The sequence below is a fragment of the Klebsiella sp. S69 genome (genome assembly GCF_016516145.1).
In the GTDB taxonomy this organism is placed as follows: Bacteria; Pseudomonadota; Gammaproteobacteria; order Enterobacterales; family Enterobacteriaceae; genus Klebsiella; species Klebsiella oxytoca.
In genome coordinates this window covers 1-56,297 of record NZ_JACVUU010000031.1, presented here as the reverse complement: position 1 = coordinate 56,297, position 56,297 = coordinate 1, and the positions used below count along the sequence as shown (strand labels likewise).

57 protein-coding genes, 1 other RNA gene, 1 pseudogene and 1 other annotated feature (1 of these 60 running past the window's edge) are annotated in these 56,297 nt (G+C 50.9%); of the genes and pseudogenes, 30 read left to right on the top strand and 29 right to left on the bottom strand.

Annotation, left to right across the window (positions count from 1 at the left end; genetic code table 11):
- On the bottom strand, positions 1-387 hold the 5' portion of the coding sequence (gene fecI / locus IAE27_RS25560; RefSeq protein WP_200093016.1) for a ferric citrate uptake sigma factor FecI. It extends 135 nt beyond the left edge of the window; 387 of the gene's 522 nt are visible here — the first part of the coding sequence; the start codon lies at positions 385-387; the stop codon falls past the left edge of the window.
- A 451-nt stretch (positions 388-838) separates the two neighbouring features.
- On the opposite strand from fecI, the gene IAE27_RS25555 reads away from it, so the two are divergent.
- Positions 839-1,576, top strand: a complete 738-nt coding sequence (locus IAE27_RS25555; protein WP_094354201.1) for a metallophosphoesterase — start codon at positions 839-841, stop codon at positions 1,574-1,576.
- Positions 1,577-1,971: 395 nt separating this feature from the next.
- On the opposite strand, the gene IAE27_RS25550 is transcribed toward IAE27_RS25555, so the two are convergent.
- Positions 1,972-2,892 carry a LysR family transcriptional regulator gene (locus IAE27_RS25550; protein WP_200093015.1) on the bottom strand — a complete coding sequence of 307 codons (921 nt, stop codon included), beginning with the start codon at positions 2,890-2,892 and terminating at the stop codon, positions 1,972-1,974.
- Positions 2,893-2,992: 100 nt separating this feature from the next.
- Between IAE27_RS25550 and IAE27_RS25545 the strand changes: the two genes are divergently transcribed.
- From IAE27_RS25545 to IAE27_RS25515, 7 genes are all read left to right on the top strand, one after another.
- Positions 2,993-3,934 (top strand): AEC family transporter, encoded by a 942-nt coding sequence (locus tag IAE27_RS25545; RefSeq protein ID WP_200093013.1) that lies wholly within the window; start codon positions 2,993-2,995, stop codon positions 3,932-3,934.
- Between the two features lie 256 nt (positions 3,935-4,190).
- A complete protein-coding gene (gene licT, locus IAE27_RS25540; protein WP_200093011.1) occupies positions 4,191-5,036 on the top strand; it encodes a BglG family transcription antiterminator LicT in 846 nt (281 codons plus the stop codon).
- 105 nt (positions 5,037-5,141) lie between these two features.
- Complete coding sequence (locus IAE27_RS25535; protein WP_200093009.1) at positions 5,142-7,043, top strand: beta-glucoside-specific PTS transporter subunit IIABC; 1,902 nt, start codon at positions 5,142-5,144, stop codon at positions 7,041-7,043.
- 10 nt (positions 7,044-7,053) lie between these two features.
- The gene (locus IAE27_RS25530) at positions 7,054-8,523 is read left to right on the top strand and encodes a glycoside hydrolase family 1 protein (protein WP_200093008.1); all 1,470 of its coding nucleotides are present in this window, start codon (positions 7,054-7,056) and stop codon (positions 8,521-8,523) included.
- Between the two features lie 493 nt (positions 8,524-9,016).
- Positions 9,017-9,811, top strand: a complete 795-nt coding sequence (locus tag IAE27_RS25525) for an SDR family NAD(P)-dependent oxidoreductase (RefSeq protein WP_200093007.1) — start codon at positions 9,017-9,019, stop codon at positions 9,809-9,811.
- 26 nt (positions 9,812-9,837) lie between these two features.
- Positions 9,838-10,173: a carboxymuconolactone decarboxylase family protein gene (locus IAE27_RS25520; protein WP_200093006.1), complete on the top strand. Its 336-nt coding sequence runs from the start codon at positions 9,838-9,840 to the stop codon at positions 10,171-10,173.
- A gap of 212 nt (positions 10,174-10,385) precedes the next feature.
- Positions 10,386-10,964 (top strand): TetR/AcrR family transcriptional regulator, encoded by a 579-nt coding sequence (locus IAE27_RS25515; protein ID WP_200093005.1) that lies wholly within the window; start codon positions 10,386-10,388, stop codon positions 10,962-10,964.
- A gap of 227 nt (positions 10,965-11,191) precedes the next feature.
- On the opposite strand, the gene IAE27_RS25510 is transcribed toward IAE27_RS25515, so the two are convergent.
- From IAE27_RS25510 to IAE27_RS25480, 8 genes and pseudogenes are all read right to left on the bottom strand, one after another.
- Complete coding sequence (locus IAE27_RS25510; RefSeq protein WP_200093003.1) at positions 11,192-11,884, bottom strand: aspartate/glutamate racemase family protein; 693 nt, start codon at positions 11,882-11,884, stop codon at positions 11,192-11,194.
- Entirely contained in the window at positions 11,884-12,114 is a 231-nt protein-coding gene (locus IAE27_RS25505; RefSeq protein WP_200093001.1) for a tautomerase family protein, read from the bottom strand. Before IAE27_RS25505 ends, IAE27_RS25510 begins: the two co-directional genes overlap by 1 nt.
- An 18-nt stretch (positions 12,115-12,132) precedes the next feature.
- Positions 12,133-12,876, bottom strand: a complete 744-nt coding sequence (locus IAE27_RS25500; protein WP_227685302.1) for a glutamine amidotransferase — start codon at positions 12,874-12,876, stop codon at positions 12,133-12,135.
- Positions 12,877-12,942: 66 nt separating this feature from the next.
- A pseudogene (locus IAE27_RS29715) lies at positions 12,943-13,065 on the bottom strand (PLP-dependent aminotransferase family protein); the annotation flags it as partial.
- A 446-nt stretch (positions 13,066-13,511) separates the two neighbouring features.
- A complete protein-coding gene (locus IAE27_RS25495; RefSeq protein WP_200092999.1) occupies positions 13,512-13,973 on the bottom strand; it encodes a YbaK/EbsC family protein in 462 nt (153 codons plus the stop codon).
- 44 nt (positions 13,974-14,017) lie between these two features.
- Positions 14,018-14,404 (bottom strand): RidA family protein, encoded by a 387-nt coding sequence (locus tag IAE27_RS25490; protein ID WP_200092997.1) that lies wholly within the window; start codon positions 14,402-14,404, stop codon positions 14,018-14,020.
- Positions 14,401-15,339, bottom strand: a complete 939-nt coding sequence (locus IAE27_RS25485) for a DMT family transporter (protein ID WP_200092995.1) — start codon at positions 15,337-15,339, stop codon at positions 14,401-14,403. The genes IAE27_RS25490 and IAE27_RS25485 overlap by 4 nt, the downstream gene beginning before the upstream one ends.
- 39 nt (positions 15,340-15,378) lie before the next feature.
- Positions 15,379-16,257 carry a PhzF family phenazine biosynthesis protein gene (locus IAE27_RS25480; protein WP_200092993.1) on the bottom strand — a complete coding sequence of 293 codons (879 nt, stop codon included), beginning with the start codon at positions 16,255-16,257 and terminating at the stop codon, positions 15,379-15,381.
- Positions 16,258-16,449: 192 nt separating this feature from the next.
- Between IAE27_RS25480 and IAE27_RS25475 the strand changes: the two genes are divergently transcribed.
- The 3 genes from IAE27_RS25475 to IAE27_RS25465 all read left to right on the top strand — a co-directional run bounded on the left by IAE27_RS25475 (position 16,450) and on the right by IAE27_RS25465 (position 19,703).
- Complete coding sequence (locus tag IAE27_RS25475) at positions 16,450-17,904, top strand: PLP-dependent aminotransferase family protein (RefSeq protein WP_200092991.1); 1,455 nt, start codon at positions 16,450-16,452, stop codon at positions 17,902-17,904.
- Positions 17,905-18,440: 536 nt separating this feature from the next.
- Entirely contained in the window at positions 18,441-18,887 is a 447-nt protein-coding gene (locus IAE27_RS25470; RefSeq protein WP_200092989.1) for a RidA family protein, read from the top strand.
- A gap of 39 nt (positions 18,888-18,926) precedes the next feature.
- Positions 18,927-19,703, top strand: a complete 777-nt coding sequence (locus IAE27_RS25465; protein WP_200093060.1) for a 2-keto-4-pentenoate hydratase — start codon at positions 18,927-18,929, stop codon at positions 19,701-19,703.
- A 255-nt stretch (positions 19,704-19,958) separates the two neighbouring features.
- On the opposite strand, the gene panB is transcribed toward IAE27_RS25465, so the two are convergent.
- Both panB and IAE27_RS25455 read right to left on the bottom strand, forming a co-directional pair.
- Positions 19,959-20,759 carry a 3-methyl-2-oxobutanoate hydroxymethyltransferase gene (gene panB / locus IAE27_RS25460; RefSeq protein WP_200092988.1) on the bottom strand — a complete coding sequence of 267 codons (801 nt, stop codon included), beginning with the start codon at positions 20,757-20,759 and terminating at the stop codon, positions 19,959-19,961.
- Between the two features lie 176 nt (positions 20,760-20,935).
- Complete coding sequence (locus tag IAE27_RS25455) at positions 20,936-21,550, bottom strand: LysE family translocator (RefSeq protein ID WP_049071332.1); 615 nt, start codon at positions 21,548-21,550, stop codon at positions 20,936-20,938.
- Positions 21,551-21,730: 180 nt separating this feature from the next.
- On the opposite strand from IAE27_RS25455, the gene IAE27_RS25450 reads away from it, so the two are divergent.
- Positions 21,731-22,183: an Lrp/AsnC family transcriptional regulator gene (locus IAE27_RS25450; RefSeq protein ID WP_200092987.1), complete on the top strand. Its 453-nt coding sequence runs from the start codon at positions 21,731-21,733 to the stop codon at positions 22,181-22,183.
- Between the two features lie 172 nt (positions 22,184-22,355).
- Here IAE27_RS25450 and IAE27_RS25445 read toward each other — a convergent pair whose 3' ends face one another.
- Positions 22,356-22,712 (bottom strand): DUF4440 domain-containing protein, encoded by a 357-nt coding sequence (locus IAE27_RS25445; RefSeq protein ID WP_200092986.1) that lies wholly within the window; start codon positions 22,710-22,712, stop codon positions 22,356-22,358.
- A gap of 167 nt (positions 22,713-22,879) precedes the next feature.
- On the opposite strand from IAE27_RS25445, the gene IAE27_RS25440 reads away from it, so the two are divergent.
- Positions 22,880-23,269 carry a GFA family protein gene (locus IAE27_RS25440; RefSeq protein ID WP_200092985.1) on the top strand — a complete coding sequence of 130 codons (390 nt, stop codon included), beginning with the start codon at positions 22,880-22,882 and terminating at the stop codon, positions 23,267-23,269.
- Between the two features lie 208 nt (positions 23,270-23,477).
- A complete protein-coding gene (locus tag IAE27_RS25435) occupies positions 23,478-24,017 on the top strand; it encodes a VOC family protein (RefSeq protein WP_200092983.1) in 540 nt (179 codons plus the stop codon).
- 170 nt (positions 24,018-24,187) lie between these two features.
- Here the strand turns inward: IAE27_RS25435 and IAE27_RS25430 are convergent, their stop codons facing one another.
- The 4 genes from IAE27_RS25430 to smpB all read right to left on the bottom strand — a co-directional run bounded on the left by IAE27_RS25430 (position 24,188) and on the right by smpB (position 30,389).
- Entirely contained in the window at positions 24,188-27,817 is a 3,630-nt protein-coding gene (locus IAE27_RS25430) for a DEAD/DEAH box helicase (protein WP_200092981.1), read from the bottom strand.
- 137 nt (positions 27,818-27,954) lie between these two features.
- Positions 27,955-29,196 (bottom strand): integrase, encoded by a 1,242-nt coding sequence (locus IAE27_RS25425; protein ID WP_004114511.1) that lies wholly within the window; start codon positions 29,194-29,196, stop codon positions 27,955-27,957.
- 204 nt (positions 29,197-29,400) lie between these two features.
- Positions 29,401-29,763: a transfer-messenger RNA gene (ssrA, locus tag IAE27_RS25420) on the bottom strand.
- A 143-nt stretch (positions 29,764-29,906) separates the two neighbouring features.
- Entirely contained in the window at positions 29,907-30,389 is a 483-nt protein-coding gene (gene smpB, locus IAE27_RS25415; RefSeq protein WP_004104655.1) for an SsrA-binding protein SmpB, read from the bottom strand.
- 149 nt (positions 30,390-30,538) lie between these two features.
- Here smpB and IAE27_RS25410 point away from each other — a divergent pair, with 149 nt between their 5' ends.
- Both IAE27_RS25410 and IAE27_RS25405 read left to right on the top strand, forming a co-directional pair.
- Entirely contained in the window at positions 30,539-30,976 is a 438-nt protein-coding gene (locus IAE27_RS25410) for a type II toxin-antitoxin system RatA family toxin (RefSeq protein WP_004104653.1), read from the top strand.
- Complete coding sequence (locus IAE27_RS25405; protein WP_004104651.1) at positions 30,966-31,256, top strand: RnfH family protein; 291 nt, start codon at positions 30,966-30,968, stop codon at positions 31,254-31,256. Before IAE27_RS25410 ends, IAE27_RS25405 begins: the two co-directional genes overlap by 11 nt.
- Before the next feature lie 70 nt (positions 31,257-31,326).
- Here the strand turns inward: IAE27_RS25405 and bamE are convergent, their stop codons facing one another.
- From bamE to nadK, 3 genes are all read right to left on the bottom strand, one after another.
- Positions 31,327-31,668: an outer membrane protein assembly factor BamE gene (bamE, locus tag IAE27_RS25400; protein WP_004104649.1), complete on the bottom strand. Its 342-nt coding sequence runs from the start codon at positions 31,666-31,668 to the stop codon at positions 31,327-31,329.
- Between the two features lie 147 nt (positions 31,669-31,815).
- Positions 31,816-33,477: a DNA repair protein RecN gene (gene recN, locus IAE27_RS25395; RefSeq protein ID WP_154022929.1), complete on the bottom strand. Its 1,662-nt coding sequence runs from the start codon at positions 33,475-33,477 to the stop codon at positions 31,816-31,818.
- A gap of 86 nt (positions 33,478-33,563) precedes the next feature.
- Positions 33,564-34,442: an NAD(+) kinase gene (gene nadK, locus IAE27_RS25390; RefSeq protein WP_004104646.1), complete on the bottom strand. Its 879-nt coding sequence runs from the start codon at positions 34,440-34,442 to the stop codon at positions 33,564-33,566.
- Between the two features lie 125 nt (positions 34,443-34,567).
- Between nadK and grpE the strand changes: the two genes are divergently transcribed.
- Complete coding sequence (gene grpE, locus IAE27_RS25385; protein ID WP_004104644.1) at positions 34,568-35,158, top strand: nucleotide exchange factor GrpE; 591 nt, start codon at positions 34,568-34,570, stop codon at positions 35,156-35,158.
- A gap of 64 nt (positions 35,159-35,222) precedes the next feature.
- Here grpE and IAE27_RS25380 read toward each other — a convergent pair whose 3' ends face one another.
- Together IAE27_RS25380 and IAE27_RS25375 are read right to left on the bottom strand one after the other, a co-directional pair.
- A complete protein-coding gene (locus IAE27_RS25380) occupies positions 35,223-36,512 on the bottom strand; it encodes an HlyC/CorC family transporter (protein WP_004104643.1) in 1,290 nt (429 codons plus the stop codon).
- Between the two features lie 18 nt (positions 36,513-36,530).
- Entirely contained in the window at positions 36,531-37,322 is a 792-nt protein-coding gene (locus tag IAE27_RS25375) for an inner membrane protein YpjD (RefSeq protein ID WP_004104642.1), read from the bottom strand.
- A 164-nt stretch (positions 37,323-37,486) separates the two neighbouring features.
- On the opposite strand from IAE27_RS25375, the gene ffh reads away from it, so the two are divergent.
- The 7 genes from ffh to IAE27_RS25340 all read left to right on the top strand — a co-directional run bounded on the left by ffh (position 37,487) and on the right by IAE27_RS25340 (position 43,087).
- Positions 37,487-38,854 carry a signal recognition particle protein gene (ffh, locus tag IAE27_RS25370; RefSeq protein ID WP_004114506.1) on the top strand — a complete coding sequence of 456 codons (1,368 nt, stop codon included), beginning with the start codon at positions 37,487-37,489 and terminating at the stop codon, positions 38,852-38,854.
- A 235-nt stretch (positions 38,855-39,089) separates the two neighbouring features.
- A complete protein-coding gene (gene rpsP, locus IAE27_RS25365; RefSeq protein ID WP_004104640.1) occupies positions 39,090-39,338 on the top strand; it encodes a 30S ribosomal protein S16 in 249 nt (82 codons plus the stop codon).
- An 18-nt stretch (positions 39,339-39,356) separates the two neighbouring features.
- Positions 39,357-39,905, top strand: a complete 549-nt coding sequence (gene rimM, locus IAE27_RS25360) for a ribosome maturation factor RimM (RefSeq protein ID WP_004104638.1) — start codon at positions 39,357-39,359, stop codon at positions 39,903-39,905.
- Between the two features lie 45 nt (positions 39,906-39,950).
- A complete protein-coding gene (trmD, locus tag IAE27_RS25355; RefSeq protein WP_004104636.1) occupies positions 39,951-40,718 on the top strand; it encodes a tRNA (guanosine(37)-N1)-methyltransferase TrmD in 768 nt (255 codons plus the stop codon).
- A 39-nt stretch (positions 40,719-40,757) separates the two neighbouring features.
- Positions 40,758-41,105, top strand: a complete 348-nt coding sequence (gene rplS, locus IAE27_RS25350; protein WP_004104634.1) for a 50S ribosomal protein L19 — start codon at positions 40,758-40,760, stop codon at positions 41,103-41,105.
- A gap of 120 nt (positions 41,106-41,225) precedes the next feature.
- On the top strand, positions 41,226-41,663 hold the full coding sequence (locus IAE27_RS25345; RefSeq protein ID WP_154022930.1) for a DUF2946 domain-containing protein: 438 nt from the start codon (positions 41,226-41,228) through the stop codon (positions 41,661-41,663).
- A gap of 53 nt (positions 41,664-41,716) precedes the next feature.
- On the top strand, positions 41,717-43,087 hold the full coding sequence (locus tag IAE27_RS25340) for a PepSY-associated TM helix domain-containing protein (RefSeq protein ID WP_070555967.1): 1,371 nt from the start codon (positions 41,717-41,719) through the stop codon (positions 43,085-43,087).
- Between the two features lie 4 nt (positions 43,088-43,091).
- Here IAE27_RS25340 and IAE27_RS25335 read toward each other — a convergent pair whose 3' ends face one another.
- From IAE27_RS25335 to IAE27_RS25325, 3 genes are read right to left on the bottom strand one after another with little or no spacing between them, the layout of a single operon-like run.
- Positions 43,092-43,574, bottom strand: a complete 483-nt coding sequence (locus tag IAE27_RS25335) for an OmpA family protein (protein WP_004104626.1) — start codon at positions 43,572-43,574, stop codon at positions 43,092-43,094.
- Between the two features lie 11 nt (positions 43,575-43,585).
- Positions 43,586-44,809 (bottom strand): diguanylate cyclase DgcN, encoded by a 1,224-nt coding sequence (dgcN, locus tag IAE27_RS25330; RefSeq protein ID WP_070555966.1) that lies wholly within the window; start codon positions 44,807-44,809, stop codon positions 43,586-43,588.
- Positions 44,802-45,311 (bottom strand): YfiR family protein, encoded by a 510-nt coding sequence (locus IAE27_RS25325; protein WP_154022931.1) that lies wholly within the window; start codon positions 45,309-45,311, stop codon positions 44,802-44,804. Before IAE27_RS25325 ends, dgcN begins: the two co-directional genes overlap by 8 nt.
- Positions 45,312-45,655: 344 nt before the next feature.
- Here IAE27_RS25325 and aroF point away from each other — a divergent pair, with 344 nt between their 5' ends.
- The 3 genes from aroF (at position 45,656) to IAE27_RS25310 (ending at position 48,799) form a co-directional block, all read left to right on the top strand.
- Positions 45,656-46,726, top strand: coding sequence for a 3-deoxy-7-phosphoheptulonate synthase AroF (aroF, locus tag IAE27_RS25320; RefSeq protein ID WP_004104620.1), 1,071 nt, complete (start codon positions 45,656-45,658; stop codon positions 46,724-46,726).
- Positions 46,727-46,735: 9 nt separating this feature from the next.
- Positions 46,736-47,857: a bifunctional chorismate mutase/prephenate dehydrogenase gene (gene tyrA / locus IAE27_RS25315; protein WP_004104619.1), complete on the top strand. Its 1,122-nt coding sequence runs from the start codon at positions 46,736-46,738 to the stop codon at positions 47,855-47,857.
- A 69-nt stretch (positions 47,858-47,926) separates the two neighbouring features.
- Positions 47,927-48,799: an SMP-30/gluconolactonase/LRE family protein gene (locus IAE27_RS25310; protein WP_064374018.1), complete on the top strand. Its 873-nt coding sequence runs from the start codon at positions 47,927-47,929 to the stop codon at positions 48,797-48,799.
- Here IAE27_RS25310 and pheA read toward each other — a convergent pair.
- The 4 genes from pheA to bamD form a co-directional block, all read right to left on the bottom strand.
- On the bottom strand, positions 48,796-49,956 hold the full coding sequence (gene pheA, locus IAE27_RS25305) for a bifunctional chorismate mutase/prephenate dehydratase (RefSeq protein ID WP_154022932.1): 1,161 nt from the start codon (positions 49,954-49,956) through the stop codon (positions 48,796-48,798). The two genes, IAE27_RS25310 and pheA, sit on opposite strands and share 4 nt — an antisense overlap.
- A 30-nt stretch (positions 49,957-49,986) precedes the next feature.
- Positions 49,987-50,111: a sequence feature (Phe leader region), on the bottom strand.
- Positions 50,063-50,110 (bottom strand): pheA operon leader peptide PheL, encoded by a 48-nt coding sequence (gene pheL, locus IAE27_RS25300; RefSeq protein ID WP_101706155.1) that lies wholly within the window; start codon positions 50,108-50,110, stop codon positions 50,063-50,065. (Overlaps the previous feature by 48 nt.)
- Positions 50,112-50,217: 106 nt before the next feature.
- Positions 50,218-50,553: a ribosome-associated translation inhibitor RaiA gene (gene raiA / locus IAE27_RS25295; RefSeq protein ID WP_004104616.1), complete on the bottom strand. Its 336-nt coding sequence runs from the start codon at positions 50,551-50,553 to the stop codon at positions 50,218-50,220.
- A gap of 271 nt (positions 50,554-50,824) precedes the next feature.
- Positions 50,825-51,562, bottom strand: coding sequence for an outer membrane protein assembly factor BamD (gene bamD, locus IAE27_RS25290; protein WP_004104615.1), 738 nt, complete (start codon positions 51,560-51,562; stop codon positions 50,825-50,827).
- Positions 51,563-51,694: 132 nt separating this feature from the next.
- On the opposite strand from bamD, the gene rluD reads away from it, so the two are divergent.
- From rluD to clpB, 3 genes are all read left to right on the top strand, one after another.
- The gene (rluD, locus tag IAE27_RS25285; RefSeq protein WP_070555965.1) at positions 51,695-52,675 is read left to right on the top strand and encodes a 23S rRNA pseudouridine(1911/1915/1917) synthase RluD; all 981 of its coding nucleotides are present in this window, start codon (positions 51,695-51,697) and stop codon (positions 52,673-52,675) included.
- A complete protein-coding gene (gene yfiH, locus IAE27_RS25280; RefSeq protein WP_016808274.1) occupies positions 52,672-53,403 on the top strand; it encodes a purine nucleoside phosphorylase YfiH in 732 nt (243 codons plus the stop codon). Before rluD ends, yfiH begins: the two co-directional genes overlap by 4 nt.
- A gap of 127 nt (positions 53,404-53,530) precedes the next feature.
- A complete protein-coding gene (gene clpB / locus IAE27_RS25275) occupies positions 53,531-56,104 on the top strand; it encodes an ATP-dependent chaperone ClpB (RefSeq protein WP_004104610.1) in 2,574 nt (857 codons plus the stop codon).
- Positions 56,105-56,297 lie beyond the last annotated feature (193 nt).

Sequence of the window (56,297 nt, the reverse complement as noted above, 5' to 3'; positions counted from 1 at the left end):
AAACGCTTCCCGCGTTTTGCCGCTTAGCCCATCCAGCATCGCATCAATGAGTTGCAGGGTTTCGAGCTGGCTTTCGCGCTCTTCGGGTGACGGTGCCAGCGTCTCCGGCATAAGCGCCAGCATCTCCAGATACGCTTTTTCCAGCGCGTTTCGGCGGAACAGATCCACCATTACACGTTTGGCGATGGTGCACAGAAAGGAGCGAGGATCGCGGATTGTCGACAGCGTTTCGCTTCCCATCACCCGCAAAAAGGTGTCCTGAGCGATGTCATCAGCATCAAACGTGGATTGAAGCCTGCGGGTTAGCCAGCTTTTCAGCCAGCCGTGATGCGCGCCGTAAAGCGATTCAAGCGTAAAAGCAGCGGTGGGGGCGGCGCGGTCAGACATGCAGAATGCATCAAAAGTTAATCATCACGCGGCTATATTAATATGAGAATGGTTCTCATTACAATTGGAAATAAAATATTATTATGATTGAACTTTAACATGTTGTTTTTTAATTGTAATGTCGTGATGTAGATAATAGATGGGGAAAGGTGCGTCGGCTTCTGAAATGTGTCTCCCGGAATGGCTCCTTGCAAGAACTGCTATGAGTGAGGAGCGGACGTTACGCATCCCTGCTAACATTGGCTCTGAGCAGTCAGAATTGAACTTAGCGATTCAATGTGAATTCCCGAGCGCCCTTCCAGCCAGTCTGATTCGCCGCAACTTTCTAAAGTACCGATCCTAATTAATCTGTCCAGGGTTACCATGGTGGCGAAAGTATGAAATTTGAAACCGGATTCTTAGTTATGAATCACGTTCTTGTTCCCCCAAACAATCATGGTATAAGGTTTTTATGCTGATAGCGCAGGTTTCAGACATACACGCCTCACCCAAAAATAACCATCTGTTTCGGTTCGATCAAATACTAAATTGGCTTACGCATCTGCAGCCGGACGTACTGGTAGTTACTGGTGATCTAACAGATGGGCATTGGCACGAAGGTTATATAAAGATAGCTGACCGTCTGAATCAGCAAAATTACCCTACGTTGGTCCTGCCGGGGAACTCAGACGACCGCTGTCTAATGCGTTCTGTTTGGGATGAGAACAAATGGGCGCACGATGCCCAAGGAGAGGCCCTGCACTTCATACTTAACACCGGTGGCATTCGTCTGATTGGTCTGGATTCGACGATTGATTATAAGGATTACGGCAGTGTGACTGACCATCTGGAATGGTTGGAGAATCAACTTAGCGACGCATGCAGCCCTCCGTCATTGCTGTTTATGCATCATCACGTATTTGCATCTGGCATACCAACGCTAGACGAAACGATGTGCAGAGGTCTGCCTGAGATGGAAGATTTGATGAGACGCGCCCCGACCAGACTCCTCGCCATTTCGTCAGGCCATGTACACAGACCAATCGCGGGTACGTTTGCGGGCATACCTGCCTACATTTGTGGCTCCGTTTGCCCGGCTAATCCAGTCTGGTTTGGAACAGTTAACGCTCCTCCTGCAAATGACCCACCAGCATTGATGATTCACCGCTACGTCAGTAAATCCATTACCAGCCATCACGTTTGCGTTTAACTGGTATTTAGAAAAGTATAGTTCTCATAGAAAACGACCTGAGCCACAGTGATAAACACATAATGTTGTGCGGAAGCAACGTCCGCTCCAGGCACGAAGCGGACTAGTTAACTGGCCTGGAGGTCCGCTTAGAGCGAGGAGCGGAAGTTGGCGCTAAGCGGACTAAAAGAGTGGCCATAATGTTAAGAGTAATGACCGATATTCAGTATGAAAATGATGAATAGACTGTTTGAACCAGTGTCGCGCTCCGATTAAAGTTAATTAGGGAGAATCCGGAAGAACTGGGATGTTCTTCCTTCTGTTAGTCTGCAGCTATTCACCCCAGCACATAGCCGTTCTGACCAGTCTCTTTAAGCAGAGGCGGACGCTGCTACTAGACAAATAATCCTGATAAATTACCGAAAGGCTGGCAATTCATTCTGCGTGCTGAGGGCTTCTTTCGAGACCTGTCTTGCAAGCTGCATAAAGCAGGCAATCGCTTTGTTGCTGTTATCCTCACGCCAAAGCAGGACTTGTTCGATAGCAGGGCTCTGTTCTACCTCAAGATAGACGACTCCGGCATAATGGACTTTTTTTACTGATTCGGGTACCAGTGCCACACCCAGATCTTCTGCAACAAGGCTGATAATGGTCTGTTGCAACTGCGTTTCCAGTCGATAGTAGGGGTCAACACCATGCTGACGCAGAAAGAGATCAATCATTTCACGTAACACAGGAGCAACGGAGTGCGGGGTGGCGATTAGCGGTTCGTTCCGGAGCTGCCCCGCATTAACCATTTTCTTTTTCGCCAGCCAGTGGTTTTTACTGACTGCCAGACAGAGTTTTTCACACCGTATTGTAAGGCTTTTTAAAAAACGTACCGGGCCGGGATTAAAGACAAGCCCCACATCGTATTTCCCATCCAGAACAGCATCAACCAGCGTGGCGGGCGTGACTTCCTGCAATATTAGGCGAAGGTCTGGATAATCAGTAACAACGCACTTCGTAAGTTCCGGAATTGTCGAATAGGCAGCGTGCATCATAAAACCCACAGACAATTTACCTTTTTCTCCCGCAGCTATCTGACGAACGTTACGGCATGCCAGTTCGTACGCACTGATAACGGCCCGGGCGTCGGCGTAAAACGTCTCGCCAGCCTCTGTCAGTGAAACGCCATGGTGGTGGCGTTCAAATAATTGCACACCCAGCATATCCTCCAGAGAAGTGATTTGGCGACTTAGCGGGGGCTGCGTAATATTGAGTGCTTTTGCGGCTCTGCCGTAATTAAGATGTTCTGCAAGAATGGTGAAATAATATAACTGCCTGAATCCGGACATCGCGTGATACCTTTAAGGTATAGGGTTACACATAAAAAGGCATTGGATTAGATAATACAAGACGTTTAGATTAGTTTTTTATACTTTCTGAGTCCTGTTCATGTTGTCCACTCTCAATGTTGTACTACCTATATTTGCTCTTATCCTTGTGGGCTGGCTGGCCCGTAAACTGAAAATCCTGGGTGAGAACGCGCTGAGCGAACTGAACCGGTTTGTTGTTTATCTGGCACTACCGGCTTTGCTTTTTGATATTATTGCCAGTGCCAAATGGGTCGATCTCGCTCAGCCTGCGTTCGTTTTTTCCTTCTCAGCAGGTATGATGGTGGTGTTTTTCCTTACTCTTTTTATACAGTTGAGACGCACCCTCCATCTCGCAGATGCAGCAATTGATGCGCTGAATGCTGGCTATGCGAACACCGGATTTATTGGCTTTCCCCTGGTTACAGCTTTTTTAGGCCACGGAGCGCTCGCTCCTACCCTTATCGCCACAATTCTGACCGTAACCGTTCTGTTTGGTATCGGGATTATCATCATTGAAACCGGGCTTCAGGGAGAAACCAGACGGCGTATAATATTTGCCCGGGTGGCAAAATCCCTGATGAAAAATCCGTTGCTTGTTTCGCCGATTGTTGCCATTTATATCCCGGTATCGGGCTGGACTCTTCCCGGCTCAGTTGAGGTATTCCTGAAACTACTTGGGGGAGCGGCTTCACCCTGTGCGCTCATCGCGCTGGGGTTGTTCCTGGCAGGCGAGCCAGCCAAAAAAACCAGCAATGAAAATATGACAGTGACACTGTTAGTGGTTCTTAAGCTGTTAATCCAGCCTGCGCTGACGTGGTGGATTACCGCATGCGTATTTAACTTATCCCCCTTACTGGTACATACGTCAGTATTACTGGCGGCATTACCCACAGGTACAGGGCCGTTTATGCTGGCTGAGTTTTACCGGCGCGAAGCCTCAACAACATCGAAATGCGTACTGGTATCAACGGTGATTTCAATGTTTACACTTTCAGGTTATCTGTACATTATCGGACAGTAGCTAATGTCAGTCTGGATAATAGCTACTAACTGAGTAGTAGTTCCGGCACCACAGGATTGTAGTTAGATAGAGATCACACTTTTGAATGAAAGGAGCGGACCAGAGTTTCGTTTTCTTGACTGTTCATAAGCAGGGATTATATCGTTGCAGGATAGATACAGCTTGTTACCGTTCGGCGGGCAAAACGTAAATGCAGCTACAGGGGATTCCCTGGCTGTAATTATGTTTTGCCCGTTTTGCGTTTGTGGAGTTGGCGATGATCATCAAACAGATACTGAATAACAATGTCGTCAGCGTTTCAGATGCCAGCGGAGCAGAGTTTATCCTGACCGGAAGAGGACTGGGATTTAATGCCCGGGTAGGCGATCCCGTCATCCAGAAGAACGTGGAGAAGACTTTCAGCCTGTCTGAAGGCTCCGTTGCGGATCGCTTCAAAGTGTTACTTAACGAAGTGCCGGTGGAGTTGATTCAGCTGACTGATGATATCGTCACACTGGCACGCAATACTTTGGGTTATACCCTGAGCGATGCACTATACGTCTCGCTGGCAGACCATCTGAATTTTGCACTCAAACGGCAAGCTGAAGGGCTTGAAATACATAACCCACTTGAGTGGGAGGTTCGTCATTTATACCGTAAAGAATATCTTGTTGGGCGCCAGGCACTTGCACTTATTGCCTCACGCACCGGGCAACTCTTGCCAGACGCGGAAGCCTGCAGTATCACGCTTCATGTCGTAAACGCCTCAATGAATGTTCCGGATGGCCAGGTCATGGAGATGACCCGGCTTATCTTCCAGATTCAGAACATCGTGAAATACTGGTTTGCAATAAGCATTGACGAGCAAAGCCTGAATTATCAGCGGTTTGTTACGCATTTAAAATTCTTTGCCCAGCGGGTTATGGCTGGCGAAATTCTTAATAACGATGATGCAGAACTGTTTGAGCAGATGCCCAAACGTTATGAAAAGACCCTGGAATGTGTTCAGGCCATAAGCGAATTTGTGGCGAAGAATTACAACCATGAAATGAGTGGTTCGGAGAAGTTGTACCTGACGGTTCATATCGGCAACGTATTAAACCGTCAAAAAAATTCCATTTAGGCTTGTTACTGTTAAATCAGGCAAACCCCAGAGGAAGCAAGGTGTCCGGTTAATACCGGCGTTTGTGAACGGACAGCTGTTGTCCTAAATCTGGAGAGTATTTCTGTGGATTATCAACATACCGCGCGCAGAATTATTGCGCTTCTTGGTGGCGATACAAACATCAATTCAGTTTTTCATTGCATTACGCGCCTGCGATTTAACCTGAAAGATAACGACAAGCCCGATCGTGAGGCGTTGATGCAGCTCGATGGCGTTATGGGCGTTAATCTGTCAGGCGATCAGTTCCAGATCATTATTGGTAATAAGGTCACGCAGGTTCTCAAAGCAATACAGGAGGAGCTCCCTCGCCTTGCATCTGAGGCCAAGACGGACGAAAAGGTTGAGGAAAAGCGCCGCAATCCTGTTTCCCAGGCCTTCGAAGTGATTTCCGGCATTTTTTCCCCCATTATACCGGCTATCGCCGGAGCCGGTATTCTGAAGGGTGTTTTATCTCTTTTCATCACCTTTGGCTGGGTGACTGCCTCTAATCAGACCTATCAGATCATGACAGCCATCAGTGATGGTGTGTTCTACTTTATACCGATGGTGCTGGCCTTCAGTGCTGGTCTGAAATTTGGCGCAAATCCGTATCTTTCCGTTGCACTTGCGGCCGTGCTCTTTCATCCGACACTGACTGCATTGCTGAAGTCAGGTGATGCTGTTGCCTTTGCCGGGTTAACAGTCTCTCCTGTTTCTTATGCTAATTCCGTCATCCCAATTTTGTTTTCAATCTGGCTGCTGAGCTACGTTGAACGCTTCTTCAATCGTGTCATTCCCGCTTCCATACGAATGATGTTTTCCCCTCTGATGAGTCTGATGGTTGTGGCGCCGGTGATGCTTATTTTCATTGGCCCGGCCGGGATTTTTATCGGCAATTCTCTTTCCGGCGGGATCATCTGGCTTGTAGAAAATATGGGGCCACTCGCCGGGATTGTGGTGGGCGGAACGTTATCCCTGATGATTATTACGGGTATGCACTATGTGCTGGTCCCCATCATGATCAATAACATCACACGCCTGGGCTTCGATCCCATCAAGCCCCTCATGTTTGTTGCAAATTTTGGGCAGGCCGGGGCTGCGTTCGGGGTATTCCTTCGCTCCCGCAACAAGAAGACCCGGACTCTGGCTCTGTCGACCTCTTTCAGTGCACTGATGGGCGTATCTGAACCCGCAATGTACGGCATCAACATCCGCTTCAAAAAACCGTTTGCCGCAGCACTGATTGGCGGTGCGGCTGGCGGGTGTCTGGCAATGACCATGGGCGTGAAGGCGTATGCGTATGCGTTAAGCGGTTTGTCAGGTTTGCCAGCCCTTGCCGGCGAGGGATTCGGATGGGCGCTGGCCAGCATCGCACTGGCTTTCGCCGTTGCCGCTCTGATGACGGTACTGCTTGGCTTTGAGGAGGCCGTTGAAGTTCAGCCGGATACAGTGGCTGAAACCGATACGGTAACAACCCCGGCTACAGATGTGCAGGCGGGTATTAGCCGTGTCAGCGTTACGGCGGGCGAACGACTGTATGCACCGGCCGAAGGGAAACTGATTCCGCTTTCGGAGGTGAGCGATCCGGTATTTGCCGATGAGGTCTTTGGCAAAGGCATTGCCATCGTCCCGGTCAATGGCCAGCTGGTTTCGCCAGTAAATGGTCGGGTGGGGTCGGTGTTTGCCACTAATCATGCCATCACGCTGGAGAGCGAATCCGGCGCTGAGATTCTGATTCATATTGGCATCGATACCGTCAAGCTGAACGGGAAAGGCTTTACACGGCATGTTGACGATGACCAGCCTGTCAGCGTGGGTGAGCCGCTTATCAGCTTCGATCTTGATGCATTACATGCGGATAACATCGATCCGAGCATTATCATCATTGTGACCAATACCGAATGTTATGACGACATTAGCCTGATATCACAAAATGACGTGGAACCACGTGAGGCTTTTTTGAAACTGACAGCAGCAGCTGTGTAAGGGGGAATAAGTGACATTTACTAAATCATTTCCGGATAATTTTCTCTGGGGCGGCGCCACGGCGGCCAATCAGCTGGAAGGCGCGCATGACGCCGATGGCAAAGGTTTATCAGCCTCCGATGTCTTTATCTTTGATATTAATGCACCGAAAGAAACATGGCTGGATCAGTGGGCCGGAATGACGCATGCCCAGGTGGCCGAAGCGCAGGATCCTGCCAGCAAAAAATATTATCCTAAGCGCAAAGGCAATGACTTCTATCACCATTATGAAGAGGACATTGCCCTCTTTGCCGAAATGGGGTTTAAATGCTTCCGTATGTCGATTGCCTGGACTCGACTCTTCCCGCGTGGTGACGAATCCGAGCCGAATGAAGCCGGGATGGCGTTCTATGACCGGGTGTTCGACACACTGCGCCGCCATAATATTGAGCCCGTTGTCTCGCTTTCACATTACGAAATGCCCCTCACACTGGTTACGGAATACGGTGGCTGGCCAAACCGTCAGGTGATTGATTTTTATCTGCGGTTTGCCACTACCGTCTTTAAACGGTATCGCCATAAAGTGAAATACTGGATGACGTTTAACGAAATCAACTGCGTTAAACACCACCCGTACGTCAGCGTCGGTGTTATCGAAGAAAATCATCCGGCTCTTGAGCAGGCCAAGTACCAGGGGGCGCACCATCAGTTCGTCGCCAGTGCCCTTGCCACGAAGGCCTGCCACGAGATTATTCCAGAGTCGAAAGTGGGCTGCATGATCAGCTATCAGATCCTGTATCCCCATACCTGTCACCCTGACGATATTCAGGCATGCGAAGATGCACAACGTGTTTCCCTGTTCTTCAGCGACGTTCAGGCGAGGGGGGCTTATCCTGCCTGGACAGACAGAATGTTTGCTGCAAAAGGGGTTGTACTGAAAAAAGAGCGCGGCGACGATGAAATATTGCGTCAGTACCCTGTCGATTTCGTGTCCTTCAGTTATTACATGTCCAGTACTGTCAGTGCACACCCTGAAAAACTGGAAGGTGTAAAAGGGAATCTGATCACTGGAGGGATTCGCAATCCGTATCTGCCAGAAAGCGACTGGGGATGGCAGATTGACCCGAAAGGACTTAGACTGGCGCTGAACCAGTTATATGACCGCTATCAGAAACCCCTGTTTGTGGCGGAAAATGGTCTTGGTGCCGTGGATGTTCCGGACAGTAATGGTCAGATTCAGGATGATTATCGTATTGATTACCTGCGACTGCACATCGAACAGATGCAGGAAGCCATTGCTGATGGTGTCGATCTGTTTGGTTATACCTGGTGGGGGCCTATCGATATGATCAGCGCCAGCACGTCGCAAATGTCCAAGCGTTATGGCTTTATTCACGTTGATCAGGATGATATAGGTAACGGTACTCTCAAACGTTCCCGTAAAAAAAGCTTTGGATGGTACAAAAAAGTTATCGCCTCGAATGGTGAAGATTTAAGCTAATTACTTTTCACAGGGGCGGCTTAGCTGCCCCTTCACAGAGGTTTACTGAAATTAAGCTTAGTTTCAATAAGCGATGAAATTCAGCTTTTGCACATTCAGGAAAAAAACGGCATGAGTGGCGTCTTAAGTTCACCAGGAAAATTATTAATTTTCTCCGTTTCACTCTGCACGTTCACAAAGCCTGCATATTGCGAAACAGAGTGTTACCCGATTCTCAGACAGTAACCCCGTTTATAGCTTTTTACCCCCTCGGGAATGAATGTTTCTATATGCAACTCCCTCTGACTATCAGAAAGTCTTTCCTGCTTCCCTGAGTTACGAAAACAAGCAGCATAAAGATTAAGCGTCAAAGTCAATGTAGTTACTCCAGGATTAAACTCCCTAGCGTTCTGGCCAGAGGCGTACCTTGACATTGTCACTTCAGTCAATTAATTTAGCCTACCTACTGGTAGATAGGCTGCCTGTAAACTTTTCTATATAAAAAGGTGAAATCATGCACGATAAACAATTTGAAGGTCATAAGCTTCTGGTCAATGGAGGTACAAGCGGAATCGGTTTAGAAACTGCCAGAATGTTTGCTGAGCAAGGCGGGTCAGTTGTCATTGTTGGCAATCGGGCAGAAAAAGCCGAAGCAGCCCGGCAGATGTTGGCAGGCATAGCTGGTGAAGACAAAGTTATCGCGTTGACTGCCAATTTATCCAGCGCTGACAGTGTACAGGCGTTACTTGAAACACTGGCAAGTGAGCACAATGACATTGATATGCTTGTCAACTCGGCCGGAATTTATTATCCCAAATCATTTCTTGAGCATACAGTCGAAGACTACAGCAACTTTCTTGATTTTAACCGCGCAATTTTCTTTATTACACAACAAGTCTCAGCGTCACTGGTGGCTCAACATAAAACCGGTTCAATCGTCAATGTGACTGCTGTTGCAGCTCGCCAGGCAATTGAATCAGTTACAGCATCTGCCTATTCCATGGCCAAAACCGGGCTGGATGCATTGACACGTCATGCGGCAGCGGAACTTGCCGAACATGGTATCCGTGTGAATTCCGTCAGTCCGGCAATTGTAGAAACCAAAATTTTTGAACGCTTTATCCCGGGAGAGCAACTGGAAGGTGCATTACAGGGTTTTAACAGTTTCCATCCTCTTGGGCGAAACGGGAGTTCTCGTGATGTTGCCGAAACGATCATGTTCCTTCTCTCCACTAAAGCGTCCTGGGTTACCGGGGCTGTCTGGGATGTGGACGGTGGTGTCATGGCCGCACGCAAACTGGGCAAATAAAATTCAACTTCGTTAAAAGGTGTTAAATGAGTAGTGAATGGAGTACTAAATTATCTGAGCTCGTCAAGAGCGTTGGCAACTTTGCAAAAAGCAATAAGCCCGTTGCACAAGCTATCCATAACCTTGAAACCGCTACTCGCGAAAACAATGTTCTGGATGCAAAAACACACGAGCTTATTTCTTTAGCCGTAGCGGTAACTACACGGTGTGATGGCTGTCTTACCGCACATGTAGCAGCAGCAAAAAAAGCAGGTGCTACTAAGGAAGAAGTGGCTGCAGCACTGGGTACCGCTATCGCCCTGAATGCAGGTGCAGCATATGTCTACTCGGGAAAAACTCTGGATGCCTACGACGGCCTGTGATAGCCGGGTCAGTAATTAATGGCCACTCATTCGGAGATACAATCAGATTGCATCTCCGAATTTTTTCTCTGCAACACAAAAAGTTGTCATGATGCTGGTACAAAGGAAAAAGTAAGATGAGTACAGGCAACCACTATCAATGGCTGAAATTTATCTAAAATAAGTGATACCATAGTAAGTTGTTACAAAGCCAACACAGGTAACAATCCAAGATGTCAACTGATACCCGACAATCATTAATAAACTCAGCAGAGTATATGTTACGCTCCAGAGGTTATGCTGCATTCAGCTATGCGGACCTGGAAAAAATGGTGGGGATTCGTAAAGCCAGCATTCATCATCATTTTCCAAAAAAAGAAGACCTTGGTGCGATCATCGTTGAGACTTACATTGAGCGGTCGATAATTGACTTCCGGAAAATCGAGTGCGAATACCCCGATGCGTTTGGGCGACTTAGTGCATTCGCTGCTTTATTCAAAGCCGCAATGTCCGAAGGAATGCTCCCTCTGTGTGGAGCATTAGCTGCAGAAATGGCCGTTCTGCCTGACAAGATGCAAAAATTGACACGTAAGTATTTGCATATTCAACTCGAATGGCTAGAAAAGACAATCGAGAAGGGAATTGCTGATGGAGAGCTGTTCCGAGAAGGTGATACGCGTCAGAAAGCCTTCCAGATATTAAGCTTAATGGAAGGCAGTAGTTTTATACGGTGGGCAATTAATGACGGTACAGAGATTGATCTGGACATTATCAGCCGTATCGTGAAACCACTTAACAAAAATCATAACTGACGGGATCTTTTCTGGTTTGGTTCTCGATTGTTATTTCCTTACCCTGCGACGGTATGAAAATGAATTCATACCAATCATCCTGATAAATACTCTGTAAAAGTTGCCTTCGCCGAAGGATCCGGCACCTGTAACAGTCTGTTCGACGAGTTTTTCTTACATCCCAATAGTCCGTTTAACCGTTCTGCCCTATGCTGCCTTCATGCAGCATAGGGCAGATGTACTTCGTGTTAAAGAAAGGCTTCTCTGAGCAAGACCTGAGTATGTATTTCAAGCGTGTCGAGTACCCTAACCGAAAGGTTGCATTTTTTAAACACTAAAGGGAGCTCCGTGCAGCCCAGTATGACAGCATCAATGGCTTCATCTTCCACCATCCTGTTGACAATGCGCTGGAAGGATCTCTGTGTTTCTGGGCGAACAATACCATGCTCGAGTTCAGAAGAAATTTTTTCTGCGATATAGTGCATCTCACTTTCCACAGGAGTCACAATGGCAGTGCCTGCCTGTACAAAAGGTTTTTTGAAAAACTCTTCTTGCATGGTGAAGGCGGTGCCCAGCAGACCTGCTCTGCTGATTTTCTCTTTTGTTGCCCATTCACTTGCCGCCTCGACAATGCTGATCATCGGTACTGCAGAACGAGCGCGTAACTCATCAAAGATGATATGAGGAGTATTCCCGGTAAGGGCAATCAGCTCGGCCCCAGCGGAAATAAGGTTATTTACCCCCTCCATCATGTAACGCGTCAGACCAGCGTAATCCTTTTCCTGACAAAAGCGGAGCACGTCAAATACGTTCAGGCTCTCAATAGTCAGATTAGGATAGAAATGCTCTCCCGTTCGCTGTTGAGCCCCATAGACCAGTTTTTTGTAATAAATAAGCGTTGATTCAGGACCAATGCCGCCAATCAAACCTAACTTTTTCATCAGGAACTCTCTGTTTCGGTATTTGAGGGTCTGGCACGCCGTACCGTGGCGCTTTCGCCATTCAGGCCCCAGTTATCCATGGAAACTTCGTCAATGATAACAACCGTGCTGGCAGGATTTTTGTTGAGTACCCGGGCGAGCAAGGAGGTAACTTCACGAATAATTTCCGACTTCTGTTCCTGTGAAGGCGCTTCGCTTCCGCCGGTCACTTTAATATTTACATAAGGCATTATGGTTCTCTCTGTGGGTTATGGACAAATAGGTGATTCAGGGTTTTTGAAGTATCGGTCCAGGAAGCGGTGCAAAACTTCCGTGGCTTCTGGCGTGTCAACCACCTCGTTCAGCATCTGCTTCACGTCATAGCCTTCGTCACTCAGAACTCCGGCTCGACAGGCAATCAGACCTCTGCTGATGCGCGTGGTAAATTCGGGATGGTACTGTGTGGAAAACGCATGGCTACCATACCGGACTATCTGATTGGCATCCTGTGAAGACGTGGCCAGAGAGACTGCTCCGGGTGGCAACGAAAGAATGGTCTGCAGATGTGTCAGGTGTGCATTAAAGCCATTAGGATAGCCTTTCAGAAGCGGCTCTTCCGCTGCCGCGTGCGTAAGATTAACCCGCCTGGTGCCTGTTTCCCGTCCTGAAGGCAACCATCCCACCGTACCGCCCAACGCATACGCCATTAACTGATGACCATAGCAGACGCCAAAAACGGGTGCATTAAGGCTTACCGCCTTACGTACCCACTCAGCAACGTATTCACTCCATACCAGCCGTTCTGTGACCATCGACCATGAGCCACTGATGACTGCAACGGTATTAGCATGAGGCGGAGGCAGACTTTCTCCTTCAAATACGCGCTTTATTTCAAAGGACTCCACGTGATGTCTGAACAGTTCGGCAAACCAGCTGCTTAAGTCGCCCTGAGCGTCCCGAATAGCTTCCGGTGGAGTTCCTGCCTGGATAAGCAGTAAATGTTTAGGTTTCAGGGATATGTTCCTTTCAGAGATAGAGCCAGTAAAATAACAACTGCTTCCGACGCTCCTGGGTGATAATCACAGAGACTGTTTTAACCGTAATACAGCCAGGACAAGATCACTTTCAGTGGCGGTTGAAAACGAAAGTCTCAGAGATCGGGTATCCGGAGATGTATGATAGAACGCTTCCCCCGGAATAAACGCAAACTCTTATCGTCGCCTGGGACGAGAACAGCAAAATCGTAAGTTGTCAGTACCCCAACACCAAAAAAATTTATCACCGGAAAATATCATCGCGACTCCTGAAAGCTCAATGGTCATAATCAGATAAAGTATTTCATATTGGTTTTATCACTCTTCACATCGTGATGTTGTGAAGCGACGAAAATATAAGGTTCAGATGTACCTGAACCCGGATATTTATGCAGAGTAGCTCCCAGCTAACCGGAAGTAGCTCACCCCTGGAATCTAACTTTACGGCCTGAAAATCAACCACTATGATATATAGCTTATTTATAAAAAGTTAGGGTGTTCCTGTAACACTTATATGCAAACATCTGCTTGCAATCAATAAGTAGACGTTTCCCGCTGTCACCGCAGATTATTATTGTGGATGCTGGCTGGATAATATTTTTATGCGTACAGTACTACTCTCCGCACAAGTCTACCCAGATGGCACCGGTAATATTCGCAAGTATATCAGGTGAAATCCTGACACCTGAACGGCTATTGCCGCCAGACGGCAGGACCACGTTATAATTCTTCAGGCTCTCATCGCAAAACACAGCGACCTCTGGCTTGATACCCAGCGGACTGACGCCTCCGGGAGCAAATCCTGTAGCATCCAGAACATCTTCTGACGGCAGCATGCGCGCTTTAACGCCGAAATAATCCTTAAATTTTTTGTTGTTCAAGCGACGGTCGCCCGCCATCACCAGCACAATCACGCCGCTATTTACCCGAAACGACAGAGATTTTGCTATCTGACCGGCTTGCACGTTAAAGGCTTCAGCGGCCTGACTAACCGTAGCTGTGGAATCTTTAAGTTCTGTTACGGTTAAAGCAGCCCCTTTCTTTTCAAGAAAAGCACGTACACGTTCTACGCTCATAACTATCTCCTTACTCAATTCAGGCTCAGCAATTTATTAAGAGTTCAGGGTCTGAATGCCACGGCTTCAATTTCCACGCGTGCATTCAGCGGCAGTTCGGCAACCGCAATGCAGGTTCTTGCCGGAAATTGGTTCCCATTAAAGAATTCTTTGTAAACTTCGTTGAATGGCGCAAAGTCGTTCATCGAGAGCAGGTAGCAGTTCACTTTGATGATTGTTTCGGGTGTGCCTCCGCCGGCTTTAACTGCAGAAAAAATATTCTTCAACGCCTGGTGGGCCTGTTCCTGAATAGACTCTCCAGCGAGTTCACCAGTTTCCGGGATCTGACCCACACAGCCGGACAGGTAAACAAGGTTTCCGTATGCAGCGCCTGCAGGGAAAGGGCCGACCGGAACAGGCAGTTCTGCAGAATAAAAAATTTCACGAGTCATGAATGTCTACCTTTTTGCTTAACGTTTGCCAGACCTACGCCTGAGAGGATTATGCTGATACCCATAATGTGAAAGAGCTGTATGTGCTCACCCAGAAAGATCACTGAAAGCACCACACCAAATACAGGGATCAGGTGGATACTCAATCCCGCCCGGGAAGCACCCACAGCTTCAACACAACAGCCATAGAAGAGATACGATACAAATGAAGGGAATATGCCAAGAAAAATCACTCCCGAAATGGTCACAGAGTTCCAGTTGACCTGAGTGCCATAAAAGTACTCCCGGAAAAAAAGAGGTGTAATAGCAATCAGCGTAATTATCACCTGCATCCCCAGCAACCCCAGTTTATTGATATCTGCGGGCAACTTTCGAAGCCAAAGTGTATAGAAAGCAAAGCACGCCATGGCCGCAAGCAGCAGCAGATCACCTGAAGAGAACTCAAGGTGGAAAAGCGCACTGAGGTCGCCTTTAAGGATTATCGTTAATACACCGCAGCACGAAATGATAACGCTAATCATCTGTAGATGATTCAGCCGGGCTTTAAAAAAAAGGCACGAAAATAATGTGATGAGCACGGGAACACATGAGTTCAGTAACAGCGCGTTTGTCCCTGACGTGTAATGCAGCCCGTAATAAACCAGAAGACTGAAGACTGCTATGCCGCTCAGTGATACAGCGATTATCCTCAGTGGGTGCTGAATATACTGTCTGTAATCACGTATGATGTGCGGTGTCGCAAAGGGAAGAACGATCGCCAGTGCAATTAACCAGCGCACAAAGGTTAATGTTACGGGGGGGACATCATTTCTTATTGCCCGGCCCACAATATAGTTTCCAGCCCAGAACAGAGGAGGGATGACAAAAAATAAAATGGTCATTATCAGCTGGCGGGTACTAAATGTTGCCAGTCTGCCCGTATTTTCCTGCGACATGCTATCTCCTTTTACCGCGATTCTGTTTCTGCAGGAAAATCAGTAGTTGAATGTGCCTTTGATACAGGTTACTGCGCTTCCACCCACGCGAATTTTACCGCTTTCAATGCTCAGCTGCAGCTTTCCGTCTCGTCCAATAACCCGTCCTTGTGAGGAAAGCACCAGCCCGTTTTCCGGTAATTTCACATCGTGATGGCGCATAAATGCCGCAACGCTGCCATTTCCGCTTCCACAGACGGGATCCTCGTTAACTCCGCATGCCGGTGCGAATGACCTGACCTCAATATTCAGCCCGGCCTCATCGGCATACTCACCGTAAATACAGATACCTGTCACGCCCATTTCTAAATCGTGTTCGCCGAGTTTTTCGTATTCCGGTGCGGTTCCGATCACCGCGGCGGCATCATTTACGTGGGCGACAATCCACTTTGCACCCACGTCTACCAGCGCGGGGGTCAACGAACGGTCCAGTGTGCATCCAAGCAGTGCTTCCAGACGGTCAACCTGCATCTCTGTGAGTGCTGTAACATCAGGTTCAGGTAAATCGAATGCGATCGATACGAACCCTGTCGCGTCTTTGGCAACTGTCAGATTAATCAGGCCCGCAGCGCATTCCTGCACCACTAACCCGTTTATTGCATTAACTATACCCGACTCAATAAGAGCCCAGGCCGTACCAATAGTAGGATGGCCAGCAAAAGGGAGTTCGCTTTCAGGCGTGAAAATTCGGACTTTATAGTCCGCGTCTTCGCTTTCCGGGGGCAGTACAAATGTGGTTTCAGAAAGGTTGGTCCAGCGGGCAATTTCCTGCATCTGCACGGATGATAGCTCACGCGCATCCATGATTACGGCAACCGGATTACCCCGAAATGGGACAGACGTAAAGACATCAACCTGGCGAAAAGCAACGCTGGCCATAATTTACCTTCAAAGAGAAATAGTAATCAGTATTGCCCGATGCTACACCCTGTGAGGGGATGGGTACAGACACAGGGGCATTGATTTTATATGGGCACAGTTAGTGTTTAATTGCCTGTACGGAGTTTCATTTTTGAGAAAGAAAAGACACAATTATCAGTTACTGATTATCAGCTGAAACGATATTTACCCATGCATCTTTATGAACAAATCGCTGCGGACATTGTCCGGGCAATCAGCACCGGATTGTTGAAAGCCGGGGAGCGTATTCAGTCGATAAGGGAATATGCGCATACACACAATGTGAGCATTAATACGGTTAAAACCGCCTACAGACTCCTGGAAGATCGGGGGATCCTGTTGGTCCGCCCTCAGGCTGGGTATTTTGTCAGCACCACGCTGCCTGAACTCAGAACTGTCCATAATCCCAGCGCCGTTGACAATACACTGCCACTTTCCGGTATCAGCCGGCTTCTTTCACTCATTTTGCAGAACCAGCAAAAAGTGGAATACACCGACCTTGCTCTTGCTTGCCCTTCTGGTGAAGGATTTTATCCCGTTACCAGGATAAAAAAACTGACTTCACACGTTATGAGGAATTCCCCCCATCTACAGTCAACTTATGTGCTTCCCCCGGGCTCCGAACGCCTGCGATCTCAGATTGCCCGCCGTGGTACACATATGGGGATGTTGTTATCCGCTGAAGATATTTTGATCACCCATGGTGCAATGGAAGCACTGAATCTGGCAGTAAGAGCCTCAACAAAGCCCGGCGACAGCGTAGCGGTTGAAACTCCCACATTTTATAACCTTTATCCGATGCTGGAAGAAATGGGAAGAAAAGCGGTGGCAATACCTACTCATCCTCAGACGGGTATGTGCCTCAACAGTCTGGAAGAAATTTTAAAAAAGGGAGATGTCTCTGCAGTAATAACTATTCCCAGCGGCCACAACCCGCTGGGTTTCACCATGCCGGAAGAAAATCGCAGGCGCCTTGCGACAATGGGTCACATCTATGAAGTAGCAATTATTGAAGACGCCATGTATGCCGAGCTCCAGTACGGGCAGTCTCCTGTACCGAATATCAAAGCATTTGATACGGATGGATGGGTGATGGTGTGCGCCAGCTATACCAAAACAGTGGCACCAGACTTCCGGATTGGCTGGCTCGAAGCGGGGCGTTTTCGGGACATTGCCCGACAGATGAAGTTTACCTCCACAGTTGCCGAACCCGGGTTGCTGACGGAAACGCTGGGATTGTTTCTGGAAAACGGTGGTTACGATCTGCACCTGCGGTTTCTCAGGAAACGTTACAACGAACAGATTGATGCCGTCAGGGCCCTCTTATCCCGTCACTTTCCGGAAGGGACCTGTGTCAGCCGCCCTCAATGCGGTTTCATTCTCTGGCTGGAGCTGCCCCGTGACGTTGATACGCTGGATCTGTTTCATGCGGCTTTAGATGAAAAAATCATTTGCATGCCTGGGTTATTATGCTCAGGAAATAAAGCGTTCAGTCATTGCCTGCGGCTTGCCGTCTGCTTCGAACTAACCGATCAGTATGTCAGCGGAATACAAAAACTTGGAGAACTGGCCAGCCGCCAGGCAAAGCGATCATTGCGCAGGAATGATGATGAAGTGCATACCTGAGTGGGTTAATTCTGACGCTTCTTCTTTTTCCGGTTAACGTAAATTCCTGCGTGGTGCGCGGACGGTAAACAAACTGCTCACCGAAAATATTCCTCTGAGCCTCATATCAGGCTTTAAGCCATTTATTACGTTGCCCTTCAGAGGGCTTCGTAATACTGCTCACTTAGAGAGATGGAAAGTAAGCTGCAAAACTGTAGAGGCGCATGAGTTACTCAGCCCTGAGACCTTAACCCAGTTTTTGCCTGCTGAGTGTATACATGCTTTCTTCGCGTCCCTTTATTCCTGCAGCCTTAATCTGTGTCCATCAATATTGATTTTATTGGGTCTGTACCCATTTATCCGGTCCGGATATCGTACCTGTGGTTAACCTGTCATCTGCTTACGGGGACTTTGAAGAGTAACGGGTGGCACAAGTATTCGCGGTTATCACACTGCATACAGGATGAAGGACTTACTACCAGAAGACACGATTGAGCATCGACAGCCTGCAGAAATTGAGCAGATGTACAGCTTTCCTAAAACTCAGAAAAGGAAATATGATGAAAACCAGAGTGTTAATTGCAGGTTTTTTACTTACGTTACAGATCGGTCAGGCAAATGCTGATGTTTCACGACCAAATCACGGAGTCGTTGTTAAAGGCGATTTACCTTTCTCTGAGGCGGTAAAGGTTAATGAAACCCTCTATTTGTCAGGACAGGTCGGGTTAGTTCCGGCTACTCAAAAGCTGATCTCGGGCGGTATCACAGCAGAGTCCCGCCAGACCATGGACAATATCAGTCAGGTTCTTACCTCTCAGGGTTATAAGATGGATGATGTCATCAAGTGCACCGTCTTCCTCAGTGATATGAAAGATTTTCCTTCTTTCAACGGCGTCTACAAAGATTATTTCAAACCTGACCACCTTCCGGCCAGAAGCACGGTTGCGGTTAGTGGCCTGGCGATGAATGCAAAGGTTGAAGTTGAATGCTTCGCAGCGAAATAATCCGAAGACTGACAGGAGGTAATAGTGCTGGACCAGCAAATGCTTATTACAGAGGCGGCAGACCGCCTGCGGATAGCCGAAGAACAGGGACAGCCCTGTGAGCCGATAAGAAATCTCATAGGTGATACCGATATTGATACAGCCTACGCGGTACAGCAACACAATATTGCAGCTCATATTGCGTCTGGCCGCCGCATCAGCGGGCGAAAAATCGGGCTGACTTCGACGGCTGTACAGCAGCAGATTAAAGTATCAGAGCCAGATTTTGGCACTCTGTTCGCAGACATGGAAATCGGACATGGCGGGCTTATACCTGCAGGAAAGCTAATCGCACCAAGGATTGAAGCTGAGATAATGCTGGTCATAGGGCAGGATCTTAATCATGAGTGCATTACCTTTACTGACGTGTTACGCGCAACTGAATTTGCCGCCGCGTCGCTGGAGGTTGTTGACTGCCGTTATCATGACTGGGACATCCGCATAACGGATACCGTAGCGGACAATGCCGCTGCTGCACTTTACGTCGCCGGATCTCAGCCAACATTGCTGAAGAACATCGACCTTGCTGACAGTTCTATGACGCTTTTTCGAAATGGTAAACAGGTATCGGATGGGCATGGTCGATGGTGCATGGGGCACCCAGTGAATGCAGCCGTCTGGCTCGCCCGCCAACTCTTCAGGCGTGGTACTCCATTAAAGAGTGGCGACGTCATTCTCACCGGTGCGCTGGGACCGATGGTAACCGCGCGGCCCGGCGATCGGTTCAGTGCCCACATACAGAATGTCGGCAGCGTCATGGCGGTATTCGAAGAATAGCTGAATTCTTGAGGTTTACAGCCCGACAGGTATAGCAAGCAGCAGAATATTTGTCACCTCAGGGGGATTTCTCAAGCTGAGATTGGAGTGCCCTCAAGCCGCGAAACTACTCTTTTCATAATGTCCGCTCCTGGCACGGAGTGGACGGATTCACTGAGCAGAAAGTCCACTGTGAGCGAGAAGCGAACGTCGATGATTAGTCTCTTTAGCCAGATTACAGATGCAGCCGCTTATATTAGCGGCTGCATCTGTAACTTATTCTGAGTAGCAGTGCTCCGCCGCCGGGAAGCTGCCGTCTTTGACGGCGGCAATGTAACTTTTTAACGCGCCCTGAATGTCGTGCTGTCCTTTCATAAAATTTTTGACAAATTTCGGGGCCCTGCCGGTGATGCTCAGGCCGAGCATGTCGTGCAGCACTAAAACCTGTCCATCTGTATCCGGACCAGCGCCGATGCCGATGACTGGTATGGACACAGCCCCGCTCAGCGCTCTGCCCAGCGAGGCGGGGACGGCTTCAACCAATACCATTGCCGCGCCGGCTTCTTCAAGCTTTTTCGCGGTGTCGACGAGTGCGGCCGCCTGATGGCTGTCACGTCCCTGCACTTTAAAACCGCCAAAGACGTTAACCGACTGAGGGGTGAGTCCAATATGGGTGCAAACTGGTATACCGTTACGCGTCAGCTGACGCACTGTGTCGCACAGCCATTCCCCACCTTCAATCTTGACCATCTGCGCACCGGCCTGCATTAACTGCGCGGAGCTGTGCAGTGCTTGCTCAGGCGAAGAACAGGTCATGAATGAAAGGTCGGCTATGATGAAGCCGCCGTTGTTTCCGCGCTTAACGCAGGCCGTGTGATAAACCATATCTTCCAGCCTGACCGGCAGGGTGCTGTCATGGCCCTGCAGGATCATCCCCAGCGTATCGCCGATAAGAAGCATCTCAACGCCTGCAGTGCTCAGCTCGTGTGCAAACGTGGCGTCGTAGCAGGTGAGCATGGTGATTTTCTCGCCGCGCTGCTTGAGGTTTTTCAGATGTGTCAGTGTGACTGATGACATGGTTTTCTCTTCTAATTCGTTACGTTGATGAAGGATGTTGCGGGGGCGATAATACCAGCTTTCGCAACGCTAATTGTATTGCTCGGCCTGCAGGACACCATAAAGCTCGGGCTGTTGAGTGTATTCATAGAGTCCCTGCTGCATGATGCGTTGTTATAAACCTCTATGGCCATGCGTCAGAGAAACTGCTCTGCCAGCAGCAGGGTCGCAATAATGATCATCAGGCTGCCCGAAATCCGGCTAACATTCTGTGCGGCGCGCGGTCGCGTCCCAAGCACCGTGCCGGAGCCATACCCCACAAGCAGGTAGACCACGCCGCAGCTAATCAAATGCACCAGCCCCAGCGCGATCATCTGCAGTGGAAGCGGCCAGGCAGCGTGGACGTCAGTGAACTGGAGCAACAGGGCAAGAAACAGCAAAAAAACCTTCGGATTAAGCCCGCTGATGTAAAAGCCCTTGAGCGCCCATTTCAGTGGCGAGCCTGCATCATCATTCTGCCCCGCCGCCGGTGCTGTCGGATGGCGCAACATGCCGAGGCCGAGCCAGAGCAGATAGGCCGACCCGGCTACGGTAAGGAGCGTCAGTACGCCCGGCGTGCCTGCAATGACTGAGCCGACCCCCGCTGCCACTATGAGCGTTGCAACAAGATGGCCGCTTAGCATGCCGGCAACCGCCGGCACAACCCGGCGTCCCCGGATGCCGGCTGAAATGGCGTAAGCCCAGTCGGCGCCGGGCGTGATTACGAAAAGCACGGAAACAGCCCAGAAGGCGGCGAACATACTCAGTGACATGTGGCGTAATCCTTATCGACCCCATCGCTGACCGGGCATTTATCAGTGTCAGAAAGCTGCATCTAGGGGAACCTTTACCTGACGAATACGTTAAAAGTTGAAGAAAGAATATCGCTTTGTAAGCGGAATGTGCTTTCATTTACAGCTTAAAAAATGAGACAAAGCGGGAGGTTTTCAGGAATGGATAGAACAGACTGCAATATTCTTGCAGAACTTCAGAAGGACGGGCGGCTTTCGCTCACTGACCTGGCGGAACGGGTGGGGATCAGCCTGTCATCATGCCAGCGCCGGGTCAGAGCCCTTGAGCAGGAAGGGGTAATCAGCGACTACCGGGCGCATCTGGATCCGGCCAGATTCGGGCTGAACTTTTCAGCCATAGTTTTCGTCACCCTGCGCGAGGGAGACCGACAGGCGGTCGCCACCTTCGAGGCAGCAGTAGAGGAGATACCGCAAATTATTCAGGCGCAGCGACTGTTTGGCGATCCCGATTATCTGCTTCATGTTATCACCCGTGACCTGCCGGCTTTTCAGGAGCTGTATGATGAAAAACTCTCTGATATCTCAGGTGTGCAGCGGCTTACCTCAACACTGGTTATGAAAACGGTTGTGAAAGATCGGGGGCTGCCTGTCTGACACTTGTGCAACGTCTCCGCCATTCGATATTTTCAAAAAGTTTTTGGCATGGAGAAAATGTTGTCTTGAGGATCTGTACAAAAAGTCGAACTTCCGCTTTTGGCACAGAGCAGACGAAGGCGGTGACACTGAAGGTCCGCTACGAGCGAGGAGCGGACTTTGTATTTGACACCTACACGCTCTGTGCCTCAGGTGTTCCCTGATGGAATACCAATTTCCATTGCCCGTTCTTAGATATTTCCCAGCATGAAGAACGAAGGGATGCATGACTACCATCTGGATTGACAGTTCTGTAGTGCAATATTGCGAAATTATCTCCAGCGCTGATAAGCCGAAAATCACTACTAAGAATAGCTGGAACGTTATCTTCACCCAAAAGGGCTTCAATAGTCTGTGCACGATCAACTAATACACCTGAGCGCGTTATTTCGCTGAATTTCTCATGGAGTATCTGTTCAAGCCATTTCCGTTCTTTCCGCCTGCTGCCATGAAGAGAACATTCGAGTCTTTTTAACATATCGAGTAGCATAGTGTTTGCCCTCATCACAATCGAACATTAATTCTTAAGAAATAATCGCTGGAATGCAACGTCCGCTCCCAGCACAGATCTAATACGAACATTGGCGCTGAGGTTGTGTTATGAGCAAGGAGCGGTCGATGCTATCTTTGTTTCTCTGAACATTTTACAAGGGCTCGATGGATATGAAATTGTCAGGTGGATGTTTATGTGGATTCATCAGATTCACAGCGATAAATCCTTCTTCCCCTCATTCCTGTTCCTGCGATATGTGCCAGAAACATACTGGCTGTCACACCGCAGTATGGATTGAATTTGATTCCGCAGATGTTGAATGGACTGCCGAAGGGGGGGCACCATCGCTGTTCCGCTCATCAGCAGCTTCATCCAGAGCATTTTGCGCCCAGTGTGGCACCTCGGTCGGTGCTATTGATGACTCTCAGGTAACTGCTTTGCTAAGCGGTATATTTGACAACAACCAACGCGACTTGTTTTCGCCATCATCCCATTCATTTCAAGATATGAAACCTGAATGGTGGAGAATAATCATGCCTGATATCGCTTCATAAACAATGAAGCCTTACATGTAGCCATCAGGATGTCTCTTAAAGTTGAAGATGAATATTAATTATGGTCTTTAGCTGTCCGTAAGGAGCGAACTACGGAAATTCTTTTATAGCGGCAGAAAATTTACACAATATCAGGCCTGGCGTTTATTAAATGAAAAGTGTACTAAACTCTGTTTGATCCACTCAAATTTTTAACCAGAGTATACTTATGATAAATAGAGAAAAACAAACCGTTAGCAGAGGCATAAATCATGTGGGGCTGACGGTTCCAAACCTGCAGCAGGCAACAGAATTTTTGCAAAAGGCATTGGATGCCAGGTTTGTTTATGACGGCCTGACCGATAGCGATTCCCCAAGAGAAGGGACTGATACCGAAAGACAGTTGGGCCTGACAGAAGGCTCAATGATTATCAAACAGCGGTTGCTAAGAATTGGTAATGGTCCAAATCTGGAGCTTTTTGAAATAGTAAGCAGAGAACAGGCGCGGCCGGTAAGGCTACAGGACTTTGGCTGGAACCACATTTCACTTTATGTGGACGATATACATTACGCGGTGGAAAGGGTCAGGGCAGCGGGAGGCCAGTTCCTTTCGGAAATTCATGGAAATTCGCGCCATGAGGATACCGATGGCAATGCCAGCGTCTACTTTAAGGCTCCTTGGGGCAGCCTGATAGAACTACAATCAATACCTAATGGTTATTATTATCCCGAAGACAGCGAAGCAGACACATGGATACCTGGGCCATAAATGATATGTTGCGATTTTAGGGCGACGCCACACTATGATGGAGTTCCCCACGGTTAACATTTCAGTATAATGAATGTCCGCTTTTAACACATAGCGGCCAGCCCATTACTGAAGTTAGCCAAGAATGAGTCGCGATGAGCCCTCAATAATGAGGGCCACCTCGGAGATTGTTAGGCTGATTTCGCCAATTGCCGATGCAGGACCTGAAGGCTAGTTCCCGCCCCTGTCCATGCAGCAACCGAGCCGACCACATACAGGTTTTGCTTGGCGCGTGAGACGGCTACATTGATTATGTTTGGTGGGCTTGCCGCCCACTGACGTGCCCTTTGCTGACTCGCTTTCGGCGCACCCAGCAACAGGATTACCGTGTCCGCCTCTCGACCCTGGAACGTGTGGATTGTGCCTACACGATCACGGCACCATTCATCCAGCTTTACGCCGAACGTTCGAAGCAGATCAGTTTCACTGTCGAGACGCCGACGCATGTTCTGCTCTACGATCTTGAATGGTGTGATGATAAATACGTCCGGATTTGTAATGCCCGATGCTGCCAGCTCTTTGAGCATTCGCACAACCGCTTCGCCCTCGTCGGGACACCACTTCGTCTCAGCATCGCCATTGATATCCAACCAGTGAGATCTCCCCAAAGCCGAGCCGATAGATCCGGGTTTTTTAGGCCCGACAGCATGGACCATCTGCCCGGCATAGGCGATGGAGTTAGAAACATCAAACATTGGGTTCTGGCAACGCCTGTGAACGAGCAATGGCAGCCCGACTTCTCGATCACCTACGTCCATGACGAAGGTGGATTTGAAGCGCGATGCCTGATCAGCAAGGGTCTGCGTAGATGCTGCGGGGGCAGACCATTCGACTTGGTCAATGTCAAAGAACTTGCAGATTTCGGCGTTCAGTTTTTCAGGAAGTGAAACTACAGGTGGGATTTGCAACGGGTCACCTACCACGATGGAGCGCTTTGCCCGCATGATAGCTCCAACTGCTGCCTGAGGAACGGCTTGGCCCGCTTCATCTACCAGAAGCCAACCAATGCTCTCTTGTGGCAGATCCCCGAACATCGTCCGAACAGAGGCGAATGTCGTGGACACGGTCGGCACAACCATGAAAAGGCTTGACCAAAGGTCGGGGAGAAGTTCACGGTGAGCGGAAGACTGGAAGGCACCAGCTACCATGCCTGACATCAATAACCCAAGATTGTGTTGCAAGCGGCTGGCCGAAGCATCGATGAACGTTTTATGCACAGTCAGGGCAGCGGCGAAAAGATCCTCCCGCAGGCGATGAACCTCATCGGGAAGCCATGGTGCAGTGAGGTGGATAGACTCGTGCTCGCGCTCGAAGAACCTCTCATCAACGACCCTGTCTCCCATACGGTTTCGTGCCTGTGCCTCGGTTGCCTTCAATTTCGAGACAGCCTGACATTTGCTGGAAATTTCCTGGTCGAGTTGCTGCAACTGGGACTCAGTATTGCTCCACTCAGCCCTTGCAAGCTCTAGGGCACCGTCCGTCCCCTGCGCCCGTATGACTGATTGCTGCAAGGTCGCCGAGAGCTTCTGCAGTGTCGATCTCCACGACTTCCAGGCCGCAGTCGCAAACAAACGGGAGAAGAAACTTGGACGGCAAGCAAGATGGCTGTCGAGCATGATCTTGTCCTGCTCGATCTGCGATTTTGCCTTCTCATGCTCTCGTTGGCAGGATTCAGCAGTCTTGTGTGCTTCTTCGACGGCTTCATTCAGACTCGGTCGACGCTGTTCAGCCCTTTGAAGTTCGGTGATCGCTCCCTTGAGCGCCTGGATATCCCGTCGCATCTCTTCGATGCTGGCGATTTCGGCGTCTACCGTCTCCTTAAGTTTAAAAAAGGCGGTTCGCGCTTTCTGCCAGGCCGCAGCAGCATCCGCTTCGTTGGTGCTGGGCCGCTCATTGACAACCACGCTGGGCATCACGCGATCGATGGTTTCGCCAGTTCGCTCGTCCTTGATCTCACGCATGACATTTATGCCGCGAGCTGCTTTCAGGTAGGTAAGGAAACCACCGTCTTCATTCCACCAGAAACCTTGCTGAAACGCGCCTCGGTTGCTGCTCTTGCCGAGAGCTGCGGCGATCAACCCCCAGGTTTCGACAGTGTCGGAGGGGATGTCCCCCTCGGCCTCGGCTTCGAAATAGCCGGCGCGTTTGGGATTCGCAATCAGGTCGCTGATGGACCGGAAGTAGGCGATCTGTTCATGGCGACCATTGGCTTCCTTGAGAGGAAGCTCTTTACTGACGTTTTCGACTGCTTTGTTATTGGAGGAGGCTACGACGATCTCATGGCCCTTCAAGGATGCATGTAACTTGTAGAAGTGCAGGAATGCATTGGAACCGAATGCCAGCTTCTCGCCTGTTGTGGAAAAGGCATCCTGCGGTTTGTTGAAGCCGGACATCGCCGTGGCCCGATCGAGAATGCATCCGACGACGATATCCCGGAGAAGAGTGGTCTTTCCGGTTCCCGGAGGCCCGTTGACGCCGATGATACCTGGAGCATCATTCAGCTCAGCACGCGCCGCATTCACGGCAGCCTGTTGAAGCAGCACCAGTGGATGGCCGCCTTTCGAAGGCCAACGAGCCTGCGGCATGAGCGACGGTGCGACGAACGGCTCAACTGCGGAAATGGGCGATAGCACGTCGATTTTCTGGTCAGGTCTGCCAATTCCCATGTAGCGGCGCAAACCGGTTCCGGCTTTGCCCGTCTCGAGCAATTTGGTTGCTTCACCGAGATCTTTAAGATAGAAGGAATTCAGTAACGAAGGTTCAGGCGGCGCCTTAGCCTTGAAATGATGAAACACCTTAATCGCGAATGTGGGTGGCTCAACCAAATGCTCGGGTACACTGAACTGCGATACAAGCCATTTATAAGCGTTATGAACAACATTCAGATCGATCGGTATGGGTTCTCCATCTTTGTTGTGGTGGCGAACCATTCGATCCAGATGCTCGATAATGCGCGGCTCAACATTCGGCCAATTCCCTAAACTCCCAAGCTTCAGATCGAGAGCCGGCTTGAGTGCCCAGGCAAAACTGGACACGGCAACGCCTTTGTCCTCAAGCACAAAGCCTTCTTTGTCGATCAGGATCGAGCCGATGGCAGCTTTCTTACCGTCCGGGCGTGAACGCTCCTCATCCTCGCCAAAAACCTTGACCAGCTCGTCCGTCGCCTTGTCGAGAGCGATGGAGCCGAGGATGACCTCGAAATAAAGCTTATAACTGGGCTTGCTGCGGGCATTTGGTCCCCATGGAACACCTCGCTCCAATAGAGCAACCCTAGAGCGGTCGCCGGTTGCCATATCCTCTGGGCGTTTATAACCTTGAGGCGACAGTGCTTCGAGGGCTGTCCATGCTACCAGTATTGCTCGCGCATCATTCGCCTTACCTGATGGAGAAAAAGACGGGATCGGACCAAGGTCGATTTGGTCTTTGTCGAATTGCTCTCGTATGGCAGAGTCTGTGATGGCCTTCAGTTGCAGTTGCTCTTCCGCAGCAGGCGAATTGTGGGGCACAACTCGAGAAGATTGAATGGACACCGAATCGGGATGGCGTGTTGATGGGCTGGAAGCCGACATGGCGACCACGCTGTGGCCGCTAAGTGCAAATAGAGATTGCTCGATTTTAGCCGTCAGCGTCCGCGCCCTGGCAGTGTTGCGAAAGGTCAGCTCGCTCAACAACTGTTCAAGTTCGCTAACATTGTTGCTGGACTGCTCGAAGATTGCTTCCAGATCGAAGATTGATTTTTGCGCATACTGCCGTGTCTTCATTTATTTCTGCGGCTCCATATCCCTTCAATTAAGAGATATTATGCTAATTAGCTTGATTTCTAAAACTATTAGCTTTCGCTTGAAATATAAATTCTCATCTGGCCACTACTAAAGTGGGAACTGTCATTAATTATCCGTCATCCCGCTAAACGCATTCCTTTCGTACCTCCCTCAATCATACTTCCACGATCCGCAGCCATCACAAAATCAGCCCACCATTGCATCATTGGACGTCGTTGCTCCAGGTAATCGCTGCGGTTATAAGCACGCCGAACCTCATTCTTATCCACATGAGCAAGTGCTGCCTCAATCACATCAGGCGGAAAACCTTGCTCGTTGAGAGCTGTACTGGCAATAGATCGCAAACCGTGTGAAACGAGCACCCCACCAAAACCTGCGCGTTTAAGCGATGCGTTAACGGTTTGACTGTTCATCGGCTGGTTTGGCTTGATGCGGCTGGGAAAGATAAATTCTCGATTTCCACTTAACGGCTTCATCATCTCCAGTATCGCAATTGCTTCATCTGACAATGGAACAGTATGGTCGCGGTTCATTTTCATGCGTGCTGCAGGAATCTTCCATTCTCGGGCTTCTAGGTCTACTTCATCCCAGCGAGCTTCAGCCGCTTCGGCGGGACGGGTGATAGTAAGAAGTTGCCACATGAACAAGCAGCGTGTTGAAAGGCTAATGCTGGCTGTTCGCATCGTTTGCATCAACTGAGGCAACTGATCCGGGCGAATACTTGGCATATTCTTCTTCTGCGGCTTCTCAAATGCCTTGCCAATGTTGACACTGGGTACAGCATCAATCAGTCCTGTGTTCTGGGCATATATCATGACTTCATTGATACGTTGACAAAGACGACGAACGGTTTCTAGGGCCCCTCTGGCCTGAACAGGTTGAACGGCCTGAACCAGTGTATGAGCTTTAATATCTGTGACGCTAACGTCGCCAATCGCAGGAAAGACATCTCTCTCAAGAGAGCGCCAGATATCTTCAGCATAGTCCTCTGTCACACTGGCTTTCTTCACATTCCACCAACGCTCAGCCACGAGTTGGAAAGTATTGGTTTTGGCTTCCAGCGAACTGCGAAGTTGTTCTTGCCGATGCTCCTGTGGATCGATTTGTTTCGCGAGGAGTGAGCGAGACTCTGCCCGGTAGTTTCTGGCATCGGCAAGTGTAACTGACGGGTAGGGGCCGATGCTCTTCTTCGCACGTTTCTTGGTGACAGGGCGAATGTAGCGAAATTGCCAGATTTTACTCCCACTGGATTTGATCAGCAGCTCAAGGCCATCGCCATCATAGAGCACATAGTCCGCTTCCTTGGGTTTAGCAGATTCGATTTCTTTAACGGATAGAGGTTTGGTTTGTCTCGCCATTACCGGGTTTCCATAGTTTTAGGCACCTCAAAAACAATAAAGCTTTATGAGGTGCCTAACAAGGTGCCTAAAAGGTTCGGATTTAATTAGTTGGCATCAGACTTCGCGGGACAAATTCAAGGCACAAAAAAGCCCGAAGGGCTTGCGCCATGCGGGCTCTTTGGACTTCATCGGATGACTCTGGTAATCATCGATGGAGAATTTTGGTGGAGCTGGCGGGAGTTGAACCCGCGTCCGAAATTCCTACATCCTCGGTACTACATGCTTAGTCTGTCTTTACATTCGCCTGGCACCTGCGGACGGACACGCCACTACCAGACTAGCCTGATTAGATTTAACGCTTCAACCCCAGGCAGGGCCTCCACGCGATCTCTTTTGGGTTTGACCTCTCTTTGATCCCCGTCTTAAGAGCGGAAGCTAGGGAGAGAGGGCTCAGAGCAGGTTATTAAGCTGCTAAAGCGTAGTTTTCGTCGTTTGCGACTATTTTTTGCGGCTTTTTACGAGGCCAACCGCCCCTCGGCATGCACCTTGGGTTTCGCAAATCCCGTCGAATCCAGAATCAGCCCCAATGTGTACGTTGAGTATAACAGATTTATGAATGCGCTGACCAGCCCTCGTTTTGAGGATTATGGCGCCAGAGTGGATGAAAAATCAGCATCAACAACAATATAGCGTGAGGGCCAGCTGGCTGACCCTCAAGAGAAGGGCAATTAACGACCTGCGTGTTTCATAATGCGGGCTTTATCAACTGCCCACTCGCGATCTTTTATATCGGTGCGCTTGTCGTGCTGTTTCTTACCTTTCGCTACGCCGATTTTAACTTTGCACCAGGCATTCTTCCAGTACAGGGAAAGAGCGACCACGGTATAACCTTCACGGTTGATGCGTCCGTATAGGGTATCCAGTTCACGCTGATTGAGCAGAAGCTTACGGGTACGCGTTGGGTCGCATACGTAGTGGGTGGACGCTACCGCCATCGGCGTGAAGTTGGCGCCAAACAGATAGGCTTCGCCATCTTTCAAAATGACATAGCTGTCGCCAATATTGGCTTTACCTGCGCGGAGAGATTTAACTTCCCATCCCTGCAGGGCAAGACCCGCCTCGTATTCATCTTCGATAAAGTATTCATGACGAGCGCGTTTATTCAGCGCAATGGTGGCTGATCCAGGTTTGTGGGCTTTTTTCTTAGTCATAGTATCCTGAAGTCATCGTCTTAAAACAGTCGTACCTCAATCTTCCTGCGAGGCGTAATGGGCTATCTTAGCACGAGTTGCGGTACAGCGTTTTTTTTAGCAGCAGATAAATGATATTATTTGCCCTGTGTTTATATGTGGAACCTGCTATGCCTCAGATTAGCCGTACCGCGCTGGTGCCGTTCAGTGCTGAACAGATGTATCAACTGGTAAATGATGTAAAGTCCTACCCTGATTTTCTGCCGGGCTGTACCGGTAGCCGGGTTCTGGAGCTTGGGCCGACGCAAATGACTGCGGCGGTTGACGTATCCAAAGCGGGTATCAGTAAGACCTTCACAACGCGAAATACGCTCACCAGTAACCAGAGTATCCTGATGAGTCTGGTCGATGGTCCGTTTAAAAAGCTGATTGGCGGCTGGAAATTTATCCCCTTAAGCCCGGAAGCGTGCAAAATTGAGTTTCATCTCGATTTTGAATTCACCAATAAGCTGATTGAAATGGCGTTTGGTCGTATCTTCAAAGAACTGGCCATGAATATGGTTCAGGCATTCACGACGCGCGCTAAAGAGGTCTACAGTGCCGGCTAAAATCGTGGTTGAAGTGGCTTACGCGTTGCCGGAAAAACAGTATCTGCAAAGCGTCAAGCTTGAGGAGGGGGCGACGGTCGAGCAGGCGATTGTTGCCAGCGGTCTTCTGGCGCTACGTGACGATATCGATCTGACGAAAAACAAAGTGGGAATTTATAGCCGCCCGGCTAAGCTTCAGGATCGCGTCCATGATGGCGATCGGGTCGAAATCTATCGTCCGTTGATTGCTGACCCGAAAGAGCTACGTCGTCAACGGGCGGAGAAAAACGCCGGAAAGTAACCGTTTCGCACCAAAGATGCAGATACACAAAAAGCGCTCAATGAGCGCTTTTTGTGTATTGATAGCTTTATTACTCCGCCGTCAGGGCAGGTTTGTTATCAATGTTGGTCAGCACACCGCTGCTGTTAAAGGTCAGGGTAAGCGTCTGCTGGGTAACTTTTTCATGCCCAGGCTGCTGACGGAAAACGTAGAACCAGGTATTAGTGCCAAACGGATCCGACATCATTGGCGTACCCAAGGCATAGGCAACCTGTTGTTGCGTCATGCCGACACGAACTTTTGCTACATCGGTTGGTGCCAGATAGTTACCTTGGTTGATGTCAGGACGGTAAACCACTCGTTCCAGAGTGGAACAGCCTGCGGTCAACATAAGAAGAACCGCTGCGGCAGCAGTCAGCGTTTTACAGCGCATAGTGATTTGATTCCTTTTTGGGCCCGAGCAGTACGTGGCTCATCTGTAATATGCCGATGATAATAGACCTTTGCCCGGTTGGGAACCTTCGGCTGCAGGTCTATCGGCAATTTGCTGTTCACTATGACTCTGTGAAAATCAAAAAGTTTACGCGGCAAGCAACTCTTTCGCGTTTGCCAGAGTGTTACGAGTGACTTCACTGCCGCCCAGCAGACGGGCCAGTTCCTGCAAGCGAGCGCGTTTATCCAGAGGGTGCATATGCGTCTCGGTCATTTCACCGTCTGTTTCCTTGCAGACGAAGAAATGATGATGTCCGCAGCCGGCCACCTGCGGTAAGTGGGTAACGCACATCACCTGGGTTGACTCACCTAGCTGGCGCAGCAGTTTGCCCACCACCGCTGCCGTAGGGCCACTGATACCGACATCTACTTCATCAAAAATCAATGCCGGAGTTTCCATTTTCCGCGCGGTGATCACCTGAATCGCCAGCGCAATACGCGAGAGTTCGCCTCCGGAAGCAACTTTAGCGATTGGCTGCAGCGGCTGACCCGGGTTGGTGGTTACCCGGAATTCAATATGGTCTGCGCCTTCAGCGGTGAGATGACGCTCATCAAACGCGACATCAATGGAGAATACACCGTGTGGCATTGAAAGTGAGTGCATACTCTCCGTAATTAACTGAGTCAGCTCATCAGCGCTATTCTGACGCAGGGTATGTAGCTGCTTCGCCGTCTCAAGGGCTAACTGATGATGCTCCACGACCATCTGACTGAGGGATTCCAGGGAACCGGCGCTATCATCCAGCAGACGCTGCTCTTCCAGCAGTGACTGGTAAAATTCTGGAAGCTCCTCGGGCGTAATTTGATGCTTGCGCGCCAGGGCAATCTGTCGGGAGATACGTTGTTCCAGTTCGAACAGACGATTCGGATCGAGATTGAGGCGATCGTGATAATGACGCAGCTCGTCCGTGGCTTCGCTAAGCTGAATAGATGCTTCTTCAAGCATATCCAGCACTCCGGAGAGTTTACTGTCCATACCAACCAGCTCGCTCACCAGCTGCTTTGCGGCATAGAGCTGGCTTTGCAGATTGGATTCTTCGCCGTCTGCCATCACCGACAGCGCATGCTGACAGGTCGACAGCAATTGGCCGCTGTTGGCCAGACGTTTGTACTCTTCATCAATTTGCTCGAATTCGCCCGGCTGCGGATTAAACTCGTTGAGCTCTTTTAGTTGATACTGCACCAGATCCGCACGCGCGGCGCGCTCCTGGCTTTGCTGCTGATGCTGCGCCAGATCGCGGCAGCTTTTGTGCCACTGACGATAGCGCTCAGCCATTAGCTGAGTAAGCGCATACTCACCGGTATAGCCATCAAGTAAGGTCTTCTGATGTTCAGGCTTAGTCAACAGTTGGTGCGCATGCTGGCCATGGATCTGGATAAGAAGCTGTCCCAGTTCGCGGAGCTGGGATAAAGGCACCGCCGTACCGTTAATAAAGCCGCGAGAGCGGCCGTCTGCGCTGATAACGCGGCGAAGTAAACACTCACGCCCGCTTTCCAGCTGGTTTTGTTCCAGCCAGCGTTGTGCGGCCGGCGTGTCTTTCAGGGAGAAGCGCGCGCATAAATCAGCCCGGCTGGCGCCTCTGCGCACCATATCGGCTTCCGCCCGACCGCCCAGGCACAGCCCCAGCGCGTCGATAGCGATCGATTTACCGGCGCCGGTCTCGCCGGTAATGGCGGTCATACCGCTGTGAAAATCGATTTCCAGCTCACGAACGATAGCAAAATTACTGATAGTGAGTTGTGCCAACATAGCTGCCTTCCTGTATGAAAAACCATTACTGTGTTTTCGTACAGTATAATCGGGTTTTTTATCCAGTAAAGGGGCTGGCTATAAAATCAGAACAATTTTTTCGACCAGCCAAGCTTAGTGCTTAATGTATTGAAATAGCTGTAATCTTTAGGATGGATGAGATTAAGGTGATAATCACACCGGCGGATCAGCACATCTTCTCCATCCTGAATGGGCAGCGCTATCTGGCTATCGCAGCTAATTTCGAGGTCGCTGCAGCGCTGCGAAAAACGCAGGCGAATAGTACTGTCACCGTTGATCACCAGCGGCCGGGCCGAAAGCGTATGCGGGAACATAGGCACCAGGGTGATAGCATCCAGCGAAGGGGTGAGGATCGGCCCGCCGGCGGAGAGGGAATAGGCCGTGGAGCCGGTAGGTGTGGAGATGATGAGCCCATCTGAGCGCTGAGAGAAAGCAAACACCTCGTCAATATAGACTTCAAACTCAATCATATGCGCTACTTTACCGGGGTGCAGGACGACTTCGTTAATCGCCGTGCTGATACGCTTCTGGCAATCCTGCTGACAGACCTGAGCTTCCAGAAGGAAGCGTTTTTCGGCGATATAGTGGCCTTCGAGCACATCAGCGAGCTGCTGTAGCGCGTTGTCCGGATCGAGGTCGGTCAGAAAGCCGAGATTTCCGCGGTTAATGCCAATAACGTTAATATCGTAGCGCGCCAGCGTCCGCGCCGCGCCGAGCATATTACCATCGCCGCCAACCACGACGGCCAGGTCTGCCTGCTGGCCAATTTCCGCCAGCGTCCCGGTCTTCACATTGCTGAGCTGTAATTCATGAGCGATTTGCTGCTCAACCAGAACTTCATAACCTTTGCTGGACAGCCAGCGCCAGAGCATTTCATGTGTGGTCAGCGCGGTTGGGTGACGAGGGTGTCCCACAATGCCTATACACTTGAAGTGATTCTTCATGATCTGGATGTCCTTGAGTTAAATGAATAGTGACAATCTGGCTGCGTTCCCTTGAAACCCGGAAACTGATCCCCATAATAAGCGAAGTTAGCGAGATGAATGCGAAAAAAAACGCGGAGAAATTCATGAGTAGTAAAGAACAGAAAACGCCTGAGGGGCAAGCCCCGGAAGAAATTATCACGGAGCAGCACGATGACGTTGAGGCGGTAGAGCCTGAGGTTTCGGCTGAGCAGGTGGATCCGCGCGATGAAAAAATTGCGAATCTGGAAGCTCAGCTCGTTGAAGCCCAGAAGCGCGAACGTGAAGTATTGCTGCGTGCGAAAGCCGATGAAGATAACCTGCGCCGTCGTACCGAGCAGGATATCGAAAAAGCGCATAAGTTTGCGCTTGAGAAGTTCGTCAACGAACTGTTGCCGGTCATCGACAGCCTGGACCGCGCCCTGGAAGTGGCTGATAAAGCCAACCCGGATATGGCGCCGATGGTTGAAGGTATCGAACTGACGCTGAAGTCGATGCTGGACGTGGTTCGTAAGTTTGGCGTGGAAGTCATTGGCGATACTAACGTGCCGCTGGATCCGAACGTGCATCAGGCCATTGCGATGGTTGAGTCCGAGGACGTACCGGCAGGTAACGTTCTGGGCATTATGCAAAAGGGCTACACCTTGAATGGCCGTACTATTCGCGCGGCGATGGTAACCGTAGCGAAAGCGAAGTAAATAAGCGAAACGGCTACCATGAGGTAGCCGTTTTTCTATTCAGACCTGCACCGTGCCAGGTATGCTATGACTCCGCCACGCTTTCACGAATGGGTTTTACCGGCATAACCTTCACCTGTTTAATCATATTCTCCTGAACATCAAGAATATCGATATCATACTGTTCAATGCGCACGCGGGTGCCGGGGGCAGGGATCTCTTCGAGAGCTTCCAGAATGATACCGTTAATGGTTCGCGCTTCATCTTCCGGCAGATGCCAGTTAAATGCTTTATTGATTTCACGTACGTTGGCGGTACCGTCGATAATCACTGAACCATCGTTAAGCGGCGTTACCTCTTCAGCAAGCGTAGGCGACATGGAGGTCGTAAAATCGCCGACGATCTCTTCGAGGATATCCTCAACCGTGACCAGGCCCTGAATATCCCCATATTCATCCACCACCAGGCCCACTTTCTTTTTGTTGCGCTGGAATTTTACCAGTTGGGTGCTGAGCGGCGTCCCTTCCGGCACGAAGTAAATTTCGTCGGCGGCGCGCAGCATTACCTCTTTTGTGAACTCTTTTTTCTCCGTCATCAGGCGATAAGCTTCGCGTACCCGCAGCATGCTGATGGCATCGTCAAGGGTGTCGCGGTACAGCACGATGCGGCCGTGGGGAGAGTGGGTCAGTTGGCGGACAATGGACTTCCAGTCGTCGTTAATATTAATACCGACGATATCATTGCGCGGGACCATGATGTCGTCCACGCTAACTTTCTCGAGATCCAGAACCGACAGCAGCATGTCCTGATTGCGGCGGGAGATTTGCGAGCGTGATTCATTAACGATAGTACGCAGTTCATCTTTGCTGAGCGCCCCGCTAATGACGATATCGGTTTTAATGCCCATGATGCGCATCAGAATGCGGGTGATGGTGTTGAGCAACCACACCAGCGGCATCATCAGTATTTGCAGCGGCGCGAGCAGAAGGCTGCTGGGATAGGCGACCTTTTCCGGGTAGAGCGCCGCAATGGTTTTGGGCAGCACTTCCGCAAATACCAGCACCACGAACGTCAGAACCCCGGTGGCAATGGCAACGCCTGCATCGCCGTACAGGCGCATACCCACGATGGTGCCGAGCGCCGAAGCGAGAATATTAACCAGATTATTGCCAATGAGGACCAGGCTAATCAGACGGTCAGGTTTGCGCAGCAGCTTTTCAACGCGTTTTGCCTGACGATTGCCCTGCTTGGCCATATGACGCAGGCGATAGCGATTTAGCGTCATCATGCCGGTTTCAGAACCGGAGAAATAGGCGGAGATAACCACCATGATGATCAGCGTTACGATCAGCGTGGTGGTGGAGATATGTTCCACTAGGGATTCCTTAAAGACTTAGCTCATGAACTGTTGCAATACGCGGCTACCAAAGTAGGCCAGCGTCAGCAGGCCTGCGCCAGTCACGTTAAACCAGACGACCCGGCGTCCGCGCCACCCTTCATGATAGTGGCCCCAAAGCAGGACGATATAAACGAACCACGCCACGATAGAGAGTACGGCTTTATCAATGTTTTCCGCACTAAACAGGTTATGCATGTAAAACAGCCCGGTACACAGCGTCAGGGTTAACAGCACCACGCCTATCTGGGTGATATGAAACATTTTACGTTCGATGCTCATCAGCGGCGGCATTTCGCTACTGAAGGTCAATCGTTTGTTCTTTAACTGATAGTCAATCCACGCCAGCTGCAGAGCGTAGAGCGCGGCGATAATCAGCGTAGCATAAGAAAAGAGCGACAGGCCGATGTGGACCAACATCCCCGGCGTGGTTTCCAGATGCGTGATGTACTCGTTCGGCATAAAGGTGGCGAACGCGAGGTTGATCAGGGCGAAGGTGTAGACAATGGGCAGCAGCAGCCAGCCGCGATTGCGCGATGCGACGATGGTCATCACCGTACAGATCATCAGGCTAACCAGCGATCCCACGTTTAATAAGCTGAGGTTTTGCCCGCTTTCGCCGCCGGGAAAAATGCGTGACTCCAGCGCAAAGGCGTGACAAATCAACGCAATAGTTGCGGAAAGAATCGCCATCCGCCGCCAGCTGCTGTTTTTTTGTAACAGACCAGGGACGATCAGCGCGAGGCTGATGGAGTAGGCGACAAGGGCGAGTAGAGCAAAAACAGGCATATGCGCGTCGACTGTTGACTAAATAGTAGAGAGAAGCAGTATAACGTCACGCGAGTCTGGCTCCAACCGTTGCAGCACATTCGCGTTTATGTCGTGTTATACTGCGCCCATTCCGTTTTTGTGTCGCTGCGGCGACCGACCGTTTCCACCTCAGGCGAGAGACAATGTTTGATAATTTAACCGATCGTTTGTCGCGTACGCTGCGCAACATTAGCGGCCGCGGACGCCTTACTGAAGACAATATTAAAGATACCCTGCGCGAAGTGCGCATGGCGCTGCTGGAGGCGGACGTTGCTCTGCCTGTGGTTCGCGACTTCATCAACCGTGTAAAAGAGAGCGCGGTTGGTCATGAAGTTAATAAAAGCCTGACCCCGGGGCAGGAGTTCGTCAAAATCGTGCGCAACGAACTGGTTGCCGCGATGGGCGAAGAGAACCAGGCGCTCGATTTAGCCGCGCAGCCGCCTGCCGTAGTTCTGATGGCCGGTTTGCAGGGGGCGGGTAAAACGACCAGCGTCGCTAAGCTGGGTAAATTCTTGCGTGAAAAGCACAAGAAGAAAGTCCTGGTGGTTTCCGCTGACGTTTATCGTCCCGCGGCGATCAAACAGCTGGAAACGCTGGCAGAGCAGGTTAGCGTCGATTTCTTTCCGTCTGACGTTGGCCAGAAACCGGTTGATATCGTTAATGCCGCGCTGAAAGAAGCGAAGCTCAAATTCTACGACGTGCTGCTGGTGGATACCGCTGGTCGTCTGCACGTTGATGAAGCGATGATGGACGAGATTAAGCAGGTCCATGCAACGCTTAATCCGGTAGAAACCCTGTTCGTTGTCGATGCGATGACCGGCCAGGATGCGGCGAATACCGCGAAAGCGTTTAACGAAGCGCTACCGTTAACCGGTGTTGTATTGACCAAAGTGGACGGCGACGCCCGCGGCGGCGCGGCGCTGTCGATTCGTCATATCACCGGCAAGCCGATTAAATTCCTCGGGGTTGGCGAGAAAACCGAAGCGCTGGAGCCGTTCCATCCGGATCGTATCGCTTCCCGTATTCTCGGCATGGGCGATGTCCTGTCCCTGATCGAAGATATCGAAAGTAAGGTCGACCGCGCGCAGGCTGAAAAGCTGGCCTCTAAGCTGAAAAAAGGCGATGGTTTTGACTTGACCGATTTCCTTGAACAGCTGCGTCAGATGAAAAACATGGGCGGTATGGCCAGCCTGATGGGCAAGCTGCCGGGCATGGGGCAGATACCGGACAACGTTAAATCGCAAATGGACGACAAAGTGCTGGTGCGTATGGAAGCCATCATCAACTCGATGACGCTGAAAGAGCGCGCTAAACCGGAAATTATTAAAGGTTCGCGTAAGCGCCGTATCGCCGCAGGCTGCGGAATGCAGGTGCAGGATGTGAACCGTCTGCTCAAGCAGTTTGACGATATGCAGCGCATGATGAAGAAGATGAAGTCGAAAGGCGGCATGATGAAGATGATGCGTGGAATGAAAGGTATGATGCCGCCAGGTTTCCCCGGAGGCCGATAGTATTGTGGCTATTGCTGCCGGCGCGCCCTTCTTTCCTGTCCCATTGTTGGCGCGCTCTGGCTATGAATTACTCGCAGGTACCCAATTTAGGGTATCTGCGGTGCCCTTCCACAGCAGAGTTTATAACTGCTGATTGCAATTTCCCCAGAAATCAGTAAAATTTTCGGGCTTTTAATATGACACCGGGCTCCGTTCCTCGATGGGGCCCGGTGTTTTATTCACACAAGAGGATGTTATGGTTACTATTCGTTTAGCACGTCACGGCGCGAAAAAGCGTCCGTTCTACCAGGTTGTTGTTACCGACAGCCGTAATGCACGCAACGGTCGCTTCATCGAGCGCGTTGGTTTCTTCAACCCGATCGCTTCTGCGACCGAAGAAGGAACTCGTCTGGATCTGGATCGTATCGCTCACTGGGTTGGCCAGGGCGCGACTGTTTCCGATCGCGTAGCTGCGCTGATCAAAGCCGCTAACAAAGCAGCTTAATCTGTCACGGTGGTCATGATGAGCAAGCAACACACCGCACAAGCACCTGTTGATCCGATTGTATTGGGCAAAATGGGTTCTTCCTACGGTATCCGTGGTTGGCTCAGAGTGTTTTCCTCCACCGAAGACGCCGAAAGCATTTTTGACTATCAGCCCTGGTTTATCCAGAAGGCGGGTCAGTGGCAGGTTGTTGAGCTGGAAAGCTGGCGCCACCACAATCAGGATATCGTCATTAAGCTGAAAGGCATTGACGATCGCGATGCAGCGAATCTATTGACTAATTGCGAAATTGTCGTGGATTCATCGCAGCTGCCTGCGCTTGAAGAGGGTGACTATTACTGGAAAGACCTGATGGGCTGCCAGGTAGTGACCACTGAAGGCTATAGCCTCGGTAAAGTCATCGACATGATGGAAACCGGGTCTAATGACGTTCTCGTCATCAAGGCAAACCTGAAAGATGCATTTGGTATCAAGGAGCGGCTGGTTCCGTTCCTCGATGGGCAGGTTATCAAGAAAGTCGATCTCGCTACTCGTACTATCGAAGTAGATTGGGATCCTGGTTTTTAAATTCTCCGAATAAACGGTAAAAAACGGCACTATGGGGATTGGCTTGTGTTTATAGGTATCGTTAGCCTGTTTCCAGAAATGTTCCGCGCAATTACCGATTACGGGGTAACTGGCCGGGCAGTAAAAAATGGCCTGCTGAGCATCCAGAGCTGGAGTCCTCGAGATTTCGCTCATGACCGGCACCGTACCGTGGACGATCGTCCTTACGGCGGCGGACCGGGGATGCTAATGATGGTGCAACCTTTGCGGGATGCGATTCATGCAGCAAAAGCCGCGGCAGGTGAAGGCGCAAAGGTGATTTATCTTTCACCTCAGGGACGCAAGCTTGATCAAGCTGGCGTCAGCGAACTGGCAACAAATCAGAAGCTGATTTTGGTGTGCGGTCGCTACGAAGGCGTAGATGAGCGCGTAATTCAGACCGAAATTGATGAAGAATGGTCAATCGGCGATTACGTTCTCAGCGGTGGTGAGCTACCGGCAATGACGCTGATTGATTCCGTTTCCCGGTTTATTCCGGGGGTTCTGGGTCATGAAGCTTCGGCAATCGAAGATTCGTTTGCTGAAGGATTGCTGGATTGCCCGCACTATACGCGCCCTGAAGTGTTAGAAGGTATGGAAGTACCGCCGGTATTGCTGTCGGGAAACCATGCGGAGATACGTCGCTGGCGTCTGAAGCAGTCGCTGGGCCGAACCTGGCTTAGAAGACCTGAACTTTTGGAAAACCTGGCTCTGACTGAAGAGCAAGCAAGGTTGCTGGCGGAGTTCAAAAAGGAACTCGCGCAACAGCAACATAAACATGATGGGATGGCGTAAGCCCCCAATATCAGTTTACCCAGGATAAGAGATTAAATTATGAGCAACATTATTAAGCAACTTGAACAAGAACAGATGAAGCAGGACGTACCTTCCTTCCGTCCGGGTGATACCGTGGAAGTGAAAGTATGGGTTGTTGAAGGTTCCAAAAAACGTCTGCAGGCATTCGAGGGCGTGGTTATCGCTATTCGTAACCGCGGTCTGCACTCTGCATTCACTGTTCGCAAAATTTCCAACGGCGAAGGCGTTGAGCGTGTCTTCCAGACTCACTCTCCGGTAGTTGACAGCATTTCTGTCAAACGTCGTGGTGCTGTACGTAAAGCTAAACTGTACTACCTGCGTGAGCGTACCGGTAAGTCTGCTCGTATCAAAGAGCGTCTTAACTAAGATTCGCTTTCGCGACATCCTGAATGAGAGGGCTGGCCTGATGGGCCAGCCCTTTTTTTATCTTCATTTTAACTATTTCATTGAGAATCATTTACAATATGGCCCTCATTCGGAGGGACCGTGGTCAGCACTATTTTTCATCACCCGGCATCACAACGGCACGCCGCATGGCTGGCGCTGTTTGCGATCCTGCTGATCGTGGTGGCGCCGCTGATCTCTGTCGCGCTGCAAAAAGATCCGATGAGCGGTATGCACCACTTAACGATGGAAATACCGGAAGAGATGCCATCACATCAGATGCCCATAATGCATACTGACGCCTCGATTGCGGAACATGCGCACAGCATGCCGGTCGATCATGCTGAAGCCTGCGGCTACTGCGTACTATTAGCCCACGTGCCAGGGATGATTTTTGCGCTGGTACTGCTGATCAGCATGGTGCTTCGACGCTATAGCGCACCGGTTTTCCGTCCGGAACGGAAACACTGGCACTACTTTCCCTGGCTTTACCCTCATACCCGCGCTCCGCCGCAACAGTCTGCTTGCTTCCTTAACTAAAAAATCATGTGCGCACTGCGCAACGTTCTCTTTTGCTCTCAAAAAGGAAAAGTATGACTACCTGCACCTCGCGCGCGGCATGGCTGAACCTGCTGCGTCGTCTTCATTTCTATATCGGACTGTTTATCGGACCGTTTATCTTTGTGGCGGCTCTGACCGGTACGCTCTATGTCGCCACCCCGCAGCTGGAAAGCTGGCTCTATAAAGAGACGCTGGAGGGGACGCTCAGCGGCGAAAAGCAGCCGCTGAGCGCGCAAATTACCGTAGCAATGGAGGCGGTCCAGGGAAACCTCCGTTTGCACGCGGTTCGACCGGGGATTATGGCTGGCGATACTACCCGAGTGATGTTTATTGATCCAAATCTTGGCGAGTCTGAAACGCGGGCAATTTTTGTCGATCCGGTGACGTTACGCGTGACAGGTGATATGCCGGTTTACGGCACCAGCGGTATTTTGCCGCTGCGGCAGTGGATTGATTATGCCCATCGCTCTTTGCTGCTGGGTAACTTCGGCCGACTGTACAGCGAGCTGGCAGCCTCCTGGATGTGGGTTGCCGCTCTTGGCGGGATCGCGCTGTGGTCGATGACCCGACCGCGTCGTCGTATAAATAATAGAGTGCAGAATAACCGTCGCCTGCATGTTTCTCTCGGCTGGGCGCTGTTAATCGGTATGCTGTTATTCTCTGCGACCGGTTTGACCTGGTCACAATGGGCGGGCAGTAACGTCGACAAGATGCGCACCGCCTTTGGCTGGTTGACGCCGCAGGTAAACGCGCAGCTGGAAAGAACCACTCCGGCAATACAGGATCCACATGCGGAACATCATATGAGACACGGGGCGATGGAGAAGACGAACGTCCCACTTCGCGTAGAGGATTTTGACGAGGTCCTGCAGGCTGCTCGCAAGTCCGGGCTGGAAGCAGGCAAGCTGGAGATTCGTCCTCCGTCGGCCTCCGGACGCGCGTGGACGGTAAATGAAATTGACAGAAGCTGGCCGACACAGGTTGATGCGGTAGCGATCGATGGTTCAAATATGCAGGTCGTGGACCGCACTCATTTTTCCGACTTTCCGCTGATGGCTAAACTTACCCGCTGGGGCGTGGATTTCCATATGGGAATTTTGTTCGGGCTTGCCAATCAGTTACTGCTTATCGTATTCGGGATTGCACTCTGCGTGATGATCGTGGTGGGGTACCGTTTGTGGTGGATACGCCGTCCCGCGAGTTCGGCCTTTAACCCGGCTAATACGCTGCTCCACGCGTGGCTGGGCTTAGCATGGCCTGCTCGTCTGTCGATCGGCGTTATCACAGTGATGTTGGGGCTGGCGCTGCCGCTAATGGGGATTAGCCTCGCGCTGTGTCTCGCCGTTGATTATCTGCGCTGGCGCGCAGCAACGGCGATGACAGAGGCTAAGTCAGTCGAATAGGTGCTTAAGGCGTGCTGATAACCACCGTGACGCGGCGGTTTTCAGCGCGTCCTTGTGCGGTAGCGTTGCTGGCTATCGGATACTTTTTCCCGAGCCCGCGAGTGGTCAAATTGGTGCGCGGAATATTTGCCCCTTCGGCCCAGGCATCCGCAACGCTGTTCGCGCGTTTAAGCGATAACATTTCGTTGTAAGCGTCTTCGCCGTAATTATCAGTATGTCCTTCGAGACGACTATGGGTAATTCCGGTGGTGGCCAGACGCGAAGCCATAGTGCGAATTTGCTGTTTGCTATCGGCACGCAGGTGATAGTCGTTTTTGTCGAATAATATGGAGTCAGATATTCCTAATGACCAGTCGCCATTGGCTTCAGTAAAGCCGTATGACTTCATTGCTGCAATTTGTTCTGCAGAGAATTTTCCTTGCGGAGCCTGACAGCCGCTTAGAAAAAGTGCGGCCAGTAAAGCAGGAGCAAAATATTTCCCGATCATGGTGATTCCTTTTATTTTTGCGTTCGCTGTAAGCGCTGGTGTTTCATCCGATACATATTTTGGTCGGCAAGTTCTTGCAGATTTTCCGCGGAGGCATGTTCCCAGGTTAATGCGTAACCAATACTCAGCGACAGCCTGACGGTGTGGCCGTTGTGGAGATTAAACGGCGGGATAAACTGTTCCGACAATGCGCTGCAGAGTGCCTGAACTTCAGCCTCTGTATGAACATTGCGCAGCAGAACGGCAAATTCATCGCCGCCGAGACGCCACGCCTGGTGCTGTTTGCCGACAAAGGCCATCAGGCGGCTGGCGACCTCAATTAACACCTTGTCGCCGGCAGCATGGCCCCAGTTATCGTTAATGAGCTTGAAATTATCGCCGTCAAGAAACAGCAGCGCAGAACTACCATGGACGGTTTCGTCTTTCATCAACGCATTAATAACGTTGCGGAAAGCGGCTCTGTTAGCCAGGCCGGTCAACGGATCCTGCAAGGAGCTACGCAGAAGCTGGGCATTTTTAGCCTGAAGCTGCCGCTGCCAGTCCTCCATCTCGCCCAGCAGACTATTAAAGTCCTGGGCAAAGAGGTGAAACTCTTCAATACGCTCTTCGGGGACCCGACGAGAGAAATGGCGATTTTCGCGGATATCATGAACTACCTCGGTAATACTCTGCAGCGCAGCCACGATGCCACGATGCAGCGAGTGGGTAAGCAGCAATGCAATGCATGAGGCGAGAAAAATGCTGCCGGTTAGCACAATAATTGAGATACCGAGGAAATAGCTTATCAGCCTGTCCAGAGCGGTCAGACGAAGTTCACCGATAACTTTCCCCTGGTGCAGGATAGGTTGTACCGTGGGTTCCGGGAATAGCCATTTGCTGATAACGTCGCTGACTTTATCCTGCCTGGCCAGGCCATCGTTATGCCATGAGGCAAAGGGCTTCTGCCGACCGTCGACCAGGATTGCCTGCGAAAACTGTCCCTGCTTGCCCAGGGTGGCCAGGGTATCTTCGGCCGCCGCGCTATCGCCAAAGACCAGCGCGGCTTCCAGACTACGGCCCATCGTGGCGGCGGTGAGCTCCAGATTTTTTTGTGCGTATTGCTTGAGTGTGAATATGGAAGCGGCGCAGAGCAATAGCCAGACCAGTGTCATAGAGATAACAACGCTTATCATGCTGATACGGCGTAGCGCTCTTTTAAATGTGGGGCGCGGGGCCTGAGAAAAATCCTTATTCATGTGATGTTTTCCGGGCAAGCATCAGCACATCGGGATTAACCCGAACGCCGCTGTGCGTCAGTACATCCAGATTTACGGAAAATCTGACTCTCTCATTGTTTATAAGCAGGCAAAATGCGCTGCCAATAGAGCAATCGGTGTTTTGTTCCGCAATAAGCAATAGGGGCCGGTTTCCATATTTAGCTGTAAATTCAGACTGCTGAGTCGGAGATTCACTACCAAAATAAAAACCATCGCAGGTCGTCTGTAAGGCTTCTTCCGTATTACGAACAATCACGGGTTTATAAGGCAATAATTCCGGTGCTTCTTCGGTCAGGCTATGGATATAACGTGATGTCGAAAAAATACAAAGCTTTGGCGGGCCGGATAACTGCGGCCAGCGTGTATAGGTCACGATTCCCGAAACGATCGTCCGAACATTTTCAGACGGTTCGGAGGCAACAGCAGAGATACCCACGAGCGATAGTACTAAAGTCAAAAAGAGACGGTGAAGAACTGTCATTACGGATCCGTCAGGTTGTCATAGCGCGGGGGATGCAGATTGCTGAAACCCGGGCGAAGAATAGCATTATTGCTGAAAACCGTCATTAGCCAGCCCCGCCGCTTTAAGATAATTCTCACCAGGATTTTTCGTAAAAGAATGGAGTGAAAAGAGGGGAAGTGCTGAACCTGCATGCTTGTTGTAAATATAATTGTACATTATGAAGTAAATCTGGCGCGATTTAATTTATTGCTGTAAAGTAAAATTTACGGAATATGGATTGAAATCTTTACTTCATATGGTATCGTTACGTCATCCTCGCTGAGGCAATAACTATCGCAAACGAGCTATACAGGATCGCAATCATGCAAAAAGACGCGCTGAATAACGTACATATTACTGACGAACAGGTTTTGATCACGCCGGATCAGTTGAAAGCTGAATTCCCTCTGAGCGTTGAGCAGGAAGCGCAGATCGCGCAGTCTCGTCAGACCATCTCTGACATCATCGCCGGTCGCGATCCGCGCCTGTTGGTGGTATGTGGTCCATGTTCGATTCACGATCCTGAAACCGCCATTGAGTACGCTCGTCGTTTTAAAGCCCTTGCCGAAGAGGTCAGCGATAGCCTCTATCTGGTCATGCGCGTCTATTTTGAAAAACCCCGCACCACCGTTGGCTGGAAAGGGCTGATTAACGATCCGCATATGGATGGTTCGTTTGATGTAGAAGGCGGCTTGAAGATTGCGCGTCGTCTGCTGGTTGAGCTGGTCAATATGGGGCTGCCGTTAGCGACGGAAGCGTTGGATCCTAACAGTCCTCAATACCTCGGCGATCTGTTTAGCTGGTCCGCCATCGGCGCGCGTACGACAGAATCTCAGACTCACCGCGAGATGGCCTCCGGGTTGTCGATGCCGGTCGGTTTTAAAAACGGCACCGATGGCAGCCTTGCAACGGCAATTAACGCCATGCGCGCTGCCGCAATGCCGCATCGCTTCGTCGGTATTAACCAGGCCGGTCAGGTGTGTCTGCTGCAAACGCAGGGCAATCCAAACGGACACGTCATTCTGCGTGGCGGTAAAGCGCCCAACTACGGCCCGGAAGATGTCGCGAAGTGTGAAAAAGAGATGACTCAGGCGGGACTGAAACCCTCTCTGATGGTAGATTGCAGCCATGGGAATTCTAATAAAGACTACCGCCGCCAGCCTGCGGTTGCTGAATCCGTCGTCGCGCAGATTAAAGATGGTAATCGTTCCATTATTGGTCTGATGATTGAGAGCAATATCCACGAAGGAAACCAGTCCTCTGAGCAGCCGCGTTGCGATATGAAATACGGTGTCTCCGTGACCGATGCCTGCATTAGTTGGGAAACCACCGATGCGTTGCTCCGCGAACTTGATAAGGATCTGCGAGGCCATCTGGCGGCTCGTCTGGCGTAAGAGGATTATATGGTTGCTGAACTGACCGCGTTACGCGATCAAATTGATGAAGTCGATAAAGCGCTGCTGGAACTGCTGGCTAAGCGCCTGGAGCTGGTTGCGGAAGTCGGAGAAGTTAAAAGCCAATACGGTCTGCCGATTTACGTCCCTGAACGTGAATCGGCGATGCTGGCCTCCCGCCGTGAGGAGGCTGAGGCACTAGGGGTTCCGCCGGATCTTATCGAAGATGTTTTGCGTCGCGTCATGCGTGAGTCTTACTCCAGCGAGAACGATAAAGGTTTTAAAACGCTTTATCCGAATCTGCGTCCGGTGGTGATCGTCGGCGGCGGCGGGCAAATGGGGCGACTGTTTGAAAAAATGCTGACGCTTTCCGGATATCAGGTGCGTATCCTCGAGAAAGACGACTGGTCTCGGGCCGAGGAGATCGTCGCCGATGCCGGAATGGTCATCGTCAGCGTACCGATTCACACAACAGCGGCAACGATTGCTCAACTGCCGCCGCTGCCGGCGGACTGCATTCTGGTCGATTTGGCCTCGGTCAAAGCGGAACCGCTACAGGCGATGCTGGCCGCGCATAACGGACCGGTATTGGGATTGCACCCCATGTTTGGGCCTGACAGCGGCAGCCTGGCGAAGCAGGTCGTGGTGTATTGCGATGGCCGCCAGCCTGAGGCGTACCAGTGGTTCCTGGAACAAATCCAGGTCTGGGGCGCGCGGCTCCATCGTATTAGCGCCGTCGAACACGATCAGAACATGGCCTTTATTCAGGCGTTGCGCCACTTTGCCACCTTCGCTTATGGCCTGCACCTGGCCGAAGAGAACGTGCGACTTGAGCAACTTCTGGCGCTGTCGTCACCGATTTATCGCCTTGAACTGGCGATGGTTGGCCGGCTGTTCGCCCAGGATCCGCAGCTCTACGCAGATATTATTATGTCCTCAGAAAACAACCTGGCGCTGATTAAGCGCTACTACCAGCGCTTCGGTGAAGCTATCGGCCTGCTGGAACAAGGGGATAAACAGGCATTCATTGACAGCTTCCGTAAGGTCGAGCACTGGTTCGGTGATTATGCCCAGCGCTTCCAGAGCGAAAGCCGGACGTTGCTGCGTCAGGCAAATGATAATCGGCAGTAAGTGTTAAAAGACGTATACAATAAAGCCAGAGGGGTGACCCGCTGGCTTTTTTTTATAGGGATGAAAACGATGGCTGAACCACAACCGCTGTTTGATTACACCGGGCATTTACCGGAATGTCCGACCTGGAGCGAAGCCGAACAGGCATTGTACTGGGCCGATATTATGGAGTGCGAGATTCATCGCTACGACGTGCAGACGGGCGATCATCAGGTACTGCAGTTTCCCGAAGAGCCCGGCTGTTTTGCACTACGCGAAAAGGGCGGTTTTATCGTCGCTTTACGTAGCGGTATCTGGCTCACCGATGTTCATGGATTACTGCAGCGAAAAGTCTGCGATAACCCCAGCAATCCGCAATTAGCCCGTTTTAACGATGGCGGAACCGATCGCGATGGCCGCTTTTATGCCGGGACTTTCTGGGGGCCGGGAGATTTTAACGGCGCGCTCTTGATGCGCGTTGATAACGATCTCTCTCCGCAGGTTATCCAGTGCGACATTCATGGCGCCAACGGTTTGGCATTTAGCGAAGACAAGCGGTGGATGTATACCTCGGATACGCCCAATGCCGTTATCTATCGTACAGCGCTGGATGAGCAGGGCGAAGTGGGTAAACGCGAGGTCTTTCGTCGCTTTCAGCCCGGTGAGGGCATTCCTGATGGCGCGGCCATCGATACTGAAGGTTGCTACTGGAGCGCGATGTTTGACGGTTGGCGTATTGCGCGCTTTTCTCCGACGGGCGAGCAACTGGAGGAGTACCGTCTACCGGTGCGTTGCCCGACGATGGTGTGCTTTGGCGGAGCGGATATGAAAACGCTCTATATCACGACCACGCGGGAGAATATGGATGCTGAAGAGCTGGCGAAATATCCGCTTTCCGGCGCGATCTTCACCCTGCCGGTGACCGTGGCAGGGATGAAGAAGTTGCCGTTTACAGAACGTTAAACCGGATCGACCGGCACCACGTTTTCGCTGGCATAACATCCCAGTACTTTCATTGAACGGGTTATCTCGGCCAGCTCTTTTAATGCCTTACGCATTGGCATTGACTCCAGGTTGGCCTGGATATCCAGATAAAACATCTCTTCCCACGGATTGCCATGAATAGGACGCGATTCCAGCTTGGTCATAATCAGGTTATGGTTTCTCAGCACCAGTAGCGCTTCTACCAGGGCCCCGGCTTGCTGGCCGGTAGCCATCAACAGAGTGGTTTTCGCCGGCACCTGATCGGAGACCTCCACCGCTTTACGCGCCAGAACGAGGAAGCGGGTGATGTTTTGCGTCTGGTTAGCCTGGCAATGTTCCAGTACCTGCAAACCGTGCAGCGCTCCGCCTGCTTCGCTGCCCAGAGCGGCAACGGTTGGCGATTTTGCCTGAGCGACCTTTTCCATCGCCGAAGACGTGCTATCGGTATATTCAATGTTCCAGTGCGGATAGCGGCTTAGATACTGGCTGCACTGCTGGAACGGCTGCGGATGGCTGTAGACCGTCGTAATCTGTTGCGCATCGGTGGATGTTGAAACCAGCACGCAGTGATCGATAGGCTGCGTCAGCTCGCCAACGATAGATAGGCTGGTGTGCTGCAGAAGGTCATAAACATCATTGATGCCGCCAGAACTGGTATTTTCAATAGGGACGACGGCGTAATCAGCCTGACCGGTTTCCACTTGCTCAAAGATATCCGCGAATTTAGCGCAGCCGCTTTCGATAAACTGTTCAAAGTGGCGGGCGGCATACTGACGAGCCGCAAGATGCGAGTATGAACCTTTGGGCCCGAGAAACGCGACTCGTGCAGAGTGCGGATTAATTTTATTCAGATGCTGCTGGAGCAGCGTTTGCTGGGTAAGGACCGAGTCTTCAATAATGAGTTGAAACAGGCGTGTGATGTAGTGGGCATCAAGATGGTGTTTTTTTCCCAGCGTCATCAGGCGTTCAAGCAGATCGCGCTCGCGGTCGATATCCCGCACCGGCCGGTGCGATGCCAGCTTGGCTTTTCCAACCTCTACGGCCAGGCCGCGGCGTTCCGCCAGCAGCGCCAGCAGTTTTTCATCCAGAGCGCTGATCTTATCGCGTAGGGCCAGTAATGGGTTTTCCTCGGTCATATGTGTTGCCTTTCTTGTTATTGATTATCAATAAAAAAGGCCTCCCTTTTGGGAGGCCTTATTGTTCGTCTTCGCATTCTTTATCACACGACGAATTGCCTCCCATTCAGGGGAAGGTAAAAAAGAATGCGAAGAAGAACGGGATGAGTTTCACGATGAATTCCTTGAGTTAGTGGGAATTACAGTACCTGTACTGTTTTCACTCTGTCAATAAAAAACGCGCCCGAAGGCGCGTGGCATGACACAAGCTTAAGTTAAGGATTACTCTTCTTCTTCCACAAAGCCTGCCTCTTTCACCGATGTGGCGGCGCGGCGGGCTTCCCCTTTGTGCTGCACTTTATTTAGCTGCCGTTCCAGCTTGTTGATCAATTCGTTGATTGCGGCATACATGTCTTCGTGCCGTGCGCTGGCAACCAGGTGACCGTTCGGCGTATTGATGGTTGCGTCAGCGACAAAACCCTGCGGCTCCTTAGAGAGGATGATATGCGGGTTGATTAAGTGAGTTTGCCATTTATCCAGTTTGGCGAGACGGTCTGCGACGTGCTGGCGAATTGCCGGAGTAATTTCCATTTGTTTACTGGTAATGTTCATTGTCATAAATTTTACCTCTTGTCTTTCCCGTCTTGGTGAATTCAGCATACCTCGCCTAATGTCAAAAAGCGTGATTTAAATCACATTTTATTGTCACTTTTTGTCAACGAATCTGTTTTGTGAGAAAGGACAGGAACAGGCGAGATTTTACTTGTCGAATGGCAGAAAGAGAGCCATATTTGATGAGTTAACTCGGGGCTAAACCGCTTCAGCTAAACTATTTAACGAATAAAAAAACGGCAGCCCTTGGGCTGCCGTTTTTTTTAGCGACCGACTATCAGGTGTTCTTGCTATTAGCCGCAATGATCTTCGCAACCTTGTCAGCCTGAGCGTTCATTTGCATCTGACGGTAGGCATTTTCCATCTTCGGTAGCGCATCACGGGTGGCCTGCGTATCCGGGTAATTACGCAGCATGCCATCGACGCGGTTAACTACTGCAACCCATGCGCCACGATCGGTATAGTAATCGACCACTGACAGCTCGTACTTCGCCAGGCGATCCTTCAGGAACACCATACGCTTGTAAGCATCGGTAGAGTACTGACTGTTAGGATAGCCACGGACCAGCCTGGAGAAGTCGTTAAAGGCATCACGCGCGTGTTGTGGGTCGCGATCGGAGCGATCGACGCCAAAGAAGCCCTGCAGCGCACTGTCATCCAACGCCATATTTGTCAGACCACGCATATAAATGACGTAATCAATGTTAGGATGCGTAGGGTTCAGGCGTACAAAGCGATCGATGGCTGCCTGAGCCAGCGGCAGGTCTGCGTTTTTGTAGTACGCATAAATCAGGTCCAACTGCACCTGTTGGGAATAAGGTCCAAAGGGATAACGGTTATCCAACGCTTCCAGTTGCGTTATTGCCTGTTTCCAGTTACCGTCCTGCAGCTTTTGCTGAGCGGTCGCGTAGATCTCATTCGGCGGATTATCGGGCACCTCCTCCTTTGAGCCAGAGCAACCCACCAAAGCCAGGCTCAGTGTGGCTGCTGCCACCAGGTATTTCATGCGCGTCATGACGTTTTGACTTCCTCAAAATGTTTATGCGGGAGAATCTCTGTTCCTGCTCCCGATTAAGACCAGCTACAATAGCACACTATATTAAACGGCAAAGCCGTAAAACCCAACGTTAAAACGAAGAAGCTGTATATGGCACAACGAGTACAACTCAACGCAACGGTGTCCGAAAATCAACTCGGACAACGCTTAGATCAGGCTTTGGCCGAATTGTTCCCGGATTATTCGCGTTCGCGCATAAAAGAATGGATCCTTGACCAGAGAGTGCTGGTAAACGGCAGCGTCAGCGACAAGCCGAAAGAGAAAGTTCTGGGAGGGGAGACGATTACTATCGATGTTGAAATCGAAGAAGAAGTTCGTTTCCAGGCACAGGATATTCCGCTCAATATCGTTTATGAAGATGATGACATCCTCGTAATTAATAAACCGCGCGATTTAGTTGTGCATCCTGGCGCGGGCAACCCTGACGGTACTGTGCTGAATGCGCTGTTGCACTACTATCCGGCCATTGCTGACGTGCCGCGTGCGGGGATTGTGCACCGTCTTGATAAAGACACCACCGGTTTGATGGTGGTCGCGAAGACTATCCCGGCGCAAACCCGACTGGTGGAGTCCCTGCAGCTGCGCGAAATCACCCGCGAGTATGAGGCGGTGGCGATTGGTCATATGACGGCTGGCGGAACGGTTGAAGAACCGATTAGCCGCCACCCGACCAAGCGTACGCATATGGCGGTACATCCCATGGGAAAACCGGCGGTAACACACTACCGGATTATGGAGCATTTTCGCATCCATACTCGGCTGCGTTTGCGCCTGGAAACCGGCCGTACGCACCAGATTCGCGTACATATGGCGCACATTACTCACCCGCTGGTGGGCGATCAGGTCTACGGCGGTCGCCCGCGTCCGCCCAAAGGGGCATCCGAAGAGTTCATCGCTGCCCTGCGGAAGTTCGATCGTCAGGCGCTGCATGCCACCATGCTACGCTTATACCATCCGATCAGCGGAATTGAGATGGAATGGCATGCGCCAATTCCACAGGACATGGTGGATTTGATTGATGCCATGCGCGCGGATTTTGAAGCCCATAAAGACGATATCGACTGGCTATGACTAAACTGATTGTACCGCAATGGCCGATGCCGGAAGGCGTGGCTGCCTGTAGTTCCACGCGCGTTGGCGGGGTAAGTTTATCGCCATACGATTCACTTAATCTCGGCGCCCATTGTGGAGACAATCTACAGCACGTAGAAGAGAACCGTCGGCGTATGTTCGCCGCTGGCGGCCTGCCGTCATATCCGGTATGGCTGGAGCAGGTTCACGGTACGGCAGTTTTGCGACTCGATGGCGGACCGTACGAGTCAAAGCGAGCGGATGCTTCGTACTGCAATGTGCCGGGGACGGTCTGCGCGGTGATGACCGCTGACTGCCTGCCGGTGCTTTTTTGTAACCGCGCGGGTACTGAAGTTGCGGCTGCGCATGCCGGTTGGCGAGGGCTGTGCGAAGGCGTACTGGAAGAAACCATCGCCTGTTTCGCCGATAAACCGGAAAATATCATGGCCTGGCTTGGGCCCGCCATTGGGCCGGATGCGTTTGAGGTCGGCCCGGAAGTGCGGGAAGCTTTTATGGCAAAAGATGCCCTGGCGGAACGTGCATTTCGTCCCGCGGGTGAAAAATATTTTGCTGATATTTATCAACTGGCTCGTCAGCGTCTGGCGGGCGTTGGCGTTGAGCAGATTTACGGCGGTGACCGCTGTACCCTCAGCGAAAAGGATGATTTTTTCTCTTATCGCCGCGACAAGATGACAGGTCGTATGGCAAGTTTCATCTGGCTGATATAACCTGCCGAACTAAGACGATCCAGAAGGCAAACTTATTTTTGCATAGTTCAGGTCTTTAACCTTGAATAATTGAGGGATGACCTCATTTAATCTCCAGTAGCAAATTTGACCTGTTATGGGAGGAGTTATGCGTCTGGATCGTCTTACCAATAAATTCCAGCTTGCTCTTGCCGATGCCCAGTCCCTTGCGCTTGGGCACGACAACCAATTCATCGAACCTCTTCATCTTATGAGCGCCTTGCTGAATCAGGAAGGGGGATCGGTACGTCCTTTATTAACTTCGGCTGGCATCAACGCCGGCGAGCTACGCACGAATATTGAACAGGCGCTAAGCCGTTTGCCGCAGGTGGAAGGTACCGGTGGTGATGTTCAACCGTCCCAGGACTTAGTGCGTATTCTGAACCTTTGCGACAAGCTGGCGCAAAAGAGAAAGGACAACTTTATTTCGTCAGAACTATTCGTTCTGGCTGCGCTTGAATCACGCGGTACGCTGACCGACCTTTTAAAATCTGCCGGAGCAACAACCGCCAACGTGAGTCAGGCGATTGAACAAATGCGCGGAGGTGAAAGCGTGAACGATCAGGGTGCCGAAGATCAACGTCAGGCATTGAAAAAATTTACCGTCGATCTGACCGAGCGTGCCGAGCAGGGCAAGCTTGACCCGGTCATCGGTCGTGATGAAGAAATTCGTCGTACGATTCAGGTTCTGCAGCGTCGTACCAAAAATAACCCGGTGCTCATCGGTGAGCCTGGCGTAGGTAAAACGGCCATTGTTGAGGGGCTGGCGCAGCGGATCGTTAACGGCGAGGTGCCGGAAGGGCTGAAGGGCCGTCGAGTTCTGGCGCTGGATATGGGCGCGCTGGTGGCGGGTGCCAAATACCGCGGTGAGTTTGAAGAACGCTTAAAAGGCGTACTGAACGATCTCGCTAAGCAGGAAGGTAACGTTATCCTGTTTATCGATGAGCTGCACACGATGGTGGGGGCAGGTAAAGCAGACGGTGCAATGGATGCCGGCAACATGCTGAAACCGGCGCTGGCGCGCGGTGAACTGCACTGCGTGGGTGCCACAACGCTGGATGAATACCGGCAGTATATTGAGAAAGATGCCGCTCTGGAACGTCGTTTCCAGAAAGTATTCGTGGCGGAGCCGACTGTTGAGGATACCATTGCGATTTTGCGTGGTCTGAAAGAACGGTACGAACTGCACCATCACGTGCAGATCACCGACCCGGCGATTGTGGCGGCAGCCACGCTGTCCCATCGTTATATTGCCGATCGACAGCTGCCGGATAAAGCCATCGACCTGATCGATGAAGCCGCTTCCAGCATTCGGATGCAGATTGACTCAAAACCGGAAGAGCTGGACCGGCTCGACCGCCGTATCATCCAGCTCAAGCTGGAGCAGCAGGCGCTGAAGAAAGAGTCTGATGACGCCAGCATTAAGCGACTGGATATGCTAAATGAGGAACTGGCGGATAAAGAACGTCAGTACTCAGAATTAGAGGAAGAGTGGAAGGCTGAAAAAGCCTCGCTTTCCGGCACTCAGACCATTAAGGCTGAACTGGAACAGGCTAAAATCGCCATTGAGCAGGCGCGTCGTGTCGGCGATCTGGCGCGAATGTCCGAGCTTCAGTATGGCAAGATCCCTGAGCTGGAAAAACAGCTGGCGGCGGCAACGCAGTCTGAAGGCAAAACGATGCGCCTGCTGCGTAACAAAGTAACGGATGCCGAAATCGCGGAAGTGCTGGCTCGCTGGACGGGTATTCCGGTGGCCAGAATGCTTGAAGGTGAACGTGAGAAACTGCTGCGTATGGAGCAGGATTTGCATAGCCGCGTTATTGGTCAGAACGAAGCGGTGGAAGCAGTATCTAATGCGATTCGCCGTAGCCGTGCTGGTTTATCCGATCCTAACAGGCCGATTGGCTCGTTCCTGTTCCTTGGGCCTACCGGGGTGGGTAAAACAGAACTCTGTAAAGCTCTGGCCAACTTTATGTTCGATAGCGACGATGCAATGGTACGTATCGACATGTCAGAGTTTATGGAGAAACATTCCGTTTCACGTCTGGTTGGGGCGCCTCCGGGATACGTGGGCTATGAAGAAGGCGGCTATCTGACCGAGGCGGTCCGTCGTCGTCCTTATTCTGTCATCCTGCTGGATGAAGTGGAAAAAGCGCACCCGGATGTCTTTAACATTCTGCTGCAGGTGCTGGATGATGGACGTTTGACCGATGGGCAGGGGAGAACGGTCGACTTCCGTAATACGGTGGTCATCATGACTTCTAACCTTGGCTCCGACCTTATTCAGGAACGCTTTGGGGCACTGGATTATGGCCATATGAAGGAGATGGTGCTGGGCGTGGTTAGTCAAAGCTTCCGTCCAGAGTTTATCAACCGTATTGACGAAGTGGTTGTCTTCCATCCGCTGGGTGAAAAACATATTGCTTCTATCGCGCAGATTCAGCTGCAGCGGTTGTATAAACGACTTGAGGAACGCGGCTACGAAGTCCACATGTCTGATGAAGCGCTGAAATTGCTGAGCGAAAATGGATACGATCCTGTTTATGGCGCACGTCCTCTGAAACGTGCTATCCAGCAACAGATCGAAAACCCGCTGGCGCAGCAGATCCTCTCCGGTGAATTGATTCCGGGTAAAGCAGTGCAATTGGTTGTGAAAGATGACCGGATAGTGGCAGTGCAGTAAATCACAAAACAGCAAAAACGGGCCCCTGGGGCTCGTTTTTGTTTAAAAACCAGGCAATAATCTCTTTCCTGCTGGCGATTTGGCTGAAAATTAAGCGGGTGAGTTTTTTTTTGAAAATACCGCTTGTCACTTTGAATTTACGCCCTATAATGCGCCTCCACTGACACGGAACAACGGCTTACAGCCCGCCGGG

Excerpts from the sequence above, each read along its gene's own strand:
- IAE27_RS25555 (WP_094354201.1), top strand. The coding sequence starts at position 839 with ATGCTGATAGCGCAGGTTTCAGACATACACGCCTCACCCAAAAATAAC.
- IAE27_RS25550 (WP_200093015.1), bottom strand. The coding sequence starts at position 2,892 with ATGTCCGGATTCAGGCAGTTATATTATTTCACCATTCTTGCAGAACAT.
- IAE27_RS25545 (WP_200093013.1), top strand. The coding sequence starts at position 2,993 with ATGTTGTCCACTCTCAATGTTGTACTACCTATATTTGCTCTTATCCTT.
- licT (WP_200093011.1), top strand. The coding sequence starts at position 4,191 with ATGATCATCAAACAGATACTGAATAACAATGTCGTCAGCGTTTCAGAT.
- IAE27_RS25525 (WP_200093007.1), top strand. The coding sequence starts at position 9,017 with ATGCACGATAAACAATTTGAAGGTCATAAGCTTCTGGTCAATGGAGGT.
- IAE27_RS25520 (WP_200093006.1), top strand. The coding sequence starts at position 9,838 with ATGAGTAGTGAATGGAGTACTAAATTATCTGAGCTCGTCAAGAGCGTT.
- IAE27_RS25515 (WP_200093005.1), top strand. The coding sequence starts at position 10,386 with ATGTCAACTGATACCCGACAATCATTAATAAACTCAGCAGAGTATATG.
- IAE27_RS25510 (WP_200093003.1), bottom strand. The coding sequence starts at position 11,884 with ATGAAAAAGTTAGGTTTGATTGGCGGCATTGGTCCTGAATCAACGCTT.
- IAE27_RS25505 (WP_200093001.1), bottom strand. The coding sequence starts at position 12,114 with ATGCCTTATGTAAATATTAAAGTGACCGGCGGAAGCGAAGCGCCTTCA.
- IAE27_RS25495 (WP_200092999.1), bottom strand. The coding sequence starts at position 13,973 with ATGAGCGTAGAACGTGTACGTGCTTTTCTTGAAAAGAAAGGGGCTGCT.
- IAE27_RS25490 (WP_200092997.1), bottom strand. The coding sequence starts at position 14,404 with ATGACTCGTGAAATTTTTTATTCTGCAGAACTGCCTGTTCCGGTCGGC.
- IAE27_RS25485 (WP_200092995.1), bottom strand. The coding sequence starts at position 15,339 with ATGTCGCAGGAAAATACGGGCAGACTGGCAACATTTAGTACCCGCCAG.
- IAE27_RS25480 (WP_200092993.1), bottom strand. The coding sequence starts at position 16,257 with ATGGCCAGCGTTGCTTTTCGCCAGGTTGATGTCTTTACGTCTGTCCCA.
- IAE27_RS25475 (WP_200092991.1), top strand. The coding sequence starts at position 16,450 with ATGCATCTTTATGAACAAATCGCTGCGGACATTGTCCGGGCAATCAGC.
- IAE27_RS25470 (WP_200092989.1), top strand. The coding sequence starts at position 18,441 with ATGATGAAAACCAGAGTGTTAATTGCAGGTTTTTTACTTACGTTACAG.
- IAE27_RS25465 (WP_200093060.1), top strand. The coding sequence starts at position 18,927 with ATGCTTATTACAGAGGCGGCAGACCGCCTGCGGATAGCCGAAGAACAG.
- panB (WP_200092988.1), bottom strand. The coding sequence starts at position 20,759 with ATGTCATCAGTCACACTGACACATCTGAAAAACCTCAAGCAGCGCGGC.
- IAE27_RS25455 (WP_049071332.1), bottom strand. The coding sequence starts at position 21,550 with ATGTCACTGAGTATGTTCGCCGCCTTCTGGGCTGTTTCCGTGCTTTTC.
- IAE27_RS25450 (WP_200092987.1), top strand. The coding sequence starts at position 21,731 with ATGGATAGAACAGACTGCAATATTCTTGCAGAACTTCAGAAGGACGGG.
- IAE27_RS25445 (WP_200092986.1), bottom strand. The coding sequence starts at position 22,712 with ATGCTACTCGATATGTTAAAAAGACTCGAATGTTCTCTTCATGGCAGC.
- IAE27_RS25440 (WP_200092985.1), top strand. The coding sequence starts at position 22,880 with ATGGATATGAAATTGTCAGGTGGATGTTTATGTGGATTCATCAGATTC.
- IAE27_RS25435 (WP_200092983.1), top strand. The coding sequence starts at position 23,478 with ATGATAAATAGAGAAAAACAAACCGTTAGCAGAGGCATAAATCATGTG.
- IAE27_RS25430 (WP_200092981.1), bottom strand. The coding sequence starts at position 27,817 with ATGAAGACACGGCAGTATGCGCAAAAATCAATCTTCGATCTGGAAGCA.
- IAE27_RS25425 (WP_004114511.1), bottom strand. The coding sequence starts at position 29,196 with ATGGCGAGACAAACCAAACCTCTATCCGTTAAAGAAATCGAATCTGCT.
- smpB (WP_004104655.1), bottom strand. The coding sequence starts at position 30,389 with ATGACTAAGAAAAAAGCCCACAAACCTGGATCAGCCACCATTGCGCTG.
- IAE27_RS25410 (WP_004104653.1), top strand. The coding sequence starts at position 30,539 with ATGCCTCAGATTAGCCGTACCGCGCTGGTGCCGTTCAGTGCTGAACAG.
- bamE (WP_004104649.1), bottom strand. The coding sequence starts at position 31,668 with ATGCGCTGTAAAACGCTGACTGCTGCCGCAGCGGTTCTTCTTATGTTG.
- recN (WP_154022929.1), bottom strand. The coding sequence starts at position 33,477 with ATGTTGGCACAACTCACTATCAGTAATTTTGCTATCGTTCGTGAGCTG.
- nadK (WP_004104646.1), bottom strand. The coding sequence starts at position 34,442 with ATGAAGAATCACTTCAAGTGTATAGGCATTGTGGGACACCCTCGTCAC.
- grpE (WP_004104644.1), top strand. The coding sequence starts at position 34,568 with ATGAGTAGTAAAGAACAGAAAACGCCTGAGGGGCAAGCCCCGGAAGAA.
- IAE27_RS25375 (WP_004104642.1), bottom strand. The coding sequence starts at position 37,322 with ATGCCTGTTTTTGCTCTACTCGCCCTTGTCGCCTACTCCATCAGCCTC.
- ffh (WP_004114506.1), top strand. The coding sequence starts at position 37,487 with ATGTTTGATAATTTAACCGATCGTTTGTCGCGTACGCTGCGCAACATT.
- rpsP (WP_004104640.1), top strand. The coding sequence starts at position 39,090 with ATGGTTACTATTCGTTTAGCACGTCACGGCGCGAAAAAGCGTCCGTTC.
- rimM (WP_004104638.1), top strand. The coding sequence starts at position 39,357 with ATGAGCAAGCAACACACCGCACAAGCACCTGTTGATCCGATTGTATTG.
- rplS (WP_004104634.1), top strand. The coding sequence starts at position 40,758 with ATGAGCAACATTATTAAGCAACTTGAACAAGAACAGATGAAGCAGGAC.
- IAE27_RS25340 (WP_070555967.1), top strand. The coding sequence starts at position 41,717 with ATGACTACCTGCACCTCGCGCGCGGCATGGCTGAACCTGCTGCGTCGT.
- IAE27_RS25335 (WP_004104626.1), bottom strand. The coding sequence starts at position 43,574 with ATGATCGGGAAATATTTTGCTCCTGCTTTACTGGCCGCACTTTTTCTA.
- dgcN (WP_070555966.1), bottom strand. The coding sequence starts at position 44,809 with ATGAATAAGGATTTTTCTCAGGCCCCGCGCCCCACATTTAAAAGAGCG.
- IAE27_RS25325 (WP_154022931.1), bottom strand. The coding sequence starts at position 45,311 with ATGACAGTTCTTCACCGTCTCTTTTTGACTTTAGTACTATCGCTCGTG.
- aroF (WP_004104620.1), top strand. The coding sequence starts at position 45,656 with ATGCAAAAAGACGCGCTGAATAACGTACATATTACTGACGAACAGGTT.
- tyrA (WP_004104619.1), top strand. The coding sequence starts at position 46,736 with ATGGTTGCTGAACTGACCGCGTTACGCGATCAAATTGATGAAGTCGAT.
- IAE27_RS25310 (WP_064374018.1), top strand. The coding sequence starts at position 47,927 with ATGGCTGAACCACAACCGCTGTTTGATTACACCGGGCATTTACCGGAA.
- pheA (WP_154022932.1), bottom strand. The coding sequence starts at position 49,956 with ATGACCGAGGAAAACCCATTACTGGCCCTACGCGATAAGATCAGCGCT.
- raiA (WP_004104616.1), bottom strand. The coding sequence starts at position 50,553 with ATGACAATGAACATTACCAGTAAACAAATGGAAATTACTCCGGCAATT.
- bamD (WP_004104615.1), bottom strand. The coding sequence starts at position 51,562 with ATGACGCGCATGAAATACCTGGTGGCAGCAGCCACACTGAGCCTGGCT.
- rluD (WP_070555965.1), top strand. The coding sequence starts at position 51,695 with ATGGCACAACGAGTACAACTCAACGCAACGGTGTCCGAAAATCAACTC.
- yfiH (WP_016808274.1), top strand. The coding sequence starts at position 52,672 with ATGACTAAACTGATTGTACCGCAATGGCCGATGCCGGAAGGCGTGGCT.
- clpB (WP_004104610.1), top strand. The coding sequence starts at position 53,531 with ATGCGTCTGGATCGTCTTACCAATAAATTCCAGCTTGCTCTTGCCGAT.